Annotated in this window: 56 protein-coding genes, 1 tRNA gene and 1 pseudogene (1 of these 58 running past the window's edge); 37 read left to right on the top strand and 21 right to left on the bottom strand. The window is 68.6% G+C overall.

Annotation, left to right across the window (positions count from 1 at the left end):
* Together ACK4IU_RS02485 and ACK4IU_RS02480 are read left to right on the top strand one after the other, a co-directional pair.
* Positions 1 to 919: the 3' portion of an MFS transporter gene (locus ACK4IU_RS02485; protein ID WP_409731272.1), read on the top strand. 281 nt of this gene lie to the left of the window's left edge; 919 of the gene's 1,200 nt are visible here — the last part of the coding sequence; the start codon falls outside the window, past its left edge; its stop codon occupies positions 917 to 919.
* Positions 916 to 1,698, top strand: a complete 783-nt coding sequence (locus ACK4IU_RS02480; RefSeq protein WP_409731270.1) for an endo alpha-1,4 polygalactosaminidase — start codon at positions 916 to 918, stop codon at positions 1,696 to 1,698. The genes ACK4IU_RS02485 and ACK4IU_RS02480 overlap by 4 nt, the downstream gene beginning before the upstream one ends.
* A gap of 19 nt (positions 1,699 to 1,717) precedes the next feature.
* Here ACK4IU_RS02480 and ACK4IU_RS02475 read toward each other — a convergent pair whose 3' ends face one another.
* The 3 genes from ACK4IU_RS02475 to ACK4IU_RS02465 form a co-directional block, all read right to left on the bottom strand.
* A complete protein-coding gene (locus ACK4IU_RS02475) occupies positions 1,718 to 2,212 on the bottom strand; it encodes a DUF1993 family protein (protein ID WP_409731268.1) in 495 nt (164 codons plus the stop codon).
* A gap of 114 nt (positions 2,213 to 2,326) precedes the next feature.
* On the bottom strand, positions 2,327 to 3,253 hold the full coding sequence (gene argF / locus ACK4IU_RS02470; protein ID WP_149587774.1) for an ornithine carbamoyltransferase: 927 nt from the start codon (positions 3,251 to 3,253) through the stop codon (positions 2,327 to 2,329).
* 79 nt (positions 3,254 to 3,332) lie between these two features.
* Positions 3,333 to 4,523: an aspartate aminotransferase family protein gene (locus tag ACK4IU_RS02465; protein ID WP_409731266.1), complete on the bottom strand. Its 1,191-nt coding sequence runs from the start codon at positions 4,521 to 4,523 to the stop codon at positions 3,333 to 3,335.
* Between the two features lie 346 nt (positions 4,524 to 4,869).
* Between ACK4IU_RS02465 and ACK4IU_RS02460 the strand changes: the two genes are divergently transcribed.
* Positions 4,870 to 5,805: a Hint domain-containing protein gene (locus ACK4IU_RS02460; protein ID WP_409731264.1), complete on the top strand. Its 936-nt coding sequence runs from the start codon at positions 4,870 to 4,872 to the stop codon at positions 5,803 to 5,805.
* On the opposite strand, the gene ACK4IU_RS02455 is transcribed toward ACK4IU_RS02460, so the two are convergent.
* Positions 5,802 to 6,941, bottom strand: a complete 1,140-nt coding sequence (locus tag ACK4IU_RS02455; protein WP_409731263.1) for a serine hydrolase domain-containing protein — start codon at positions 6,939 to 6,941, stop codon at positions 5,802 to 5,804. The genes ACK4IU_RS02460 and ACK4IU_RS02455 overlap by 4 nt on opposite strands.
* A gap of 221 nt (positions 6,942 to 7,162) precedes the next feature.
* On the opposite strand from ACK4IU_RS02455, the gene ACK4IU_RS02450 reads away from it, so the two are divergent.
* The 4 genes from ACK4IU_RS02450 (at position 7,163) to ACK4IU_RS02435 (ending at position 9,476) form a co-directional block, all read left to right on the top strand.
* On the top strand, positions 7,163 to 7,774 hold the full coding sequence (locus tag ACK4IU_RS02450; protein ID WP_409731261.1) for a GcrA family cell cycle regulator: 612 nt from the start codon (positions 7,163 to 7,165) through the stop codon (positions 7,772 to 7,774).
* A 76-nt stretch (positions 7,775 to 7,850) separates the two neighbouring features.
* Positions 7,851 to 8,423 carry a DUF1285 domain-containing protein gene (locus ACK4IU_RS02445; protein WP_409731259.1) on the top strand — a complete coding sequence of 191 codons (573 nt, stop codon included), beginning with the start codon at positions 7,851 to 7,853 and terminating at the stop codon, positions 8,421 to 8,423.
* 6 nt (positions 8,424 to 8,429) lie between these two features.
* Entirely contained in the window at positions 8,430 to 9,209 is a 780-nt protein-coding gene (locus ACK4IU_RS02440; protein WP_409731257.1) for a hydroxypyruvate isomerase family protein, read from the top strand.
* A gap of 81 nt (positions 9,210 to 9,290) precedes the next feature.
* Positions 9,291 to 9,476, top strand: a complete 186-nt coding sequence (locus tag ACK4IU_RS02435) for a zinc-finger domain-containing protein (RefSeq protein WP_409731255.1) — start codon at positions 9,291 to 9,293, stop codon at positions 9,474 to 9,476.
* A 3-nt stretch (positions 9,477 to 9,479) separates the two neighbouring features.
* On the opposite strand, the gene ACK4IU_RS02430 is transcribed toward ACK4IU_RS02435, so the two are convergent.
* Positions 9,480 to 9,941 (bottom strand): N-acetyltransferase family protein, encoded by a 462-nt coding sequence (locus ACK4IU_RS02430; RefSeq protein ID WP_409731252.1) that lies wholly within the window; start codon positions 9,939 to 9,941, stop codon positions 9,480 to 9,482.
* 277 nt (positions 9,942 to 10,218) lie between these two features.
* On the opposite strand from ACK4IU_RS02430, the gene polA reads away from it, so the two are divergent.
* A complete protein-coding gene (gene polA / locus ACK4IU_RS02425) occupies positions 10,219 to 13,053 on the top strand; it encodes a DNA polymerase I (protein WP_409731250.1) in 2,835 nt (944 codons plus the stop codon).
* Positions 13,054 to 13,240: 187 nt separating this feature from the next.
* Here the strand turns inward: polA and ACK4IU_RS02420 are convergent, their stop codons facing one another.
* The 3 genes from ACK4IU_RS02420 to ACK4IU_RS02410 all read right to left on the bottom strand — a co-directional run bounded on the left by ACK4IU_RS02420 (position 13,241) and on the right by ACK4IU_RS02410 (position 15,721).
* A complete protein-coding gene (locus ACK4IU_RS02420; RefSeq protein WP_409731248.1) occupies positions 13,241 to 13,699 on the bottom strand; it encodes a DUF1203 domain-containing protein in 459 nt (152 codons plus the stop codon).
* A gap of 67 nt (positions 13,700 to 13,766) precedes the next feature.
* Positions 13,767 to 14,138, bottom strand: coding sequence for an HIT domain-containing protein (locus ACK4IU_RS02415; RefSeq protein WP_409731246.1), 372 nt, complete (start codon positions 14,136 to 14,138; stop codon positions 13,767 to 13,769).
* A 5-nt stretch (positions 14,139 to 14,143) separates the two neighbouring features.
* Positions 14,144 to 15,721, bottom strand: coding sequence for a DUF5928 domain-containing protein (locus tag ACK4IU_RS02410; RefSeq protein WP_409731245.1), 1,578 nt, complete (start codon positions 15,719 to 15,721; stop codon positions 14,144 to 14,146).
* A gap of 148 nt (positions 15,722 to 15,869) precedes the next feature.
* On the opposite strand from ACK4IU_RS02410, the gene ACK4IU_RS02405 reads away from it, so the two are divergent.
* Both ACK4IU_RS02405 and ACK4IU_RS02400 read left to right on the top strand, forming a co-directional pair.
* A complete protein-coding gene (locus tag ACK4IU_RS02405; protein WP_409731244.1) occupies positions 15,870 to 16,688 on the top strand; it encodes a sulfotransferase family protein in 819 nt (272 codons plus the stop codon).
* Between the two features lie 83 nt (positions 16,689 to 16,771).
* Positions 16,772 to 17,164 (top strand): GFA family protein, encoded by a 393-nt coding sequence (locus ACK4IU_RS02400; protein ID WP_409731442.1) that lies wholly within the window; start codon positions 16,772 to 16,774, stop codon positions 17,162 to 17,164.
* Between the two features lie 28 nt (positions 17,165 to 17,192).
* Here ACK4IU_RS02400 and ACK4IU_RS02395 read toward each other — a convergent pair whose 3' ends face one another.
* Entirely contained in the window at positions 17,193 to 18,425 is a 1,233-nt protein-coding gene (locus ACK4IU_RS02395) for a urate hydroxylase PuuD (protein ID WP_409731242.1), read from the bottom strand.
* A gap of 95 nt (positions 18,426 to 18,520) precedes the next feature.
* Here ACK4IU_RS02395 and ACK4IU_RS02390 point away from each other — a divergent pair, with 95 nt between their 5' ends.
* Positions 18,521 to 19,435: a LysR substrate-binding domain-containing protein gene (locus tag ACK4IU_RS02390; RefSeq protein WP_409731240.1), complete on the top strand. Its 915-nt coding sequence runs from the start codon at positions 18,521 to 18,523 to the stop codon at positions 19,433 to 19,435.
* Between the two features lie 72 nt (positions 19,436 to 19,507).
* On the opposite strand, the gene ACK4IU_RS02385 is transcribed toward ACK4IU_RS02390, so the two are convergent.
* Entirely contained in the window at positions 19,508 to 21,010 is a 1,503-nt protein-coding gene (locus ACK4IU_RS02385; protein WP_409731238.1) for a DUF2125 domain-containing protein, read from the bottom strand.
* A 103-nt stretch (positions 21,011 to 21,113) separates the two neighbouring features.
* Entirely contained in the window at positions 21,114 to 21,467 is a 354-nt protein-coding gene (gene uraH, locus ACK4IU_RS02380; RefSeq protein ID WP_409731236.1) for a hydroxyisourate hydrolase, read from the bottom strand.
* 143 nt (positions 21,468 to 21,610) lie between these two features.
* Between uraH and puuE the strand changes: the two genes are divergently transcribed.
* The 6 genes and pseudogenes from puuE to ACK4IU_RS02350 all read left to right on the top strand — a co-directional run bounded on the left by puuE (position 21,611) and on the right by ACK4IU_RS02350 (position 26,877).
* Entirely contained in the window at positions 21,611 to 23,026 is a 1,416-nt protein-coding gene (gene puuE, locus ACK4IU_RS02375) for an allantoinase PuuE (RefSeq protein WP_409731234.1), read from the top strand.
* Positions 23,023 to 23,868: a bifunctional allantoicase/(S)-ureidoglycine aminohydrolase gene (locus tag ACK4IU_RS02370; protein WP_409731232.1), complete on the top strand. Its 846-nt coding sequence runs from the start codon at positions 23,023 to 23,025 to the stop codon at positions 23,866 to 23,868. Before puuE ends, ACK4IU_RS02370 begins: the two co-directional genes overlap by 4 nt.
* 82 nt (positions 23,869 to 23,950) lie before the next feature.
* Positions 23,951 to 24,427 carry an ureidoglycolate lyase gene (locus ACK4IU_RS02365; protein WP_409731230.1) on the top strand — a complete coding sequence of 159 codons (477 nt, stop codon included), beginning with the start codon at positions 23,951 to 23,953 and terminating at the stop codon, positions 24,425 to 24,427.
* An 85-nt stretch (positions 24,428 to 24,512) separates the two neighbouring features.
* Positions 24,513 to 25,565 (top strand): annotated as a pseudogene (locus ACK4IU_RS02360) (solute carrier family 23 protein); the annotation flags it as partial.
* Positions 25,566 to 25,662: 97 nt separating this feature from the next.
* Positions 25,663 to 26,001, top strand: coding sequence for a solute carrier family 23 protein (locus ACK4IU_RS02355; RefSeq protein ID WP_409731439.1), 339 nt, complete (start codon positions 25,663 to 25,665; stop codon positions 25,999 to 26,001).
* 99 nt (positions 26,002 to 26,100) lie between these two features.
* Positions 26,101 to 26,877: a potassium channel family protein gene (locus ACK4IU_RS02350; RefSeq protein ID WP_409731229.1), complete on the top strand. Its 777-nt coding sequence runs from the start codon at positions 26,101 to 26,103 to the stop codon at positions 26,875 to 26,877.
* Between the two features lie 2 nt (positions 26,878 to 26,879).
* Here the strand turns inward: ACK4IU_RS02350 and ACK4IU_RS02345 are convergent, their stop codons facing one another.
* Positions 26,880 to 27,233: a cupin domain-containing protein gene (locus ACK4IU_RS02345; RefSeq protein WP_409731227.1), complete on the bottom strand. Its 354-nt coding sequence runs from the start codon at positions 27,231 to 27,233 to the stop codon at positions 26,880 to 26,882.
* 149 nt (positions 27,234 to 27,382) lie between these two features.
* Here ACK4IU_RS02345 and ACK4IU_RS02340 point away from each other — a divergent pair, with 149 nt between their 5' ends.
* On the top strand, positions 27,383 to 28,423 hold the full coding sequence (locus ACK4IU_RS02340) for an AbrB family transcriptional regulator (protein ID WP_409731225.1): 1,041 nt from the start codon (positions 27,383 to 27,385) through the stop codon (positions 28,421 to 28,423).
* 73 nt (positions 28,424 to 28,496) lie between these two features.
* Positions 28,497 to 29,069 carry an N-acetyltransferase family protein gene (locus tag ACK4IU_RS02335; protein ID WP_409731223.1) on the top strand — a complete coding sequence of 191 codons (573 nt, stop codon included), beginning with the start codon at positions 28,497 to 28,499 and terminating at the stop codon, positions 29,067 to 29,069.
* Positions 29,070 to 29,241: 172 nt separating this feature from the next.
* On the opposite strand, the gene ACK4IU_RS02330 is transcribed toward ACK4IU_RS02335, so the two are convergent.
* A complete protein-coding gene (locus ACK4IU_RS02330) occupies positions 29,242 to 30,216 on the bottom strand; it encodes a type I glyceraldehyde-3-phosphate dehydrogenase (RefSeq protein WP_409731221.1) in 975 nt (324 codons plus the stop codon).
* Positions 30,217 to 30,325: 109 nt separating this feature from the next.
* Entirely contained in the window at positions 30,326 to 32,338 is a 2,013-nt protein-coding gene (locus ACK4IU_RS02325) for an AsmA family protein (protein WP_409731219.1), read from the bottom strand.
* Positions 32,339 to 32,491: 153 nt separating this feature from the next.
* On the opposite strand from ACK4IU_RS02325, the gene rimO reads away from it, so the two are divergent.
* Together rimO and ACK4IU_RS02315 are read left to right on the top strand one after the other, a co-directional pair.
* Positions 32,492 to 33,880, top strand: coding sequence for a 30S ribosomal protein S12 methylthiotransferase RimO (gene rimO / locus ACK4IU_RS02320; protein ID WP_409731217.1), 1,389 nt, complete (start codon positions 32,492 to 32,494; stop codon positions 33,878 to 33,880).
* 55 nt (positions 33,881 to 33,935) lie between these two features.
* Complete coding sequence (locus ACK4IU_RS02315; RefSeq protein WP_149587746.1) at positions 33,936 to 34,178, top strand: CDGSH iron-sulfur domain-containing protein; 243 nt, start codon at positions 33,936 to 33,938, stop codon at positions 34,176 to 34,178.
* A gap of 289 nt (positions 34,179 to 34,467) precedes the next feature.
* On the opposite strand, the gene ACK4IU_RS02310 is transcribed toward ACK4IU_RS02315, so the two are convergent.
* The 4 genes from ACK4IU_RS02310 to ACK4IU_RS02295 form a co-directional block, all read right to left on the bottom strand.
* Entirely contained in the window at positions 34,468 to 34,830 is a 363-nt protein-coding gene (locus ACK4IU_RS02310) for a diacylglycerol kinase (protein ID WP_409731215.1), read from the bottom strand.
* Positions 34,831 to 34,859: 29 nt separating this feature from the next.
* Complete coding sequence (locus ACK4IU_RS02305; protein WP_409731213.1) at positions 34,860 to 35,243, bottom strand: YigZ family protein; 384 nt, start codon at positions 35,241 to 35,243, stop codon at positions 34,860 to 34,862.
* A 106-nt stretch (positions 35,244 to 35,349) separates the two neighbouring features.
* The gene (locus tag ACK4IU_RS02300; RefSeq protein WP_409731211.1) at positions 35,350 to 35,598 is read right to left on the bottom strand and encodes a DUF6455 family protein; all 249 of its coding nucleotides are present in this window, start codon (positions 35,596 to 35,598) and stop codon (positions 35,350 to 35,352) included.
* Between the two features lie 66 nt (positions 35,599 to 35,664).
* Complete coding sequence (locus ACK4IU_RS02295; RefSeq protein WP_409731209.1) at positions 35,665 to 36,393, bottom strand: M48 family metallopeptidase; 729 nt, start codon at positions 36,391 to 36,393, stop codon at positions 35,665 to 35,667.
* A gap of 129 nt (positions 36,394 to 36,522) precedes the next feature.
* Here ACK4IU_RS02295 and ACK4IU_RS02290 point away from each other — a divergent pair, with 129 nt between their 5' ends.
* The 4 genes from ACK4IU_RS02290 to yihA all read left to right on the top strand — a co-directional run bounded on the left by ACK4IU_RS02290 (position 36,523) and on the right by yihA (position 40,154).
* Positions 36,523 to 36,762 carry an aminopeptidase gene (locus ACK4IU_RS02290; protein WP_149587742.1) on the top strand — a complete coding sequence of 80 codons (240 nt, stop codon included), beginning with the start codon at positions 36,523 to 36,525 and terminating at the stop codon, positions 36,760 to 36,762.
* A 136-nt stretch (positions 36,763 to 36,898) separates the two neighbouring features.
* Positions 36,899 to 38,743: a membrane protein insertase YidC gene (yidC, locus tag ACK4IU_RS02285; RefSeq protein WP_409731207.1), complete on the top strand. Its 1,845-nt coding sequence runs from the start codon at positions 36,899 to 36,901 to the stop codon at positions 38,741 to 38,743.
* Positions 38,740 to 39,507 carry an MOSC domain-containing protein gene (locus tag ACK4IU_RS02280; RefSeq protein WP_409731205.1) on the top strand — a complete coding sequence of 256 codons (768 nt, stop codon included), beginning with the start codon at positions 38,740 to 38,742 and terminating at the stop codon, positions 39,505 to 39,507. The genes yidC and ACK4IU_RS02280 overlap by 4 nt, the downstream gene beginning before the upstream one ends.
* Positions 39,504 to 40,154 (top strand): ribosome biogenesis GTP-binding protein YihA/YsxC, encoded by a 651-nt coding sequence (gene yihA / locus ACK4IU_RS02275; RefSeq protein ID WP_409731203.1) that lies wholly within the window; start codon positions 39,504 to 39,506, stop codon positions 40,152 to 40,154. Before ACK4IU_RS02280 ends, yihA begins: the two co-directional genes overlap by 4 nt.
* 51 nt (positions 40,155 to 40,205) lie before the next feature.
* Here the strand turns inward: yihA and yidD are convergent, their stop codons facing one another.
* Genes yidD through rpmH form a run of 3 tightly spaced genes read right to left on the bottom strand, consistent with a single transcriptional unit; the run spans position 40,206 to position 41,025 of the window.
* On the bottom strand, positions 40,206 to 40,454 hold the full coding sequence (yidD, locus tag ACK4IU_RS02270; RefSeq protein WP_128513536.1) for a membrane protein insertion efficiency factor YidD: 249 nt from the start codon (positions 40,452 to 40,454) through the stop codon (positions 40,206 to 40,208).
* The gene (gene rnpA, locus ACK4IU_RS02265; RefSeq protein ID WP_409731201.1) at positions 40,451 to 40,858 is read right to left on the bottom strand and encodes a ribonuclease P protein component; all 408 of its coding nucleotides are present in this window, start codon (positions 40,856 to 40,858) and stop codon (positions 40,451 to 40,453) included. Before rnpA ends, yidD begins: the two co-directional genes overlap by 4 nt.
* Positions 40,859 to 40,890: 32 nt before the next feature.
* Positions 40,891 to 41,025: a 50S ribosomal protein L34 gene (gene rpmH, locus ACK4IU_RS02260; RefSeq protein WP_103259146.1), complete on the bottom strand. Its 135-nt coding sequence runs from the start codon at positions 41,023 to 41,025 to the stop codon at positions 40,891 to 40,893.
* 235 nt (positions 41,026 to 41,260) lie between these two features.
* Here rpmH and ACK4IU_RS02255 point away from each other — a divergent pair, with 235 nt between their 5' ends.
* From ACK4IU_RS02255 to ACK4IU_RS02200, 12 genes are all read left to right on the top strand, one after another.
* Positions 41,261 to 41,995, top strand: a complete 735-nt coding sequence (locus tag ACK4IU_RS02255; RefSeq protein ID WP_409731198.1) for a TVP38/TMEM64 family protein — start codon at positions 41,261 to 41,263, stop codon at positions 41,993 to 41,995.
* On the top strand, positions 41,996 to 43,411 hold the full coding sequence (locus tag ACK4IU_RS02250) for a dihydrolipoyl dehydrogenase family protein (RefSeq protein ID WP_409731196.1): 1,416 nt from the start codon (positions 41,996 to 41,998) through the stop codon (positions 43,409 to 43,411).
* Between the two features lie 106 nt (positions 43,412 to 43,517).
* Positions 43,518 to 44,858 (top strand): sensor histidine kinase, encoded by a 1,341-nt coding sequence (locus ACK4IU_RS02245; RefSeq protein ID WP_409731436.1) that lies wholly within the window; start codon positions 43,518 to 43,520, stop codon positions 44,856 to 44,858.
* A gap of 49 nt (positions 44,859 to 44,907) precedes the next feature.
* Positions 44,908 to 44,984 (top strand) — tRNA-Arg (locus ACK4IU_RS02240).
* Between the two features lie 192 nt (positions 44,985 to 45,176).
* On the top strand, positions 45,177 to 47,189 hold the full coding sequence (locus ACK4IU_RS02235) for a CocE/NonD family hydrolase (protein ID WP_409731195.1): 2,013 nt from the start codon (positions 45,177 to 45,179) through the stop codon (positions 47,187 to 47,189).
* A 79-nt stretch (positions 47,190 to 47,268) separates the two neighbouring features.
* Entirely contained in the window at positions 47,269 to 48,378 is a 1,110-nt protein-coding gene (locus ACK4IU_RS02230; RefSeq protein ID WP_409731193.1) for a succinylglutamate desuccinylase/aspartoacylase family protein, read from the top strand.
* Between the two features lie 30 nt (positions 48,379 to 48,408).
* Positions 48,409 to 50,010, top strand: a complete 1,602-nt coding sequence (locus tag ACK4IU_RS02225; RefSeq protein WP_409731191.1) for a peptide ABC transporter substrate-binding protein — start codon at positions 48,409 to 48,411, stop codon at positions 50,008 to 50,010.
* Positions 50,011 to 50,022: 12 nt separating this feature from the next.
* On the top strand, positions 50,023 to 50,946 hold the full coding sequence (locus tag ACK4IU_RS02220; RefSeq protein ID WP_409731189.1) for an ABC transporter permease: 924 nt from the start codon (positions 50,023 to 50,025) through the stop codon (positions 50,944 to 50,946).
* Positions 50,936 to 51,808, top strand: a complete 873-nt coding sequence (locus tag ACK4IU_RS02215) for an ABC transporter permease (protein ID WP_409731187.1) — start codon at positions 50,936 to 50,938, stop codon at positions 51,806 to 51,808. Before ACK4IU_RS02220 ends, ACK4IU_RS02215 begins: the two co-directional genes overlap by 11 nt.
* Positions 51,798 to 52,769, top strand: coding sequence for an ABC transporter ATP-binding protein (locus ACK4IU_RS02210; RefSeq protein ID WP_409731186.1), 972 nt, complete (start codon positions 51,798 to 51,800; stop codon positions 52,767 to 52,769). Before ACK4IU_RS02215 ends, ACK4IU_RS02210 begins: the two co-directional genes overlap by 11 nt.
* Positions 52,766 to 53,737 (top strand): ABC transporter ATP-binding protein, encoded by a 972-nt coding sequence (locus ACK4IU_RS02205; protein WP_409731184.1) that lies wholly within the window; start codon positions 52,766 to 52,768, stop codon positions 53,735 to 53,737. The genes ACK4IU_RS02210 and ACK4IU_RS02205 overlap by 4 nt, the downstream gene beginning before the upstream one ends.
* Positions 53,734 to 53,984 (top strand): hypothetical protein (locus ACK4IU_RS02200; RefSeq protein ID WP_409731182.1); only part of this gene is annotated, 251 nt, incomplete at its 3' end. The genes ACK4IU_RS02205 and ACK4IU_RS02200, both read left to right, overlap by 4 nt.

Raw genomic sequence — 53,984 nt, 5'->3', positions numbered from 1 at the left:
GAACCTCTGGCTTCTGGCGCTGTTCATGGCGCTGTTCGGCGCCATGGCGGGCTGCATGGACGTGGCGATGAACGCCCAGGCGGTCGAGATCGAGCGGCGGCTGAACAAGGCGATCATGTCCTCGTCCCACGGGTTCTGGAGCCTCGGCGGCTTTGTCGGCGGCTCGGCCGGGGCCTGGGTCATCGCGCATCGGGGCTCGGAGGCGCAGTCGCTTCTGACCGCCGCCATCGTCGCCGGGATCGTGCTGGCGGCGATGCCGTTCCTGCTGCCCTCTGCCCCGGCACCGGCCGGGGTCACGGCCGCAGCGCCGGCGGCGAAGACGCGGCTTTTCCCGAAGGACTTCCATGTCTGGCTGCTCGGGTTCCTCGCGCTGTTCGCCATGGTGCCCGAAGGCGCGGTGCTGGACTGGGCGGCGATCTACCTGCAGAAGGAACTGGGGGCGGGGGTCTTCGTCTCGGGCCTTGGCTTTGCCTTCTTCGCCGGGGCGATGGCGGTCATGCGCTTTCTGGGCGACACGGTGCGAAACCGGCTGGGTGCGGTCCGGACACTGCGGATCTCGGGCTTTCTGGGCGCGGCCGGGATGATGGGCGGGGCACTGGCCACGGCGGACTGGATGGTGATCGTCAGCTTCTTCTTCGCGGGCCTCGGGATCGCCAACATGGTGCCGATCCTGTTCTCGGCCGCGGGGAACCACCCGCGTCTGCCCTCGGCCAGCGCGATCTCGATCGTCACCATGGTCGGCTACTGCGGGATCCTGGTTGCGCCGTCCTCGATCGGCTTCCTGGCCGAGCACATGGGCTTCCGGCCGACCTATGCGGGGCTGTCGCTGCTTCTGGTCGTGGTGGGCCTTCTGGCCGCGCGGGCGGCGGATGCGGACGGAGCGCGGGCACTGTCCGCCACGCAGGCGCAACCGGCGTGAGACTGCGGGCGGCTCTTCTGGTCCTGCTTTTCGCCGCAGGGCCTCTGGCCGCCGAGGATGGGCCGCTGCCGGCGGGGGCGCTGGCGGATTACCAGCTGGGCGGGGCCTATCCGCCGCCCCGGGGCGTCACGGTCGTCGCGCGCGACGTGACCGACCGCCCGGCGCCGGGGCTATACAACATCTGCTATGTGAACGGCTTTCAGACCCAGCCCGGGGCAGACTGGCCCGAGGCGCTGCTGCTGAAGGACGGGGCTGGCGCGCCCCTGGCCGATCCGGCCTGGCCGGACGAGTTCCTGCTGGACATCGGCACGCCCGAGACGCGCAAGGCCAATCTTGCGCTGCTCGCCCCGGTGATCCGCACCTGCGCCGACAAGGGCTTTGACGCGGTGGAGTTCGACAATCTCGACAGCTACACCCGGTCGGGCGGCCGGCTGTCGCAACAGGACGCGCTGGCCTTCGCGCGCCTTCTGGTCGCCGAAGCCTCCCAGCACGGCCTGCCGGCCGGGCAGAAGAACGCACCCGAACTGGGCCGCCTGGGCCGCGACCGGGCCGGGTTCCGCTTTGCCGTGGCCGAGGGTTGCCACCGCTGGGACGAATGTGCGGCCTATACAGGGGTCTATGGCCGCGATCAGGTGCTGGGGATCGAATATGCCGACGACCTGCGCGGCAGTTTCGCCGAGGCCTGCGCCGACCCCGACCGGCCCGGCAGCCTGATCCTGCGCGACCGGATGCTGGCCCCGGCGGGGGCGCCGGGTCATGTCCTTGCCGTTTGCCCCTGAGTCGGGCGAAGGGCCGGATTCAGGGCGCCCCCATGTAGTCGCGCTTGCCGAGCTCGACCCCGTTGTGCCGCAGGATGTCGTAGGCGGTGGCGACGTGGAAGAAGAACTGCGGCAGGCAGTAGAAGGACAGGAACTCGTCGCCCTTCAGCATCATGTCGCGGCCCCCGGCCTTGAAATGGATCTCGCGCGTTTCGGCATGGGCGAAATCGGCGGGCTGGAAGCTGCCCATGTAGCCCCGCGCCGCCGCGATACGGTCGCGCAGCTCGGCAAAGCTGGTCTCGGTGTCGGGGAAGCTCTTCGGCTCCTGTCCCGCCAGCCGCGCCGTGCCGCGCGCGGCGAAGTCGCAGGCCAGCTGGACCTGGCGAGTAAAGGAGAACATGTCGGGGAAGAGCCGCGCGGCGAGGATGACCTCGGGTGCGATCCTGCGGGCTGTGCAATGCGCCTCGGCCTTGTCGAGGATTGCGGCAAGGGCGGAGAGAAAGCGGTCGAAGACGGCGACAGAGCGGCGGTGCATGGGGGGTCTCCTTTCGCGGCAAGCGTCGGGCGGCGACGGGCGACTGTCAAGCGCAACCGCCCGGCCGGGGCAGCGAAACCCTGCGCGGATCGCCGCGCACCGGCGCGCGCGGTCTCAGAGGCCGAGGCACCAGCGCATGATCGCCTTCTGGGCGTGCAGGCGGTTTTCGGCCTCGTCGAAGATGACCGAATGGGGGCCGTCCATCACGGCGCTCGTCGCCTCGTCGTTGCGGTGCGCGGGCAGGCAGTGCATGAACAGCGCGTCGGGCTTGGCGCGGGACATCAGCTGTTCGTTCACCTGGTAGGGGCGCAGCTGGTTGTGGCGGCGTTCCTTGGCGGATTCGGGGTCGTGCATCGAGACCCAGGTGTCGGTGACCACCAGATCGGCGCCCTCGACGGCGGTGAAGGGGTCGCGCTGGATGGTGACCTTCGAACCCTTCTCGCGGGCGAAGGCGACGAACTTGTCCTCGGGGTCGAGCGTTTCGGGGCCGGTGAAGGTGAAGTCGAAACCGAACTGGCCCGCGGCATGCAGGAAGCTCGCGCAGACGTTGTTGCCGTCGCCGCACCAGACGACCTTCTTGCCGGCGATGGGCCCGCGGTGTTCCTCGTAGGTCATCACGTCGGCCATGATCTGGCAGGGATGGGTGCGGTTCGTCAGGCCGTTGATGACCGGGACAGTGGCGTGTTCGGCCATCTCGAGGAGCGTCGCTTCCTCGAAGGTGCGGATCATGATGAGGTCCACATAGCGGCTGAGGACCCGCGCCGTGTCGGCGATGGTCTCGCCATGGCCGAGCTGCATTTCCTTGCCCGACAGCACCATGGTCTCGCCGCCCATCTGGCGCACGCCAACGTCGAAGGAAACGCGGGTGCGGGTCGAGGGTTTCTCGAAGATCAGCGCGACCATGCGGCCCTTCAGGGGCTGCGTGTCATCGGGGGCGCCCTTCGGGCGGCCGTTCCGCGCGGTCTTCATGGCCTGGGCGCTGTCGATCATGGCCCGCAGCTCGGCGGGATCGGTCTTGTGGATGTCGAGGAAGTGCTTCATTTCGTTTCGCTTCTTGAGCCCGGGTCGCCGGGGGTTTCACACCCCCGGACCCCCGTGGGATATTTGGGGACAGATGAAATCAGGCGGCCTTTTCCAGCGTCGTGGCAGCCTGGTCGAGGCGGGAGAGCGCCTCGGCAATGTCGGCGTCGGGGATGTTCAGCGCCGGCAGGAGGCGCAGCACGTTGTCGGCGGCGGCGACGGTCAGGACGCCGGCCTCGTAGCCGGCCTTCACCACATCGGCGGGCGCGCGCTTGCATTTCAGGCCGAGCATGAGGCCTTCGCCGCGCACGGCCTCGAACACCTTGGGGTGGCGGGCGACAAGGGATTCCAGGCCCTGACGCATCAGCGCGCCCTTGCGGGCAACCTCGGACAGGAAGGCGGGGTCGGAGACGATCTCGACCACCTTCGCCCCCACCGCGCAGCCCAATGGGTTGCCGCCGTAGGTGGACCCATGCGTGCCGGCCGTCATGCCGGAGGCTGCCCGTTCCGTGGCCAGCACCGCCCCCAGCGGAAAGCCGCCGCCGATCCCCTTGGCGACCATCATGATGTCGGGCGACACGCCCGCCCATTCGTGGGCGAAGAGCCGGCCGGTGCGGCCCATGCCGCATTGCACCTCGTCGAAGATGAGGAGCGTGCCGGTGGCATCGCAGAGGTCGCGCAGGCCCTTCAGGCATTGGTCGGGGACAACCCGGATGCCACCCTCGCCCTGGATCGGCTCGATCATGACGGCGCAGGTCTTTTCCGTGATCGCGGCGCGGATAGCGTCGTGGTCGGCGTCATTCGCGGGCCATTTCAGATGCACGAAACCCGGCATCAGCGGCCCGAAGCCCTTGACCATCTTCTCGGACCCCGCCGCGGCGATGGCGCCGGTGGAGCGGCCGTGGAAGGCGCCCTCGAAGGCCACGATCTCCACCCTTTCGGGGTGGCCTGCGTCGTGGTGATGCTTGCGCGCCATCTTGATTGCCAGTTCGGCGGTTTCGGTGCCCGAGTTGGTGAAGAACACCGTGTCGGCGAAGGTGCGTTCGGTGAGCAGCCGGGCCAGCCGCTCCTGTTCGGGGATCGTGTAGACGTTCGACACATGCCAGAGCCTGTGCGCCTGCCCGGTCAGCGTCTCGACCAGAGCGGGATGGGCGTGGCCGAGCGCGTTCACCGCGATGCCCGAGCCGAGGTCGAGGTATCGCCGCCCGTCCTCGGCGATCAGCCAGCTGCCCTCGCCCTTCACGAAGGCGAGCGGCGCGCGGTTGTAGGTCGGCAGGACGGCAGGGATCATGGGACGGTCCTCATCTGGAAGCCAATGGGTGCCCGAGGGCGAAGGCCGAGTCAACTTGGGGAAGGACAGGCGCGCGGGGGAGGGCGCGCCCCGGGGACGGCAGGACGGGCCTCAGACGCGGCGGCGTCGACGCGAGGCGGCGATATGGCGGGATCCTGCGGTCATGCCGGGGGCATAGCGGGAACAGGCGCGGGCGTAAAGCGGTTTTCTGCGCGCGGCCAACCGCCGGTTTCCTGCGACCGTTTTGCGCTGGAAATGACTTGTAAACGCTGGCAAGGCACAGTGCGGCAGAACCCGGGCCGCAGGCCCGGCAGAACAGGCAGAAGGCCAAGGGTCAGGGACAGGCATGAATGCGGCGCAGATCACTGTCGGCGTCTTTGCGCTGGACCGGATCCTGTTGCCGGGCGGCGGGCCGGCGAGGGGCTGGCCGCAGCGGCTGGCCGAGTGCGGCGCGGCTCTCGCGGAGGGGGCGGAGGCCATGGACCTGACGCTGGCGGAAGGACCCGAGGGTCCGGTCCTCGCGCGGCCGGCGCGTTTCGGCCGGACCGATTGGCCGGCGGGTGCACGGGTGCAGGTCGAACCCGTCGCCGGGCGGGCCGGGCTGTTCCTCGTGCGCTGCGGCGGCAAGCCGGTGGCCGTGGCATCGTCCTTTCCCCTGCTGCCCGGCGCAAGCCTGCCGGAGGGCGTGCCCGCGACCGTCCAGGCGCCGGCCGGGTTTGCCGCCGGGACGCTGATCGACACGCCGGACGGGCCGCGCGCGGCGGGTTCGCTGGTGGCGGGCGAGGTGGTGACGACGCTGTCCAACGGTTCTCGCCCCCTGCGCTGGATCGGGCGGCGGCGGGTCTCGGCGATCGAGATGCTGGCGCATCCGGGTCTGCGACCGGTCATGATCGCCCCCGGCGCGCTGGGCAATGCGCGCGATCTGGTCGTCGCGCCCGCGCAGCGGCTGCTGATCGACGACTGGCGGGCCGAGGTCTATTTCGGCGAGGATCGGGTGCTGGTCCCGGCCTGCGCCCTGGTCGATCCGCCCGTGGCGCGGTCCGGGCTGCCGGAAGACGGCGTGGATTATGTGATGCTGCTCTGCGACCGGCACGAGATCCTCCTCGCCGAAGGCGCGCTGAGCGAAAGCTTTCACCCCGGAGAGGAGGGGCTTGCGGCGCTGGAACCGGAGGCGCGGGCGGCGCTGGCGTATGCGGTGCCCGAGGCTGAGCTTCTGCGCCGCCGCGCGGCTTCTCCCATCCTGCGGGGGGCCGAGGCGCGGGCCCTGCGGTTGCAGGGCTAGGCGCCCGCGCAGATCGCGGACAGCATCGCGATGACCGGCGGATACCAGTCCGGGTCGTAGCCATGCGCGTCCTGCAGGACCGAAAGGTAGCAGGCCACCCTGCCGGTTGAGGGGTTGGCCACCAGATACTGTCCGCCATAGCCGCCATGGCCGATCCAGGTGCCGTCGGTGTTGGTATGGCTGGAATAGCGCAGATGGCCGCGCGGGGCGGGCATCGGCACGCCGCCCCGAAGCGTCCGGTCGAGGAAGGCGGCCGAGCCGAAGGCCGCACCGTCCACCCCCCTGCCCCGCCGCGCGAAGAGCGCGCCATAGCGGCATAGGTCGCGCGCCGTCAGGCAGATGCCGCCGGAAAAGATCGGCGTGCCCGCCCGGTCGGTGCCCATGTGCAGCACACCCTCTACCCCCGCCGCATCGGCCAGGTCGGCCAGCCAGGCCCGCAGCGGCCGGCCGCCCCGCACCTCGGCCGCCAGCATCAGCACATCGGTGTTGGCGCTCTTGTAAAGGCTCGTCCCGCTGCGGTTCACCGTATCCGGCGCGCCCGGTGCCAGGCCGATCCCGGCCAGGAGATCGGCCATCGCGGGCTCGGGCCCCTCGGGCAGGCGCATGCCCATGGCCACCTCGTGCTGGAACACGGTCGTGCGGGGATCGGTGTAATCCTCGCTGAAGGCGTTGTGGACGTTCATGTCCAGCGCCTGCTGCACGGTCGCGTCGCGGTAGCCGGGGCCAAGCCAGGGCAGGATCGCGCCCAGGGGTTCGTCGGGTGCGATCCGCCCCTCCTCCCACAGCCGCCCCAGGATCAGGTTCGCCGCCATCTTGGAAATCGACATGATCGCATGCGGCCGGTCGGGGCCGAAATCCGGGGCATAGGCCTCGTAGAGCAGCCGGTTGCCCTCGGTCACCGCCAGGGCCGAGAACCAGGGGCTCGAGGTCAGGCGCCGCACATCCTCGCGCGCGGGGATGGAAAGGTCGGCCGACAGGCGAAGGTCGAGGACCGAGGCGGCACGGAAGCCCAGCGTGTAGCGGGCGATCCGGTGCAGGCGGTGGAACCCCTGCCGCCGGTGCGGCGCGGTGTTCCAGCGCGGATGCGGGTCGGGGCCGACCGAAAGGTCGGGATTGGGACAGGTGCGCAGCTGCATGGGATATCTCCTGATTGGCTCAAGCCTAGGCCCTGCCCTGCCCCCGACAAGTCAGGAGGACCGGCATCGACGCAGCACGGGTCCTGCATTATGGTGGTGGGCCAAGGTCACGGCCGGATGACGCCTGCGGGGCCTGTCCGCGGGGTCCTTTCGCCCCGCCCTTGCGGCCCCTGCCCCAGGGCGGATAGAATGGGGCGGCAATCAGACAGGCGGAGAACAGGATGTCCTGGACGGACGAGCGGGTCGAGACGCTGAAGCGCATGTGGAACGAGGGCCAGTCGGCCAGCCAGATCGCCAAGGAACTGGGCGGTGTCACGCGCAACGCGGTGATCGGCAAGGTTCACCGGCTGGGCCTGTCGAACCGCGTGGGCGGCAAGGACGACGAAGAGGCCGCCGCCGCGCCGGCCCCGGCGGCTGCGCAGGCTGCGCGCCCCGATCCCGCGCCGCGCCCGGAACCGGCCCCGCGCCCAGCCGAGTCACCGCGACCGGCCACCACCACCACATCCGCCCCGGCGGCGGCTCCGGCGTCGAACGTGACACCGCTGCCGGTGCGCAAGGCCATCATCCCCGCCGGCCAGCCCCTGCCGCCGCAGCCCAGCCAGAACGAGATCAGCCCCGAGGCGCTGGCCTCGGTGCGCGAGGTGGAAAAGCGCGCGCGCAAGCTGACGCTGATGGAACTGACCGAGCGCACCTGCAAATGGCCGATCGGGGACCCGGCGACCGAGGATTTCTGGTTCTGCGGCCTGCCCTCGCTGCCCGGAAAGCCCTATTGCGAGGCGCATGTCGGGGTCGCCTTCCAGCCGATGAGCGCCCGGCGCGACCGCCGCCGCTGACCCCGTCGCCGGGCCGGGAACCCCGACCCGGCGCCGCAGGTTGCGCCCCTTGCCCCCGCCGCCCGAGTGCCCGCCGATGCCGACACCCAACGCCGACACCCTGGCCGCCGCCGCCAAGGCCGCCAACGCCAAGGGCCCGCCGCCGGTGCATCTGTGGAACCCGCCGTTCTGCGGCGACCTCGACATGCGCATCGCCCGCGACGGCACCTGGTTCTACCTCGGCACCCCCATCGGCCGGGCGCCCCTGGTCAAGCTCTTCTCCTCGATCCTGAAGCGCGAGGGCGACCGCTACTACCTCGTCACCCCGGTCGAGAAGGTCGGGATCACCGTCGATGACGCCCCCCTCCTGGCGCAGGATTTCGAGGTCACGGGGACGGGCCGCGACCAGGTGCTGACCTTCACCACGAAGACCGAGGATGTCGCGGTGCTGGGTCCCGACCATCCCCTGCGGGTGGAGCGCGACCCCGAAACGGGCGAGCCTTCGCCCTATATCCTCATCCGCAGCAACCTCTGGGCACTGATCGACCGGAAATCCTTCTACCGGCTGGTCGATCTGGGTTGCCATGAGACGCACGACGGGCATAAGTGGTTCGGAATCTGGTCCTCGGGGCAGTTCTTCCCGGTCATCCCTTCGTCGGAATTGCCCTGAACCGAAATGCCCCGTTTCGCCGCCAACCTGACCTATCTCTTCACCGAAGTCCCGATGCTCGACCGCCCCGACTGGGCTGCGCGCTGCGGCTTCGACGGGGTCGAGGTGCTGTTCCCCTACGACCAGCCGATGGCCGAATGGGAACGCGCGCTGGCGGGCATGCCGGTGGCGCTCATCAACACCCCGCCGGGAGACTGGGCCTCCGGCGACCGGGGCTTTGCCGCCGTGCCGGGGATGGAGCTGCGCTTCCGCGACAGCTTCCTGCGCGCGGCCGACTATGCCACCCGGCTGAAGGCGGCGCGGCTGCATGTGATGGCGGGTGTGGCCAAGGGGCCGCAGGCCGAGCAGACCTATGTCGAGAACCTGACCTGGGCGCTGGAGCAGGCGCCCGACCTGCACCTCACGCTGGAACCCCTGAACCCCGACGACATGCCGGGCTATTTCCTGAACGACTATGACGATGCCGCCCGCATCATCGACGACCTCGGCAACCCGCGGGTGGGCCTGCAGTTCGACATCTGGCACGCCGCGCGCCTGCATGGCGATGCCGGCCTCGTCTGGCAGGACCACCGCCACCGGATCAGCCATATCCAGATCGCTGGCTTCCCCGGCCGCAACGAACCGGGCGGCGGCGGCTTCTCGCTGCCCGACCTCTGCGATGCAGTGGACGCAGACGGCGGCACCCGCTGGATCTCGGCCGAATACCGCCCCGCGAAGGGCACCGCGCAGGGTCTGGGCTGGCTGACTGCGCTCAAATCGCGCGGCGCGCTTCTGATCGGGGGATAGGCGGCAAAGCCGCCCGCGCCCCCTTGTGCCGCCCGCCCCTCGACCGCTAAAAGGCCCCGAGCCAGCATGAGGATCCCGCCAATGCCGATCGAAGCGCCCGAGACCCAAGTTGTCACCACGTGGAAAGTGGCCTGCGACGGCGGCGAGGGCGCGCTGGGCCACCCCCGCGTCTGGCTGACGATCCCGCGCGATACCGGCTGGGTCGAATGCGGCTACTGCGACAAGCGGTATGTCATCGACCGCGACCACGCCCACGACGACCACTGACCGTCACGCGGCCGCAAAGCGCGGCTCGGGATCGTCCATCTCCAGCCCCAGCGCCCGCCAGGCCAGCGCCGAGCCGTCCGTCTCGGGCCGCGAACTGACCGTGACCCCGGCGCAGCCTGCCTCTGCCGCCAACTGTCGCGCCGCGGCCAGAAGCGCCCGACCGATGCCGTTCCCGCGATCCGGCGCCTGGACATACAGCTGCTCGACCACGCCCCAGTCGGCCCCGGCCACCATGTTGCGCCCGATCATCAGCAGCACATATCCCACCGGATGCCGCTGCGGGCTGTCGTCGCGCTGCGCGACCAGCAGGCGTGCGGCGCGGCCTTCCAGCGCGATCCGCGCCAGGACCGGAGGGGTGATCGCCGCGCGCTGGCCCGTCTGGGCGGCAAGCGCGATCAGCATGCGGTGGACCTCGGGCAGATCATCGGCCCGTGCGGGTCTGAGGGTCAGGGGAGGCGTGGTCATCTTCGGTTTCCTTCGCTGGGGGCCCGGCGAGGGGAACCTGTGCACCTGTCGGCCTGACCCTCGCGGGGCGGCTATCAGGGGGTTGCTTCGGTGGTGAAACGCTGCCCGGCCGCCTATGTGGCGTCGGTCCAATAAAACGACTGGTAGGGCGTGAAGGTCAGCATGCCGCGACGATGACCCGCCGCCCGCGCGCCGTCAAGCCCCTATCCGCCGCCAAAGCGGGTGGCCCTTCGCCCCGCCTTCTGCCAATAATCCCCCGACCACAGGGAGAGCCCGCATGCGTTTTGGCAAAGGCCACCACCTTCACCTCATCGACGGCTCGGCCTACATCTTCCGCGCCTATCACGCGCTGCCGCCGCTGACGCGCAAGTCCGACGGCCTGCCGGTCGGCGCGGTTGCGGGCTTCTGCAACATCCTGTGGAACGAGCTTTCCCGCGCCACCTCGAACGGCAAGGCGGCCACGCATCTGGCCGTGGTCTTCGACCATTCGGCTGAAACCTTCCGCAATACGATCTACCCGGACTACAAGGCCAACCGCCCCGAACTGCCCGAGGACCTGCGCCCCCAGTTCCCCCTGACCCGCGAGGCGACCCGCGCCTTCAACGTCGCCTGCCTCGAAACCGAAGGCTACGAGGCCGACGACATCATCGCCACGCTGGCGAAACGCGCGGTCGAGGCGGGCGGAAGCTGCACCATCATCTCCTCGGACAAGGACCTGATGCAGCTGATCCGCCCCGGCGTGGACATGTTCGACCCGATGAAGACCCGGGTCATCGGCCCCGACGAGGTCATGGAAAAGTTCGGCGTGCCCCCGGAAAGGGTGATCGACGTGCAGTCGCTGGCTGGCGACAGCGTGGACAACGTCCCCGGCGCCCCGGGCATCGGCCTCAAGACGGCCGCGCTCCTCATCAACGAATACGGCGACCTCGACACGCTGCTGGCCCGGGCGGGCGAGATCAAGCAGCCGAAACGCCGCGAGGCGCTTGTCGAGAATGCCGACAGGATCCGCATCTCCCGCGATCTGGTGACGCTGAAGGACGACACGCCGCTGGACGTATCGCTGGACGATCTGGAAATCCGCCTGCCCGAGCCGGACAAGGTCATGGAGTTCCTGACGAAGATGGAATTCCGCACCCTCACCAAGCGGGTGGCCGAGAAGCTGGGCATCGCGCCCCCCGCCCTGCCCGAGACCTCGCAGCTTCAGGTCGCCGCGCGCGAGGAGGCGCCGCAGGCGCACGAAGAGCAGCCCCCCTTCGACCTCTCGGCCTACGAATGTGTGCGCGACCGCGCCGCCCTGGACCGCTGGATCGCCCGGATCGCCGACATCGGCCATGTCGCCATCGACACCGAGACCACCAGCCTCGACGAGATGCAGGCCGACCTCGTCGGCATCTCGCTTTCGGTCGAGCCCGGGAAGGCGGCTTACATCCCGGTCGGCCACACCACCGGCGGCGGCGACCTGTTCGGGGCCTCGGCACTTGCCGAAGGCCAGCTTCCGCTGGCCGAGGTCCTGGCCGCCCTGAAACCGGTGCTGGAGGATCCCGCGATCCTCAAGATCGGCCAGAACATGAAATACGACTGGAAGATCTTCGCGCGCCACGGCATCCGCATCACCCCGTTCGACGACACGCTCCTGATGAGCTACGCGATGCATGCGGGCCTGCACAATCACGGCATGGACGAGCTTTCCGACCGCTACCTCGGCTACCAGCCCATCTCGATCAAGACGCTCCTTGGCTCGGGGAAAAGCCAGATCACCTTCGACCGCGTGGCCATCGAGGATGCTGTGAAATACGCGGCCGAAGACGCCGACGTGACTCTGCGCCTCTGGCAGACCTTCAAGCCGCGCCTGCATCGCGCGAAGGTGACCACCGTCTACGAGACGCTGGAACGCCCGCTCGTCCCCGTGCTGGCCGACATGGAAATGGCGGGCATCCAGGTGGACCGCGAGGTCCTGCGCGGCATGTCCAACGTCTTCGCGCAGAAACTCGTCCAGCTTGAAGAGGAAATCCAGGACATCGCGGGCGAGAAGTTCAACGTGGGCTCGCCGAAGCAGCTGGGCGAGATCCTCTTCGACCGCCTCGGCCTGCCCGGTGGCGAGAAGGGCAAGACCGGGGCCTACGGCACCGGTGCCGACATCCTGGAAGACATCACCACGCTGGAAGACAGCCACCCGCAGGGGGCAAGGCTGGCCGCCCGCATCCTCGACTGGCGCCAGATCGCCAAGCTGAAATCCACCTACACCGATGCGTTGCAGACGGCGATCAACCCCGATACGGGCCGCGTCCACACCTCCTATTCCATCGCCGGGGCGAACACCGGGCGGCTTGCCTCCACCGACCCCAACCTCCAGAACATCCCCGTCCGCACCGAGGAAGGCCGCCGCATCCGCGAGGCCTTCGTCGCCCCCGAAGGTCGGGTCCTGGTCAGCCTCGACTATTCCCAGATCGAGCTGCGCATCCTCGCCCATATCGCCGACATCCCGGAACTCCGCCGCGCCTTCGAGGAGGGCATCGACATCCACGCCCTGACGGCATCGGAGATGTTCAACGTCCCCCTCGACCAGATGACCCCCGACATCCGCCGCAAGGCCAAGGCGATCAACTTCGGGGTGATCTACGGCATCTCCGGCTTCGGCCTCGCCCGCAACCTCCGGATCCCGCGCGCCGAAGCGCAGGGCTTCATCGACCGCTATTTCGCGCGGTTCCCGGGGATCAAGGGCTACATGTCCGATACTGTAAAGTTCGCGCAGGAAAACGGCTTCGTGCAGACGCTTTTCGGTCGGAAAATTCATACTCCCGAAATCAACGCCAAGGGCCCCGGCGCCGGCTTCGCCAAGCGCGCCGCGATCAACGCGCCCATTCAGGGCACTGCCGCAGACGTGATCCGCCGCGCGATGATCCGCATGCCGTCCGCGATCCGGGACATCGACGCGAAGATGCTCCTCCAGGTCCACGACGAGCTTCTGTTCGAGGTCGCCGAGTCCGACGCCGACCGCCTCACCGCCGCCGCGAAAGCGGTGATGGAAGGCGCCGCCCACCCCGCCGTGAGCCTGAAGGTCCACCTCGCCGTCGAGGCCGGTCGCGGTCGCACCTGGGCCGAGGCGCATTGAACCACGCCCGGGCCGCACAGCACGCAGACGCAAGGCCGCCCCGCGTCACTTCCCCTGCTGCTTGCCCTTTGCCCAAATACTCCGGGGAGCTCGAGGGGCGGCGCCCCTCGTCAGCCTCGGTCGCGCGCCTTGCGCGCGGCCGAGAGCACAGGCTTGCGGCGCCAGCCGCTCCGCCCGGACCCCGAGGTCAGGCGCGCTCGATCCGGCACTGGTAGCAATTGTTCCGGGCCGACCGGACATGCAGATAGGCCACCCGCGCATCCGCCAGAAGCTCCGCCGCCCGCGCCGGTATCGCCGCGGTCGCAACCACGCCCCCGGTGCCATAGACGATCCGGTCGTCGTCCCCGTAGCCCCGCAGGATGTAGTCGGGCGCGGCCAGCATCTCCGGCAGCCCCGCCCCGCCCCCGGCCGCGCAGGGTTCGGCGCACAGGAAGATCGGCCCCACCTCGGCATAGGGCTGCGGCGCCGGGAAGGGCCGGTAGGCGAGGACCAGCATCCCGGCACCCTCCGGGATCATCCGCAGGCAATGCCGGCAGGGATTGCCGTCCCCCTCCGACCGTTTCCGTTCCGGCACCTGGCCATTGGCATCCGCACCGCCAGCCTGAAACTTCCGCACCTGGTCGGTCGGGATCGCAAGAAATCGCATCGCATCCTCCGTGTCTGGCCGGACGATGCCCCGCGACGCCCCGCCGGGCGACCCGGATCCTGCGCGATCAGACGCGCTCCAGCATCCGGCCCAGCGGCCGCCCGCCCAGGATATGCAGGTGGTAATGCGGCACCTCCTGGTGCCCGTTCGCCCCGGCATTGGCGATCGCACGGAACCCTTCCTCGCCCGAGAGCCCCAGGATCGCGCAGACCTTGGCCACCGTGCGGTGGAAATCGACGATCTCGGCCTCGGTCGCCTCGGCCGAGAAATGGTCGAGGCTGACATAGGCCCCCTTCGGGATCACCAGCACATGCACCGGCGCCTGGGGATGGATGTCGTGAAAGACCAGCGTGTGCGGCGTTTCCATCACCGTCTTGTTCGGGATCTCGCCGCGCAAGATGCGGGCGAAGATGTTGGTCGGGTCATAGGTCCAGCTCATGTCGGTCAATCCACGAATAGATAATCGGTCGCGGCTATCTCGCGCGCGGTCTCGGCCGGGATCTCGAGGAAGTCGGCCAGCACCGCGGCATTCTCGGCCACTCCGGCAGTCTGACGCAACCGGTTGTGACCCGCCAGATCCAGATCGCGCAGCCTTTCGCTTTCGAACTTCACGTCGAAGCGGATGGTCGGCAACAGCTGCTCCATCGCCGAAAGCGGTGTCTCGGGTCCGGCCAGCCCCACCCGCCGGGCATGGCCGACCAGGTAGTCGTCGCTGAACTGGCAGTCGATCTCCAGAAGCCGCATCTGCGCCCGGTCATGGGCGAAGTCCTGGATCAGATCGATGCTGCCCGGATCGACGCAGAGCAGCAGCCGGTCGGTCTGCCAGTGCTCGAACAGCATCCTGACCAGCGCCCGGCGATGGCGCATGCGCTTTTCCATCGTGGTCTCGATGCCGCCCAGGTCCGGCAGCGGCGTCGCCTGTTCGTTGAACAGGTAATGCACCGCCGGGATGCCCGTCAGGCCCTGCACCCGGTCGGCCAGCCGCTTGGCCACATGCCATTTCTTGCAGGCCACCACCATCAGGGTGCGGTTGCGGCCGATGCTCGCCTCCACCTCCCAGAACCGCCGGGCAAAGCGCCGCCCCTCCCTCCCGCGCGAGGTGAGATAGGCGAACTGCCGCCGCCCCTCGTCCGAGATCGCGAACTGCCGCCCGGTCTCGGAGTAGAGCGCCCCGAGCCTTTCCTTCAGCGCCTTCGCCTCGGGGCTGATCTTGCGGGCGAAGAGATAACCCTGCGCCAGCAGCAGGTCGTGATGGTCGTCGTAGAAGGTCACTGGCATGCCGTAGTCGGTGAACATCAGGAACGTGAGCGGGCGCGAACGGATCTCGCGGTCGGGCACCAGGTGGGCGACGAGGGTCTGGAAGAAGGTCTCGTCCGGGATCCAGGTGGTGGAGAAGAAGCGCGGGATGTCCGGGCGGCGCTTCAGGAAGTCCAGCACCGCCTCGACCGTGCGGCGACGCAGGCACCACCACTGGCTGCCGATGCGCATCTGCAGGTCCTCGGGGATCTTGCGCGACAGGCCGAATTTCTGCTGCAGCTCCAGCGACTTGTAGAACCACCACTTGCGCTGGCGTTCGTTGAACCAGTGGCGGTAGACCAGCCGCTCCTCCTTGAGCCCGGTCTTGATCCAGTCCGAGCCGAAGAAGTCGAAGCTTTCGATGTAATCGGCTTCCTCGCGTTCCAGGAAGGCCCGGACATATTCCGCCGTCTTGATCGGCATGCAGTCGCCCGACAGCATGTAAAGATGCGTGGCGCCGGGAAAATCCTGCAGCGCGGCCTCGACGGCCGACAGCGTGGCGGCGACCAGGCTCCATTCCCCCCAGCCGCAGCGGATGCGGCGGCAGGCAAAGGTCACGCGGGGGTTCCCGGCCAGGGCCGCGCGGATGCGGACATAGTCGTCCTGCGACGACCGCGCGTCGAAATGGATCGCCACGCAATCGCCGGCTGCCGTCAGACGCAGGGTCTGGGCGATGATCCCCTCGGGGTCCTTGTGGCTCAGCAGGATGAAGGCGATCTGGGTCATCGGTCCTGGGATTGTGCCCGGATAAGCGTGGTCCTGACTGGTTAGACCGCCCGGTGCTTCCTTGAAAAGCCCGAATATGTCTGCTTGACTGCCGTAATCGCGGTGCAGGCTTCGCTCCGCGACATTGGCGGAAGAAGGAAGATTGTTAATGGGTTTTCCCGGAACATGGATGACGGAAAGCGAAAGCGTCGTCTACCGGGTGGTGCCGAAATGCGCCTGCTCGACCATCGGGCAGATCATGTATTACTCGGACCATGGCCAGTTCTTCGACGGCGATATCCACGATGCGACCACCGGCCTGCACAAATGGGCGCAGGACCACAGCCAGCCCGCCATCGAACGCGCGGTGCGCGGGCGCCAGGTCTATGCCTTCACCTGCGTGCGCAATCCCTATACCCGCATCCTGTCCTCGTTCTTCGACAAGATCTGCGGCATCCAGCGCAATGGACGGCGCTACCGCGGCAATCTCGTGCCGCTTCTGATCCAGAAATACGGGATCGAGGTGGGCGGCGAGGACGGCAAGCAGGACTTCGACCAGATCGCCAGCTTCCGCCGGTTCCTTCTTTTCGCGCGCGACACGATCCGCTGGAAGAAGCCGATGGAGCCCGACATCCACTGGTCGGCCATGTCGGGGCACATCTCGACCTTCATCGTCAACGGCGGGCGCTACAACCACATCTTCTTCACCGAGGCGTTCAACGCCGGGATGCAGGTGGTGCTGGACAACATCGAGACGCGCCACCCCATCGACCTGGCCGCAATCCCCCGCTTCAACGAAAGCGAAGGCCACGGTCCGAAACGCGCCCATCCGGTCGAGGCCTATTTCGACGATCTCTCGATGCACCTGATGTGGGAGATCTACAAGCGCGACTTCCAGCTGTTCCGCTATGACTTCGAGAACCCGGCCAACAAGATGCCGAAGGGTCCGGTCGATCTGGACGAGGTGCACGCGAAACTGGGCGACTGAACCCTCCTCGTGCGCCTTCGGCTTCTCGTCGGCGGGGCACAGCGAGGAGCGACGAAGTCGAACGACGAGCGGGGAGAGGGAAGATAGACCAGGTCACCGGCGGCTGCCTCTGCGGGGGCTTGCGCTTCATGGCAAGGGGCCAGCCATGGCGCGTCGGCCTGTGCCATTGTCTGGCCTGCCGCAAGAGCCAAGGCGCCCTGTTCCACGCCTCCGCGATCTACCCCGAAACCGCCGTGACCATCACCGGCGAGGCCCGTCACTACCGCGACCGCAGCTTCTGCCCGACCTGCGGCTCGCAGGTCTATGCCCATATCGGTGACGAGATCGGCATCAACCTCGGCAGCCTGGACGAACCCTCGCGTTTCCGCCCGACCTATGAACTCTGGACCATCCGGCGCGAGGACTGGCTGCCCGGATTTCCGGGCCTGCGGCAGTATCCGAAGGACCGGGAAAGCCCGGACAGGACCGAGGGCTGACGCAAAGTCCTTCGAAGGAATTTGCCGCTCAGATCGGGTCCTGCGTCCCTGCCTTGCGGAACCACTCCACGATCGCCGCCCGTTCCTCGGGCTCCATGTAGCTCAGGTTGCCCGGCGGCATCGCGTGGGTGATGCCGGCCTGCAGGTAGATCCGCCGGGCCTCGTGCGCGATCTGGGCCTCGGTCTCCAGCACCACGCCCTTCGGCGGCCAGTGAAGCCCTTCCCAGCCCGGCTCGGCCGCGTGGCACATGCTGCAACGGCCCTGCACGATCCCCACCACCTCCTCGAAGCCGGGGCTTGAGGCATAGACCAGCGCCGCGCCCTCCAGCTTCGCCTCGCCCTCGGCCGTGCGCATCGGCGCGGTGGAGAGCCAGGCGATCACCAGGAACAGGACCGCCGTCACCCCCCAGGTCCAGTGCGGATTGCCCTTCCGCGCATGCCGGGTGTTGAACCAGTGCCGGATCGTCACGCCCATCAGGAAGACGAGACTCGCGATGATCCAGTTGTACTCGGTGGCAAAGACCAGCGGGTAGTGGTTCGACAGCATAAGGAAGATGACCGGCAGGGTCAGGTAGTTGTTGTGGGTGGACCGCTGCTTGGCGATCTTGCCGTATTTCGGGTCCGGCTTGCGGCCCGCCTTGAGGTCCGCCACCACCACGCGCTGATTGGGCATGATGATAAAGAAGACGTTCCCGGTCATGATGCTGGCGGTGAAGGCCCCCAGGTGCAGCATCGCCGCCCGGCCGCTGAAGACCTGGGTGTAGAACCAGCTCATCCCTACCAGCACCACGAACAGCGCCACCATCAGAAGGTTCTGGTCGGCGTTGACGAAGACCTTGCACAGCGTGTTGTAGACCACCCAGCCGAAGGCCAGCGAGGCGATGGAGATGGCGACGGCCTGCCAGACCGACAGCTCCATCACCGTGGGGTCGATCAGGAACAGCTCGGCGCCCAGGTAATAGACCAGCACCAGCATGGCGAAGCCAGACAGCCAGGTCGCATAGCTTTCCCATTTGAACCAGACGAGGTGATCGGGCATCGCCGCAGGCGCCACGAGGTATTTCTGGATGTGGTAGAACCCGCCCCCGTGGACCTGCCACTCCTCGCCATCCGCGCCGCTTGCCAGGTTGCGGTCCCGGTGCAGGCCAAGGTCCAGCGCGATGAAATAGAAACTCGACCCGATCCAGGCGATGGCCGTGATCACATGCAGCCAGCGGGCCGCGATCTCGACCCATTCCCACAGAACGACCCAGTCATACATCGCCCGTCCCTCCCGGTTTTGCGAAACGCTATACCTCGTGGCACCTTTCTGTTAATCCATCGAAAGCCCGGATCACTTTCAAGCGGGGACGAAGAATGTCCTACGTCAACAACATCCGCATGTTCGTCCGCGTCTATGAACTGGGCAGCATGTCGGCCGCTGCCCGCGATCAGCGCACCTCGCCCGCCGTCGCCTCGTCCCGGATCTCGGAACTGGAGAAGCACCTCGGCGTCCGGCTGTTCAGCCGCACCACGCGCAGCCTGCAACCGACCGAGAACGGCCGCATCTTCTATGACGGGGCGCGCCGCGTGCTCGAGGCCATCGACGACGCCGAATCCGCGGTGATGGATGTGACGCAGAACCCGCGAGGCACCATCTTCATCGCGGCGCCGCTGGGGATCGGCCGGCGGCTGATCGCGCCCAGGGTGCCGGTATTCAAGGACCTCTACCCCCAGATCGACGTGCGGCTGCGGCTGTCGGACAGGGGGGTGGACGTGGTGGCCGAGGGCATCGACGTGGCCTTTCACCTGGGGCTTCTGGAGGACTCCACGCTCAAGGTCCGCACCATCGCCGACTGCCCGCGCATCCTCTGCGCCTCGCCCGCCTATGTCGCCCGCCGAGGCCTGCCCGCCGATGGCGCGGCGCTGGTCGCCGACCGGCACGACTGCCTGAACCTTCGCTATCCCGGCGCCAAGGAATTCCAGTGGACCCTGCAAACCCCCGAGGGCCCCCGCCGGTTCGAGATCACCGGGCCATTCGAATCGGATGACGGCGACGTGCTGACCGGCTGGGCGCTGGACGGGCGCGGGATCGTGCTGAAACCCGTGTTCGAGGTGGCCGAGCACCTGCGCGAGGGGCGCCTCGTCCCCGTCGCGACCGAGACACCGCCGCTGCCGATCCAGCTGTCCGCGCTCAGCCAGCACCGAAGGCTCAAGGACCCCAAGGTGCAGCTATTCACCGACTTCATGGCCGGGCAGATCCGCGACGACCTGCGCCGCGCCACCGGGTAGGGTGCGCTGTGAGCCGCACCAAGACAAAAAGGCGGGACCGAAGCCCCGCCCCCTTGATCCGAAAGCCCCGCCTTACATCGGCAGCGGCTGGCCGTTCACCAGGATCTGCATCCCTTCCTTGGCCTCGATCTTCGAGGTCAACTCGTCCGGGTTGGCACCGGGGATCATGAACATCCCCATCATCATCCGCGCGCCCATCGCGTCCTGATCCGTGATCAGGCCCGTCGCGATCAGCCCGTCGATCAGCGCGTTCGCCCCGGTGACCGAGACATTCGCCTCGCCCAACGGCATCGGCATGCCCATCGAGTTGTCGAAGGTGAAGGCCCCGGTCGCCGCCAGCGCCGCGCCCGCCACCTTCAAGCCCAGTTCGGTGATGTTCAGGCTTTCCGGCTGCGGCACCACCGGAGGCCCACCGGCCTCGTCCGCGGCGATCATCGCCGGGACGTCCATCTTGGTCTTGCCCGAGATGTCGATGGCGATGTCCGCCGCATCCCGCTTCAGCGCGCCATTGGGGTCGAACAGCGCCCAGGCCTCCTCGTTCAAGCTGAACTGACTGAGCTTCAGCACCAGGCCATAGTCGCCCGCCGTCTCGTTCGCAATCACCGGCGAGGTCATCGCGAATTCCATCGGGCCCGAGACCACCTTGACCGGCACCGGCATCGCACCCGGAGCGGATTCGATGTCCAGCCCGCTGGCCGAGGACTTGACCGAGAAGGTGTCCTTGTTGAACAGCGCCGACCCCTCGCCGCCGCCGGCCTTCATCGTCAGGTCCATCGGCATGTAGGGGCTTTCCTGCTTCATCGTCCCCGCCGATTCACCTTGCGTCATGGCAAGGCTGACGCTCAACCCCTCGTTCAGCGCGGTGCCGAAATCGGCCGGCGACTGCATCGCGGCCAGCGCGATGGTCGTGGGCAGGGCAAAGCTCAGCGACAGGTCGATGTCCTGGGTGGTGCTGGTCGAGGTCTGCTTCAGTTCCAGCCCCGGATCGTCCGATTGGGTGGTGTAGGCCAGCTCGTCCGCCTTGATGGCCAATCCGAAGGTCCGGTTGGTGCCGGGGGTGTCGGAATAGGTGCCGGCCAGGTTGGTGAACCCGAAATCGCCCGAGGCAGTGACCTTCGGTGCCTCGCTGCCGTCGAAGGACATGCCCGGATAGGTGCTGTCGTAGGCCACGTCCAGCCTGGCAGCCGCATAGTCGTAGGCAAGCCCTCCGTCCGCCTCGCGCGCGGTCAGGGTCAACCCGTCGTGGGTCACCTTGACCGAACCCTCGGCGTCGCCGGTCATCGTGATGCCGATGTCGGCGCCGGGGGCGATGGTTACCGACCCGTCCGACTGTTCGGTGAGCACCATGTCCGAGATCGTCAGTCCGCTCATCCCCTCGGGCGCGATCGTCACGCCGTTCAGCGTCAGCACGCCGCCCGAGGTGTTCTCGGTCGCGGCGGAAACCGTCAGGCCGACCAGCGCACCGGCATCCTTCCAGGACTGCCAGACCTGGTCCGCGGTCAGCGCGGCATGGGCGGTGCCGCCAAGCAGGGTGGCAATGACAGGGGCTGCTGCAAAACTTCTCATCCGAAACATGCGGTTCTCCTCAAGCCGAAAAAATCTGTCGCCAGATAATGCGGGTCGGGCGCAAACCGCAAGTGACGCTTTCACGACCTTTTCGGGGCAAGAGGTCCGCCGCCTAGGACCCCCGGTAGGTCGAATAGCCAAAGGGAGAGATCAGGAGCGGCACATGGTAATGCTGCTCGGCGTCCGGCACGCCGAACCGGATCGGGATTTCGTCAAGGAAAAGAACGCCTTCGCCCGCCTGCCCGCTGGCCCGCAGATAGTCGCCGGCGCAGAAGACCAGCTCGTAGACCCCCGCCTCCAGCGCCGCGCCCTCCAGCATCGGCCCGTCGGTGCGCCCGTCGGCATTGGTCACGACCTCCTTCACCTTCCGGTGGCCCTGCCCGGAAATCCGGTACAGCATGATCCTGACCCCGGCCGCCGGCCTGCCCTTTGCCGTGTCCAGCACATGCGTCGAAAGTCGCCCCATGATCGTTCTCCCTCGGTCACCGCCGCATCAAAGCACGAAACCCGCCCCGCCGCGACCCGGCGGTCCCGGCATATGACCTTTCGTGAAATCCTGAAAATATCTTCCGCCAATCTCGCCTAGTCTCGCCGGAAAGGAGAGCATCCGTGAACCGCTACCCCCGAGATTTCCGTGGCCATGGTCCCAATCCCCCCGATGCCCGCTGGCCGGGCGGGGCGAAGATCGCCGTGTCCCTCGTGCTGAACTACGAAGAGGGCGGCGAGAACTGCCTGCTGCACGGCGACGCCCAGTCCGAGGCCTTCCTCTCCGACATCGCCGGCGCCCAGCCCTGGCCGGGGCAGCGGCACTGGAACATGGAATCGATCTACGACTACGGCGCCCGGGCCGGCTTCTGGCGGCTGCACCGCCTGTTCACCGGCATGGACATTCCCGTCACCGTCTATGGCGTGACCTCGGCGCTGGCGCGCAACCCCGAACAGGTCGCCGCGATGAAGGCCGCGGGGTGGGAGATCGCCTCCCACGGGTTGAAATGGGTCGATCACCGCGACATGACCGAGGCCGAGGAAGCCGCCCAGATCGCCGAAAGCTTCCGTCTGCACGAGGAAGTGGTGGGCGCCCCCCCGCAGGGCTGGTACACGGGGCGCTGCTCGATGAACACGGTGCGGCTGACCGCCGAAACCCGGCGGCTCGCCTGGATCTCCGACACCTACGACGACGACCTGCCCTATTGGCGCGAGTTCGGCGACCATGACCAGCTGGTGATCCCCTACACGCTGGAAGCCAACGACATGCGCTTCGCCACGGCGCCGGGCTACATCACGGGCGAACAGTTCTTCCTGTATCTGAAGGACAGCTTCGACACCCTCTATGCCGAGGGCGAGGCCGGTGCGGCCAAGATGTTCTCGATCGGCCTGCACTGCCGCCTGATCGGCCGCCCCGGCAAGATCGCCGGGCTGAAGAGGTTCCTCGACTATGCGAAATCCCACACGGGCGTCTGGTTCCCGCGCCGGATCGACATTGCCGAGCATTGGCGAAAGACCCATCCCCACAAGCGGTTCGAGCGTCCAAGCCAGATGACGCGCGAGCGGTTCGTGGAACGCTTCGGTTCCATTTTCGAACATTCCCCCTGGATCGCCGACCGCGCCTTCGACCTGGAACTCGGTCCCGCGCATGACAGCGCGGCGGGGTTGCACAACGCGCTGGCCCGCATCTTCCGCTCGGCCTCTGCCGAGGAACGCCTTGGCGTCCTGCGCGCGCATCCCGACCTCGCGGGCAAACTGGCCGCCGCGAAACGGCTCACGCCCGAAAGCACCGCCGAACAGGCCAGCGCCGCCCTCGACGCGCTCACCGACGATGAGCGAAGCCGCTTCCAGCGGCTGAACGAAGAGTATGTCGCAAAGCACGGCTTCCCCTTCATCATCGCCGTCCGCGACAACACCAAGGCCTCGATCCTCGCGGCCTTCGAAACCCGCATCCGGAACGACACGCCGACCGAATTCGCCACCGCCTGCGCCCAGGTGGAACGGATCGCAGAGCTTCGCCTGAAGGACCAGCTGCCATGACCGGCTCCTACTACGCCCCGCCCGGGGGCCTGCCCCCCCAGACAGCGCTGATGACCCAGCGGGCCGTCTTCACCGAGGCCTATGCCTTCATCCCCAGGGGCTGCTTCTCCGACATCGTCACCAGCTGCCTGCCCGGCTGGACGAAGTCCCGCCTCTGGCTCATCGCGCGCCCCATGTCGGGGTTTGCCGAGACCTTCAGCCAGTATGTGATGGAGGTGGCCCCCGGCGGCGGCTCCGACGCGCCGGATCTCGAGGCGGGCGCGCAACACTGGCTGTTCTTCACCGGCGGCCTGGCCACGCTCACCATCGGCGGCACCGGCTACGAGATGGAGCAAGGCTCCTACGCCTACATCCCGCCCGGCACCCCCTGGACGCTTCTCGCCGAGGGGACGCGGCCGGCGACCTTCCACTGGCTGCGCAAGCTTTACGAACCCGCCCCCGGCATCCCCCTGCCCGAGCCGATCGTCATCAACGAACGCGACGTGCCGATCCGCTGGATGCCCGACACGCAGGACCGCTGGGGCACCACCCGCTTCGTCGAACCCGACGACCTGCGCCACGACGCCCATGTCAACATCGTCACCTTCCAGCCCGGCGGGGTCATCCCCTTCGAGGAAACCCATGTCATGGAACACGGGCTCTATGTCCTCGAAGGCAAGGCGGTCTACAAGCTCAACCGCGACTGGGTCGAGGTCGAGGCCGGCGATTTCATGTGGCTACGCGCCTACTGCCCGCAGGCCTGCTACGCCGCCGGACCGGGGCGCTTCCGCTATCTCCTCTACAAGGACGTGAACCGCCACGCGAAACTGCGCGGCCCCGGCGCCTTCGGGCCCGCGCGATGACCGCGGCCCGCCTGCGCCTTCGGCACTCCTGGCAACGGCGCGCCCCCGCGACGAGAAGGCGAAGCCGCACGAGGAGGCGCGGATGAGACCCCTCACCGCCGCCCCGCTCACGGCCGAAGCCTTCGCCCCCTTCGGCGACCTGCTCGAGGCCACCGGCGACTTCCGCCTGATCAACGCCGGCCTGTGCCGCCGCCACCACGACCGCGCGCGCCTCGACTTCGGGCCCGAAGGTCGCGCCGGCATCTCGATCTTCCAGGCCGAGCCCCGCGCCCTGCCCTACCGCTTCGACCTGATCGAGCGCCACCCCGAGGGTTCGCAGGCCTTCATCCCGATGTCGGAACACCCTTTCCTCGTCATCGTCGCGCCCGATCCGCAGGCAGAACCGCGCGCCTTCCTCACGAATGGCGCGCAGGGCATCAACCTGCACCGGGGCACCTGGCACGGCGTGCTGACGCCCTTGTCCGGGCCCGGCATCTTTGCGGTGGTGGACCGGATCGGCCCGACGCCGAACCTCGAAGAATACCGTTACAGCCAACCCTGGACGGTCCTGGCCCCCTGAACGGGGCCGCCTAACCGGATCGCACCCGTGGGGCAGTGCGAAGACGGCGCGAAGATAAACGCCCCAAGGGAAAGGAACGAAGCAGATGACCCCACAGGTCCACCCAGTGGACGAGATGCTGCCGCCGCCGAAGCTCTTCACCCTCGGCCTCCAGCACGTCCTTGTCATGTATGCCGGCGCCGTCGCCGTGCCCCTCATCGTCGGCCGCGCGCTCAAGCTCGAACCCGCCGACGTGGCCTTCCTGATCTCGGCCGACCTCTTCGTCTGCGGCCTCGTCACCCTGATCCAGAGCCTTGGTGCCACCCAGTGGTTCGGGATCAAGCTGCCCGTCATGATGGGCGTGACCTTTGCCGCCGTGGGTCCGATGGTCGCCATGGCCAACGCAAACCCCGGGCCCGAAGGCGCCCGCGCGATCTTCGGCGCGATCATTGCCGCCGGCCTGATCTCGATCCTGATCGCCCCCCTTGTCTCCCGCATGCTCCGCTTCTTCCCGCCGGTGGTGACCGGCACGATCATCCTGGTGATCGGCGTGAGCCTCATGCGCATCGGGATCAACTGGATCTTCGGCAACCCGGTCGGACCGACCGCGCCGATGATCGTCGATCCCGCCCATGCCGACTGGCTGAAAGCCGTGACCGAAGGCGCCGCCGCCGGAACCGTGACCGGCATCGCGGACCTGCCCGCCAGGTTCGCCCCCGCGCCCACGATGATGAACCCGGCCTATGCGCCCTTGGGCAATGTCGCCGTCTCGGCCGTGGTGCTGATCTCGATCCTGCTGATCGCCCGCTTCGCCAAAGGGTTCCTCTGCAACATCTCGGTGCTGCTGGGCATCATCATCGGCGCCATCATCGCCGTGGCCCTGGGCAAGATGACCTTCGACAAGGTCGGCGACGCCGCCTGGTTCGGTCTGATCACGCCCTTCCACTTCGGGATGCCGACCTTCGAGCCAGTGATGATCGTCACCATGACCCTGGTCATGATCGTCGTCATGATCGAATCCACCGGCATGTTCCTCGCGCTGGGAGACATGACCGGCAAGCCCGTCACGCAGCCGATGCTCTCCTCGGGCCTGCGCACGGATGGTCTCGGCACGCTGATCGGAGGGATCTTCAACACCTTCCCCTACACCTCCTTCTCGCAGAACGTGGGCCTCGTCGGCGTGACCGGCGTGCGCTCGCGCTTCGTCTGCGTCGCGGGGGGGGATCATCCTGATCGTCCTCGGCCTCGTGCCGAAGATGGGCGCGCTGGTCGAATCCGTCCCGACCATCGTCCTCGGCGGAGCCGGCCTCGTCATGTTCGGCATGGTCGCCGCCACCGGCATCCGCATCCTGTCGGGGGTGAACTTCGCCACCAACCGCAACAACCTGTTCATCGTCGCGGTCTCGCTCGGCATGGGGATGATCCCGCTCGTGGCACCCAACTTCAAGCAGTGGATGCCGCACGACCTGCACCCGCTGATCGAAAGCGGCATCCTGCTCGCCTCGGTGACGGCGGTCATCCTGAACGCCTTCTTCAACGGCACGAAGGATGCCACCGACGAGATCAAGGCCGCCGCCGCGATGGCCGACCACTGACCGAACGGGCCGGGGCACGCACCCCGGCCCTTTCCCCCTGACAGGCCCCGCGCCTGCCGCTACTGTGGTCCGCAACACCGCCAAAGGACCGCCGGGAAGATGCCGACAAGGACGCTCAGGACCCGCCTTCGCGCGCTTTACGAAGGCAGCGGAGCCACCGCCGACCGCTTCCGCTATCTCCTCCTCGGCTTCGACCTCCTGACCGTGACCTGGCTCGTCGCCTCGTCCTTCTTCACCCGCAGTCCCTGGCATACCGGCATCGACATCGCCATCGGGCTGGTGTTCCTCGCCGACCTCCTCGCCCGGCTCTGGATCGCCAGCCGCCCCCGGCGCGAGATCCTCAGCCTCTGGGGTCTGGCAGACATCCTGGTGATCCTGTCGCTCCTGTTCCCGGTCTGGGGCGAGGGGCTGGCCTTCCTGCGCGTGCTGCGCCTGTATCGCGTGTTCCACTCGCCGCAGACGCTGGACCAGCTGCGCGACGACATCCCCGGCTTCCGGCGCGGCGAGACCACGATCCGCGCCGCGCTGAACCTGACCATCTTCCTGTTCGCGATGACCTCGCTGGTTTACCAGACCCAGCAGAGGATCAATCCCGACATCCGCAACTATGTCGATGCGCTCTACTTCACCGTGACCACGCTTTCGACCACCGGCTTCGGCGACATCACCCTGGTCGGAGCCTCGGGGCGCCTCCTGTCGGTCGTCATCATGATCGTCGGCATCAGCCTCTTCCTGCGCCTGGTGCAGGTGGTGCTGCGCCCGCCCAAGGCGCATTTCCCCTGCCCGGTCTGCGGCCTGCGCCGGCACGACCACGACGCCGTGCACTGCAAGGCCTGCGGCACGGTGCTGAACATCCCCGACGACGGTCTGGACTGAACCTATTTCAGCTTGATGCAGAAATGCTTCCGCACCGGGGCCTCGATCTTCCAGGTCCCCTTGAAGGTGGGCTCCACCACGAAGGCGTCGCCCGGCCGCAACGTCACGGGTGCGCCGCCGTCCGGGGTGATGGTGATCTGCCCCTCGATCAGGTGGACGAATTCGTAGAACTTGTAGGTCGCATGCCAGCTGCCCACCGTCGCCTCCCAGGTGCCGCTGATCACGCTGCCATCGGCCGAAGTGTGCTGGACCCAGGTCTTCATCGAAGGCGCGCCCTCGGTCTTCACCCAGCCTTCCAGGTCGGTGACCATCGGCTCGGGGCCGGGGGCGGGCAGGCGGAAAACGGTGTCGGTCATGGTCTTTCTCCCTGGCTTCGCCCCTTGGTAGGGCCCCACCCGCGCCCTGGCAAGTCCGCCCCGTCGCGGGCTGTGGACATTCCCGCCGCCTTCGCCAAGGATCGCCGCACCGGCGGCGCAGGTCCGCGACCTTCACGGACACCCCTTCGATGCCGCCCCTTGCCCGCCATTGCCTCGCCCTCGCCATCGGAGCGGCCGGCGGCGCGCTCTTCTACGCGCTGCACCTGCCGCTGCCATGGATGCTGGGGGCGCTTTTCGCCACGATGGCGGCGGCACTGGCAAGGGCGCCGATCCTCGGGCCGAACCGGCTGCGCCCCGCCGTGGTCGCGGTCATCGGCGTCCTGCTCGGGTCGCGCTTCACGCCCGAGATCCTCGACCAGGCCGGCGCCTGGGCGGGGACGCTGGCCATCCTCGGGATCTATGGCGCCATGGTCGCGGCGGTCGTGGTGCCCTTCTACCGCTTCGCCGGTCGCTTCGACTGGGTCACCGCCTATTTCGCCGGGATGCCCGGCGGCCTGACCGAAATGATCGAGCTGGGCGAGGCCAACGGCGCCCGGCCCGCGCCGATCATCCTCGCCCACAGCCTGCGGATCGTGCTGACCATCGCGCTGATCGCGTCCTGGTTCCGCCTCGTCCAGGGCCAGACGGTCGGGACAGGCATGACGGCCGGCGCAGGCGCCTTGACCTGGCTCGACGCGCTTCTCCTCCTCTGCTCGGCGGTGATCGGCAGCCTTCTGGGGCGCCGGCTGCGGATTCCCGCGCCGGATTTCCTCGGCCCGCTGGTGCTTTCGGCGGCCCTGCACCTGACCGGCCTCACCGAAAGCGCCCCGCCGGGCCTTCTCGTCACCGTGGCGCAGGTGCTCCTGGGCACCGTCCTCGGCTGCCGCTTCCTCGGGATCAGCTCCGGCACCGTCGCCCCCGCCGCGGCGCTGGCATTGGGGGCGACGCTCCTGACCCTGGGGCTGGCGCTGCTGGCCGGGCTCGCCATGGGGCGGGTGGCGGGGATCGCGCCCGACCAGGCGCTTCTGGCGCTCGCGCCGGGCGGGCTGACCGAAATGGGGCTGATCGCGCTGGCCATCCACGCCGACGTGGCCTTCGTGGCGCTGCACCATGTGGCGCGGATCCTGCTGGTGATCGTGCTGGCCCCCCTGGCCTTTCGGCTGCTTCGAGCGCGCCGGCGCGCACCCTGACGCCGCTTTTCCGCCTTGCAGGCCGGGCTGCGGTCTGCTTCACCCGGACCGACACCACCAGGGAGAGCCTTCCATGCTGATCCGTGACGCGCGCGCTTCGGACGCCGACCATCTGGTCCGCTTCATCAACATGGCCGCCGACGACCTGCCGCTGCATTTCTGGAAGAAATCCGTCGGCCCCGACGGCGACCCGCTGGCCCTGGGCCGGGAACGCGCCGCGCGCGAGACGGGGAATTTCTCCTACCGCAACGCCTGGCTGGCCGAGGTGGAGGGCGAGGTCGCGGCCTGTCTCCTCGGCTATCCCGCCGCGCTGGAACCCGAGCCCATCGCTCCCGACACCCAGCCGCTCTTCGTCCCGCTGATCGAGCTCGAGAACATGGCCCCCGGCTCCTGGTATCTGAACGTGCTGGCAACCTACCCCGAACATCGCGGCAAGGGACTGGGGTCCGCCCTGCTCGCCAAGGCCGAGGCGGTGACGCGGGCGGCGGGCCGGACGACGATCAGCCTGATCGCCGAGGACACTCACCTTGACGCGCTGCGCCTATACCGCGCCAGGGGCTTTGCCGAGGTGGCCCGTCGCCCTGTCGTCAAGGAAGACTGGGCGGTCGATGCGCGCGAGTGGATCCTGTTCACGAAATCCCTCTGACCCGCCTCCTCGCTCGACTGCGTCTCCTCGTCGGCCCCGTCCCGCGCGAGGAGAAGCCGAAGGCGCACGACGAGCCGCCGCAGAGGGCGCGGAACATCCTTTCCAGATCCCTAACGCCCACGGCCAAGTGTCCGGGATCACGTCAGAATCCGGAAATGTCCACCGTGGACAGTCAGCCCATCTTCAGGGCCATGTCCAGCATCCGGTTGGAAAAGCCCCATTCGTTGTCATACCAGCCGAATACCCGCAGCATGCCCCCCGGCGTCACCTTCGTCTCCGGGCAGGCCATGACCACCGACTCCGGCCGCGCCCGCAGGTCGGTGGACACCAGCGGCCGGTCGGTTGACCCGATCACCCCGCCAGCCGCGCGGAAGGCCGCGTTCACCTCTTCGACCGAGGGGCGGGCCTCCGTCACCAGGTGGAAGTCCACGCAGGAGACCGAGGCTACCGGCACCCGCACCGCCTGCGCGACGATCCGGCCGGCGAGGTCGGGCAGCACCCGGTCCAGAAGCCGTGCGGCCGAGGTCGTCGTCGGCACCATCGACAGGGCCGCCGCCCGGCTGCGCGCATAATCGGCCGCCGGGGCATCCACGGTTGGCTGGCTGCCGGTGTAGCAGTGGACGGTGGTCATCGACCCCGTCACGATCCCCCAGCGTTCATGGATCAGCCGCGCCAGAGGCGCCAAGGCATTCGTGGTGCACGAGGCGTTCGAGACGATCCGCTGCCCCGCCAGCACCCCCTCGTTCGCCCCCAGCACCACCGTCACATCCGCCGCCGCCGAGGGCCCCGAGATCAGCACCCGCCCCGCCCCCGCCCGCAGCCCCCGCTCGGCCACCTCGCGCGCCTCGGCCCGGCCGGTGCATTCCATCACCAGGTCCACCCCCGACAGGTCCAGGCTGGACAGGTCCGCCGTCCGGCCGAGAGGGATCGCCCGCCCGTCCACCACCAGCGCGCCGCCCTCCAGCGCGACCGAGCCGCGCCAGGGGCCGAAGACCGAGTCGTACTCGAACAGCCAGGCGCACATCTCGGGCGCGGCGATGTCGTTGATCCCGACGATCTCCAGCCCCGGCCAGCGGTCCGGGGTCTGCAGAAAGGCCCGCAGCACCGACCGCCCGATCCGCCCGAACCCGTTGATGAAGACCCGCATCCGCACCCCTCCGCCCGCGCATCCCATGCAGTCTCAGCACGGGTCGGGCGCGGCTTCAACAGGGTTTTGATCAAAACTTGTGCCCGGCACAATCCGCGCCGGGCGGGCTTCAGTTGCCGCCGAGGATCTCTTCCAGTGCCCGGCGCGCCTGGTCCTCCAGCGCCTTGGTCGCCCCCCGCTTCGCCGCGTCCTCGAGCGATTCATCCGGGGCGACCTCGACGCCGAGTTCCTCTCGCAGCCGCCGCTCCAGTTCCGCCTTTGCGGCGGCTTCGGCGGCCTTGGCCTCGGCCGCCAGCCGCTCGGCCGCAGCCTTGGCTTCGGCCTCCATCTTCTCGCGCGCGATCGACTCCAGATCCAGCCGGAAGCGCGGCTGGGCCCAGGGGCCGGTGACGAGCAGGGGCACCATGACCCCGCCCGTCCCGTCCTCGGCCGCCAGCGCCGTCGGCCGCAGCCGGTAGTCGAGTGTCCGCTCGCCCAGACCAATGCGGCCGGAGCCGGAGGCGGTCAGATAGGGCGCGACCAGCTTCAGGTCGCTGTTCGACAGCACCCCGCCCTCCATGGCGAAGGTGCCTGCAAGTCCGTCGAAGATCGTCTTCTGCCCCTCGCCGACATAGCCTGCATCCAGCGTCCGCAGCATGCCCGCGATGTCAAGCCCGCGCAGCTCGCCACGGCCCAGCTCGACCGCTCCCTTGCCTTTCAGGCTCTTCATGATCGCGTCGATCGAATTGCCGACGCCGAGGAACTCCAGCTCCAGATCGCCGGTCGAGATCAGCCGGTCCCAGCCGGCAAGGTCGGTGAACAGGGGCTGGGTCTGCATCCCCGCCAGTTTCAGCCGTCCGCCGACCGACAGGCCGCCGCGGCCGTTCACGACGAAATCGCCCGAGACCTGCCCGCCATAGGCCTGCATCTCGCGGATGTCGAACACGGCGCGGGCACGGTCCACGGTGATCATCAGCCGGGTCGGACCCGCCTTCAGCACGCCCAGATCGACCGAAGGCGCGGCCAGCGCCACCTCGGCATCCATCGCGCCCAGCGCGCTCACGTCGATGGGGCTGTCCGGCCAGCCCTCGGCCTGCATGCCCCCTGCGCTGCCGCCGCCAGTATCGTCGCCGGATCCGGTGCCGATCGCGATGGGCCCGGCGGTCAGCTGCGCCTTCAGCTTCGGCCGCGCCTCGCCGGGCAGAAGGTCGAGATCGCCCTTCAGCTCGTTCCCGTCCGCCACCAGCGTCGCCCCGCGCAGGAAGGCCGCGCCGCTGCCGTCCAGCGTCAGCTGCCCACTGGCCTGAAGCCGGTCCTGTCCCAGCCCGGGGCCGGGGCGCGAGAGCTCCGATCCGAACAGCCTGCCCAGCGCGGGCAGATCCGCGAGATCCGCCGTCAGCGCGCCTTCCGCGGCTGGCGGGGCATAGCCGCCGCGCCCCTCGAAGCCCAGCTTGCTGCCCCCGGCAAAGAGATTTGCCCTGAGCGGGACCACCCGCCCCATGGCAAAGGCCGAAAACGCCTCGCCCGTCAGGTCCAGCGCCACCTGCTGCCCCCCCGACAGCGCCGTCGCGGTCAGGGTGAACGGACCGGAGAAATCGGGGATCCTGAGCCGCGCATCCACCTCGTCCAGCGCGATGGAGCGGCCGGACTGCCGGTCGTCAAGGCGGATAGTGCCGCCGCTGATCGCGCCGTCGTCAAGGGTGAAGCCGGTCGCTGCGGGCGGCACGGCGCCGACGCCGCCGCCCTCCGCCACCGCGGCGGCGAAGGTCCAGTTAGCCCTTCCGTCCTTGGCGCGTTCCAGGTTGATCTCGGGGCGTTCGGCCTTGAGGCCGAGGATCTTCACCTCGCCCCCCATCAGCGCGCCGAGGTTCACGTCGATCGACAGGCTTTCGGCCCGGAACAGGGGCTGGTCGCCTTCGGCCCAGTCGGCGTTGGCGACGCTCACCGCCCCGGCCGTGACCCCGAGAGTCGGCCAGAGCCGGGGGCTGATCTCGCCCGCGATCTGCAACTTGCGGCCAGTCATCGCCTCGAACTGGGACGACACCGCCTGCGCGATCCGCTCCGAGGGGACCATGGCCAGAAGGCCGAGCGCCAGCAGCACCAGGACGGCGAGACTGACCCCGACACGGATGACCCAGCGCATGCCCAGCTCCTCGGATTTTCTTGTTTTGTCGAAGTTTAGGGCCCTGCGCGCGGTCTTGCCAAGCGTGGGGGCACGGACTGGCATCAAATGGCCGAGAGGTGACGGAAGAGCTTGGGCTTTTCCGGCGCTCCCTGGCACGCTATAGGCGGGAGGATGTCGCAGAACCCGCCCATCCTTCGCCCCGATCTTGCCCGCGCGCTTGTCCCGGACACCCGCCGAGAGGGCCAGCCGACCATCGGCATGGTCAGCCTCGGTTGTCCCAAGGCGTTGGTGGACAGCGAACGGATCCTGACGCGCCTCAGGGCCGAGGGCTATGCGATCAGCCCCGACTACAAGGGCGCCGACGCGGTAATCGTGAACACCTGCGGCTTCCTCGACAGCGCCAAGGCGGAAAGCCTGGAAGCGATCGGCGAGGCCCTGCAGGAAAACGGCCGGGTGATCGTGACCGGCTGTCTGGGGGCGGAGCCCGAATACATCACCGGGGCACATCCGAAGGTTCTCGCCGTGACCGGCCCGCACCAGTACGAGGCGGTGCTGGATGCCGTCCATGGCGCGGTGCCGCCGGCGCCGGACCCGTTCATCGACCTCCTGCCGGCCTCGGGCGTGAAGCTCACGCCGCGGCATTACAGCTATCTGAAGATTTCGGAAGGCTGCAATCACAAGTGCCGCTTCTGCATCATCCCCGACATGCGCGGGCGCCTGGTCAGCCGCCCGGCCCATGCCGTGCTGCGCGAGGCGGAAAAGCTGGTCGAGGCGGGGGTGAAGGAGCTTCTGGTCATCAGCCAGGACACTTCGGCCTACGGAGTGGACCGCAAGCACGACCTTTCGCCGTGGAAGGGCGGCGAGGTGCGCGCGCACATCACTGACCTCGCGCGCGCGATGGGCAAGCTCGGCGCCTGGGTGCGGCTTCACTACGTCTATCCCTACCCCCATGTGCGCGAGCTGATCCCGCTGATGGCCGAGGGCCTGGTGCTGCCCTACCTCGACATCCCCTTCCAGCACGCTCATCCCGAGACGCTGAAACGCATGGCCCGCCCGGCGGCGGCGGCGCGGACGCTGGACGAGATCGCCGCCTGGCGCGCCATCTGCCCCGACCTGACGCTGCGGTCCACCTTCATCGTGGGCTATCCGGGCGAGACCGAGGAAGAGTTTCAGACGCTGCTGGACTGGCTGGACGAGGCGCAGCTCGACCGGGTTGGCTGCTTTCAGTACGAGAACGTCAAGGGGGCGCGGTCGAACGACTTGCCCGACCATGTGCCCCCCGAGGTCAAGCAGGACCGCTTTGATCGCTTCATGGAAAAGGCCCAGGGCATTTCGGCGGCGAAACTGGCCGCGAAGGTTGGAAAAGTGCTATCCGTGATCGTGGACGAGGTGGACGACGAGGGCGCCACCTGCCGCACCATGGCCGACGCGCCCGAGATCGACGGGAACCTGTTCATCGACGAGGGCTTCGAGGGTCTGGCTCCGGGCGACATCGTCGAGGTCGAGGTGGACGAGGCCGGCGACTACGACCTGTGGGGCCGTCGGCTCCAGCCCCGTTGACAGGCCGGAAGCCCGGCCCATCTTGCAGGGCAGGAAGATGTTGCAGGAGCGCCGGATGTCCAACAGCCCGATTGTCGCCGCCACGACCCCCTTCAAGGTCGAGGTCGAGGAAGGCAAGTCCTATTTCTGGTGTGCCTGCGGCAGATCGGCAAAGCAGCCGTTCTGCGACGGCAGCCACAAGGATACCGGCCTGTCGCCGGTGAAATGGACGGCCGATACCTCGCGCACGGTGTTCTTCTGCGGCTGCAAGCAGACGGCCAGGGCCCCGATGTGCGACGGATCGCACAAGTCCCTCTGACCTCCGGCCGGTCGCCCGACCCTGATGCGTGACCGGCCGTCGCAACCTCTGGAGATGCGTCCCGCAGGGCCAAGTCCCGGCCCGAAACCGGGGAAACCCGTATCCTCTACAATCAGGACTGCCCCGTCTGCCGGTTCGGGATCGAGGCGTGTCGCCGCCGCGCCGGGTCTCTGGGATTGCCGATCCGGTTCGAGGGTCTCGGCCAGGCCGAGGAGTGGGACCTGCTCCATGCGCGGATCCTCGCTCCGGCCCCTTACCGCGCGCATCTGCGCCGGCAGCGACGGCGCCGCTACCCCACCAGCACCACGACCCAGGCCACCCCCGCCGCGATGGCCGCCAGCGCCACGCAGGCCGAGCCGCAGTCCTTGGCCTTCTTCGCCCTCGGGTCCGGCCCGGGCGCGATCATATCCACCACTTCCTCGATCGCGGTGTTGATCAGTTCCGCCGCCAGGATCAGCAGCCCCAGCGCCAGGATCAGGCCGCGCTCGCCCGGGCTCAGGTCCACCGCAAAGGCCAGAGCGGCGGACAGCACGTTCGCAAGCGTCCATTGCCGCAGGGTCTTTTCCGTGGCCCAGGCGGCGCGGAAGCCGTCCCAGGACCAGATCACCGTGTTTGCAAGCCGCCTGGCCTCAGCCTGTAGCATCTCGCGCATCCCGTCCTCCCCCTGCCCCAAGGGAAAACCTAACCGCGGGGCCGGGGTGCGTCGAGGCCCGAGCGCAGCGCCGCCAGCGCCGCGCGGGTACAAGTGACGATATGGGCAAAGCGGTCGCCGCCGAGGTTCACGCCGCCATACCAGCGCGTCACCACCACGATGCGATCCGGCACGCCCTCGCGTTCCGGCATCTTCAGGATCACCGCCCCGGCCCCGGCCTCGCCGTCGTCGTTCTTCAGCGGGCCGCCGTCGGACAGGATCGCGGCCCAGCTGTGATGGGTGGCCTTGTCGAACTTGCGGCGGAGGCGGAGCGTGGCGAGAAAGGCTTCGATCTCGGCCCGGCTGCGCACCGCGCCGGCCGAGGCGGCGTAGCGCGAGCCGCGGTCGCGGATCAGGTCATCCAGCACGATCATTCCGGCGTCATACGGAAAGAAGGGGCGGCGGGCCAGAGGGGATGGCCGCCGCCCCCCTGCCGCATCCGCACCAGGCGCAGAGCGGCCAGTTTCACACAGCTGGCGCCTAGCCCAGCGCCTCGATCCCGGCCTTGTTCGGACAGAAGTCCGGCATCCTGCGTGCCGCGCCCGAGACGCTGAGCCAGCTTTCGCATTCCGCCGCCCTGTCGCAGGCAGCGCAGCGGGCGATGAAGTCCTCCAGTTCCGAGCGTTGCAGCCAGCCCTCCACCACCGCGCGCGGCAGGTTGACGCCCGAAATCCTTGCCATCCCGCGGGTAAGCCACCAAGCCCTCGGGGCCTCGGGATAACCGATCATCGTCCGACCCTCCTAAAGCAACATAGCCATGCTGCCGGGACGGCGGGCTGGTCGCCTTGACGCAGATCAATAGCCCCGGAGGCGCCGGACGGTCGCGGCCACCTCGGCCTTGCGCTGCGCATTCGGCGGGTGGCTGCCGAGGAACTTGTCTCCGGGATCGGGCAGGCGGTCGAAGAAACCCGAGCCGCGCACCGGGTCATAGCCGGCAACCAGGGCGATCTCTGCGCCCAGCGCATCGGCTTCCAGCTCGAACTCGCGGCTGTAGCTGCGGGCGGCCACCTCGGCCCCGATGTTCTGCGCGGCGCGGATCTCGTCGGGCGACAGGCCGCTGGCCTGGGCCAGGACCCCGGCGAGGATCGCACCGGACATGGCCTGGTCCTGGCGCTTGGGGATGTGCCCGGCGATGTGGTGCGCGGCCTCGTGCCCCAGGACGAAGGCCAGTTCGTCGGCGTTGCGGGCATCGGCGATCAGCGCGAGCGTGAAGCCGATCACCGGGCGGCCGGTGCGGTCGAGCGTCTGGAAGGCATTCGGCGGCTGTCCTGGCCGGTCATCGACTACGATGCGGAAATCGCAGTTCCGCGCGACCCTACGGCTGCTGCAGTAGCTTTCGGCCACCGGCTCGACCCGGGCCACGACCGACAGGAAGGTTTCGGCCGCGGCGCGGGGCGGCTGGGTCGGGACGATCGTCACGGGAGCCACGACCGGAGACGGCACGGGTCCCGGTGCGGGCATGACGCATCCGCCCAGCGCCAGGGCAAGGGCAAGCGGCAGCGCGCAGATCTTCAGGAGACGCATCGGGAACCTCGGCGAAGTCCACGCAGAGTAGGCAAATCGCCGGGAAAGGGAAAGGCCGCCTCACAGAGGTGTCATGACGCCATTGCCTTTGCCGTTGCCGAAGCGACGCGCCGCGGATAGCCTTGGCCCATGTTCACCATCGAGCACGAATTCGACGCCACCGTGATCACCCTGGTTGACGAGGGCGGCGATCTGCCCCTGATGGAGGATGTGGTCATCAATGCCTTCGAGGATTGCGTCACGGTCGAACAGGCCGATCCGCAGACCGACGAAGTGCTGCGCATCACCCTGTCGATGACGCAGCTGCGCGATCTGGCCGCGGCGCTGAACCTGCCCGAGGGCAGCTACCGGCTGGAGCGCAAGGGCTGAGGCGCCCGGCCCTGCCAGCCTGCAAACGCCCAGAAGTGATCGCCCTGGCTCGCCCTGCGGGGCGAAACTGCTTGACCTTTGCCCGGGCCTGTCGTTGAAGCACCGCTGATCCGAAGATCGGCATGGTGGCGGGCAGATGGAAGAGCAGAACAACAAGAACCTGATCCTGGCGATGGTTCTGAGCGCGGCGGTCATGATCGTCTGGTTCGTCCTGTTCCCCCCGCCCGAGCCGCCGGTGACCGCCCCGACCGAAACCGCTACCGGCGTGACGGGCGATGTCGCGGCCCCGACGACGCCCGCTCCGGACGCCACCGTGCAGACCGAGACGACCCCCGCACCCGAAGCGCCGCGCGTCGCCATCGACTCGGCCAAGCTGTCGGGCTCGCTGTCGCTGCGCGGCGGCCGGATCGACGACCTGTCGCTCAAGACCTACCGCGAGGACCTGTCCCCGACCTCGCCGACGGTGCGGCTTCTGGCCCCTGTGGGCGAGGACCTAGCCTATTATTCGGTCTTCGGCTGGCTGCCGGGAACCGGGCTTCAGGCCGGCGAGGTGCCGGACGCCACCACGATCTGGACGGTCGAGGGCAACGCCTCGCTGACCTCTTCAGCGCCGGTCGTGCTGCGCTGGGACAACGGCAAGGGCCTGACCTTCCGCCGCGAGATCGCGGTGGACGACGATTTCATGTTCACCGTGACGGACACGGTCGAGAACGGCTCGGGTGCCGCCGTTGCGTTGCAGCCCTACGGCATCATCGCCCGGCACGGGCTGCCCAGGTTGCAGAACATCTTCGTGGTGCACGAGGGCGCGATCCAGCGCGAGGACGGGATCCGCACCGAGACCGACTATGCCGACATAACCGAACTGGACCCGGACCCGCGCGAGGGCGGCCTGCCGGCCATGGTGACCGAGGCGACTACCGACGGCTGGATCGGCTTTACCGACCATTACTGGATGACGACGCTGATCCCCGAACAGGGCAAGCCGTTCAAGTCGGTGCTGAAATATGTCCCGAATGCCGGAATCTACCAGGCCGAAGTCCGCGAACCTGTCGTGTCGCTGGCCCCCGGGGCGACGGCGACCACGTCGATGCGCCTTTTCGCCGGGGCGAAGGAATGGGCCACGATCCGGGCCTACGAACGTGAAGGCGGCATCCCGGGCTTCCTCGATTCGATCGACTGGGGCTGGTTCTATTTCCTGACGAAGCCGATCTTCGCCGTCCTGCACTGGCTGAACGCGCAGATCGGCAACATGGGCTGGGCGATCATCGCGCTGACCTTCTTCCTTAAGTTCCTGGTGCTGCCCCTGGCCTACAAGTCCTATGTCTCGATGGCGCGGATGAAGGAACTTCAGCCCGAGATGGAGGCGCTGAAGGAACGCGCGGGCGAGGACAAGCAGAAGCTGCAACGCGAGATGATGCAGCTTTACAAGGACAAGAAGGTGAACCCGGCGGCGGGCTGTCTGCCGATCCTGATCCAGATCCCGATCTTCTTCGCGCTCTACAAGGTGATCTTCGTCACCATCGAGCTGCGCCACGCACCCTTCTTCGGCTGGCTCAAGGACCTGTCGGCGCCCGATCCGTCCTCGCTGTTCAACCTCTTCGGCCTGCTGCCCTGGGATGCGCCGCCGACCGGGTCGCTGTTGCACCTGATCTTCATCGGCGTTCTGCCGCTCATTCTCGGCATCACCATGTGGCTGCAACAGAAGCTGAACCCGGCACCGACCGATCCGGTGCAGGCCTCGATCTTCGCCTGGATGCCCTGGGTGTTCATGTTCATGCTGGGCGGATTTGCCAGCGGACTGGTGGTTTACTGGATCACCAACAACACGATCACCTTCGTGCAGCAATACCTGATCATGTGGAGCCACGGGAAACGGCCGGACATCTTCGGCAACATCCGGTCCGCCAAGGCGGCGCGCGTCGAGGCGAAGGCCAAGGCTGCGACCCCGCCGGCGCCGCAGCCGAAGAAGGGCAAGAAGTGACCGGGACGACGGCGGGCGGGCGCGTCGCCCTTCTGGTGCGCCACCCGATCAAGTCCGCGGGCTACGAGCCGGTCGGCGAGGCCGTGCTGGCGCCCGGCGCGGCATTTCCCTTCGACCGCGTCTGGGCCGTGGCCCATGCCGCTGCCCGGCTGACCGAGCCGCCGACCTGGGCGCCGAAGCTCCAGTTCCTGCGCGGATGGGGGTCGGCCGAGCTGATGGCGGTCGCCTGCACCTCGGACTTCGACCGGGGCGAGGTGACCCTCAGCCACCCCCGCCGCCCGACCGAAAGCTTCCGACCCGACGACCCCGCCGATGCCGCGCGGCTGATCGACTGGCTCCGCCCGCTCTGGCCCGGGACACGCCCCGAACCCGCCCGGGTGATCCGCGTGCCGGGCCAGGCCCTGACCGACCAGAACCAGCCGCTGGTCTCGATCAATTCCACCGCCTCGCTGGCCGACCTGTCCGCCCGGATGGGCGTTCCGCTCTCGCCCCACCGCTTCCGCGGCAACATCTGGGTCGAGGGCTGGGCGCCCTGGGCCGAGCTTGACCTCGTCGGGCAGGAAATCGCGATCGGCGCGGCGCGCCTGCGTATCGAGGAACCAATCGGCCGCTGCCGGGCGACCGGCGCGAACCCCGAGACGGGCGCGCAGGACGCCGACACGATGGGCGCACTGGAAGCGGGCTACGGCCATACCGATTTCGGGGTCTTCGCGCGGGTGATCGCAGGCGGCCGGCTAACGGTTGGCGACGAGGTGCGCGCATGACGATGACCTTCACCCTCGCCCCCGAACCCGAGGAGCTCGCGCGCGAGGCTGGTCGGCTCTTGTTCGCCGGGCCCGTCACCTTCGTCAAGGGCGTGGTCGCCATGTCCGGCCTGCCCCCGGCCGACCGTCTGGAGGTCTGCTTCGCCGGGCGCTCGAACGTCGGGAAATCCAGCCTGATCAACGCCCTGACCGGCCGCAAGACGCTGGCGCGGGCCTCGAACACGCCGGGGCGGACGCAGGAGATCAACTATTTCGCCCTGGGCGAGTCGCGCTATCTGGTGGACCTGCCCGGCTATGGCTTCGCCGAGGCGCCCGTTGCCATCGTCGCCAAGTGGCAGGCGCTTCTGAAGCAGTATCTGTCGGGCCGGGCCACGCTGCGCCGGGCCTTCGTGCTGATCGACGCGCGGCACGGGGTCAAGGCGGTGGACGAAGAGATCCTGACGCTTCTGGACCGCAGCGCGGTGACCTTCCAGGCGGTGCTGACCAAGGTGGACAAGATCAACCGCAGCGAACGCGCGGCGGTGATCGAGCAGGTGAAGGGCGCGCTGGGCAAGCACCCGGCGGCCTACCCCGAGATCGTAGTGACGAGTTCCGAGAAGGGCGAAGGGATCGAGACGCTGCGCGCCCTGATCGCGACGATGGAATAGGGCGCCGATTTCTTTCCAGAAATCGGCCCGGAATCTTGGAAAAATTCCGGCCTACCGTCCCGCGTCGTGTTCGGGGTCCGCCCCCGGCACCGGGTCGTAGCCATGCCCGCCCCAGGGGTGACAGCGGCAAATCCGGTGGGCCGCAAGGTAGCTGCCTTTGACCGCCCCGTGCCGTTCCAGCGCCTCCAGCGCATAGGCCGAACAGGTCGGCTGGAACCGGCAGCCATGGCCGACCCAGGGCGACAGGACCAGCCGGTAGGCCCGGACCGGCAGCGCGACAAGGTGGGCAAGCGGAGTCATGCCCGCCCCCGGTGGACCGTGGCAAGCGCCTGCCGAAGGTCGGCACAAAGGTCGGCGTAGCTGCGCGTCACCGTGGCTTCGGGCCGGGCGACCAGGACATAGTCCCAGCCCGGACGGGCCTCGGGCGCCAGCACCTCGCGCGCCAGCGCCCGCAGCCGCCGCTTGGCCCGGTTGCGCAGCACCGCATTGCCGATCTTCTTCGAGGCGGTGAACCCCACCCGCACCGCCGGGTCGCCATCCGCCCGGTCGCGCGCCTGGAGAAGGAACCCGCCGGTCCCCTGCCGCCGCGCCGCAGCCGCCTTCAGATAGTCGGCGCGCTTGGCCATCACGCAAAGCGAAACCGCCGGAGACCTTGCGGGCGCTGCGGCGGCGATGCCTTGGCCCTGGGTCTCCGGCGGTGTCATGAGCAAACCCTGACGCCCTTGCGGGCGGTCGATCAGGCGGTCAGCTTGTGACGGCCCTTGGCGCGGCGGGCGGCCAGGACCAGACGGCCGTTCTTGGTGGCCATGCGCGCCCGGAAGCCGTGGCGGCGCTTGCGAACCAGGTTCGACGGTTGAAAGGTGCGCTTCATCGCGGCTCTCCATCAGACGTGACCCGAAAACCATTAGGATTCGAGGCCGGTAACTTGAAGCCCGTGATTTACGGGCGGTCGCGGCCCAAGTCAACGTGGCCCGGGCGGATTTCCTGCAACATTTCCACGACCGGCCGCAAGAAATGTTGCAGCCCTGCCGGGTTTGAGCCGACCGGGATCAAGGCCGCGTGAACCCCCTGTCGCGCCGCGCCAAGCTGGGCCATGGTCAGGCCCCATGCAAGGAGCCCCCGTGACACCCGCCCCTTCGTCCTCGACCTGGCTGCGCCGCCTGCCGATCCTGGTGATCCTGGGTGCGGCGCTGGTTGGGGCCGTAGTCCTGCGCGACGATCTGAGTTTCGAGGCGCTTGCGCGTCACCGCGATGAGCTGCTGGCCTATCGGGATGCGCATTACCTGTGGTCGGTGCTGGTCTTCCTTGCGGCCTACGTCGCCATAGTCGGCCTCAGCCTGCCGGGCGGAACCATCGCCACGCTGACCGGCGGTTTCCTGTTCGGTCTGTTCCCCGGCGTGCTCTACAACGTCCTGGGCGCCGGGACCGGGGCGGTCCTAATCTTCCTGGCGGCGCGCTCCGGTTTCGGCGAGGCCCTGTCGCGCAAGCTTGAAGGGGCTGGCGGCAGGGCGGCGCGGTTGCAGTCCAGCCTGCGCGAGAACGAATGGTCGGTCCTGTTCCTGATGCGCCTCGTGCCGCTGGTGCCCTTCTTCATCGCGAACCTGATCCCGGCGCTGGTCGGCACCAGTCTCTGGCGTTTTGCCGTCTCGACCTTCCTCGGGATCATCCCGGGGGCGCTGGTCTTCACCTCGGTCGGCGCTGGCCTGGGCGAGGTTTTTGCCCGGGACGAGGCGCCGGACCTTGGCGTCCTCTTCACCCCGCCCGTTCTGCTGCCGCTTCTGGGGCTTGCCGCCCTCGCCGCGCTGCCGATGCTGTTGCGCGCCGTCCGGAGGATGCGCTGAATGGGACGGATCGAGACCGACATCTGCGTGATCGGCGCCGGATCGGGTGGGTTGTCGGTCGCAGCGGGCGCGGTGCAGATGGGCGCGCGTGTCGTGCTGATCGAGGCGGGCGAGATGGGCGGCGACTGCCTGAACGCGGGCTGCGTGCCATCGAAGGCGCTGATCGCCGCGGCCAAGGCGGCCGAGGCACAGCGCCGGGGCTTCCGCGGCATCGCCGGGGTCGAACCCGCGGTGGACTTCGGCGCGGTCAAGGACCATGTCCGCGCGGTGATCGCGGCGATCGCCCCGGTGGACAGCCAGGAGCGTTTCGAGGGCCTCGGCTGCACCGTCATTCGCGCTTTCGCCCGTTTCACCGGCCCGCGCGAGGTGCAGGCCGGGGATGCGACGATTCGCGCCCGGCGCTTCGTCATCGCCACCGGCTCGCGCCCCTTCGTGCCGCAGGTGCAGGGGATCGACACGGTGCCCTACCTGACAAACGAGACGATCTTCGACCTGCGCGAGAGGCCCCGCCACCTGATCGTCATCGGTGGCGGACCGATCGGGGTCGAGATGGCGCAGGCGCACCGGCGGCTGGGCTGCGAGGTGACGGTGATCGAGGCCGCGCATGTGCTGGGCCGCGAGGATCCCGAACTGGCCGCCGTGGTCGTTCAGGCCCTGCGGCACGAGGGGATCGCGCTGGTCGAGGGTCAGCCGGTGGTGCGGTTGGCCGGCGAGGAGGGCGCCGTCGAGGTGACGCTGGGCGACGGGCAACAGCTGCGGGGGACGCATCTTCTCATGGCGGTCGGGCGCCGGGTGGCGCTGGACGGCATGAACCTCGAGGCGGCGGGCATCGCCTACACGCCCAGGGGCGTGACGGTGGATGCGCGGCTGCGCTCGACCAACCGGCGGGTCTATGCCGTGGGCGATGCGGCGGGGGGGCCGCAGTTCACCCATGTCGCAGGCTGGCATGCCGGAATCGTGATCCGGCAGGCGGTTCTGGGTCTGCCGGCCAGGGCCGATCCCCGGGCGATCCCGCGCGCGACCTACACCGACCCGGAACTGGCGCAGGTCGGCCTGACCGAGGCCGAGGCCCGCGCCACGCATGGCGATGCGCTGACCGTCCTGCGCGCAAGCTTCGCCCACAACGACCGCGCCCAGTCCGAGGGCAGGACCACGGGCCTGCTCAAGGTCATGGTGGTCAAGGGCCGCCCGGTCGGCGCGGGCATCGTCGGTCCGCAGGCGGGCGAGCTGATCGGGCTCTGGGCGCTGGCGATCTCGGCCCGGCTGAAAATGTCCGCCATTGCCGGCATGATCGCGCCCTATCCGACGCTGGGAGAGGTTTCCAAACGCGCGGCGGGCGCCTATTTTAGCCCGAAGTTGTTCGAGAACCTGGGGTTGAAGCGCGTGGTGGGCTTCATCCAGCGATGGGTTCCGTGAAGCCGGACCAGGCAGGTTCGGGTGGAAGGTTCGGGTGGCCGAAAGACGCAAGAGCTTTCTCAACACGCTGTCCGGGCGCTTCCTGATCCTGACCGTCATCTTCGTGATGCTGGCCGAGGTGATGATCTTCGTGCCCTCGATCGCACGCTATCGGGCGGATTTCCTTCTGACCCGGCTGAAACAGGCGCAGATCGCTGCCCTGACCCAGCTTGCCGCCGACGCTCCGGTCTCGCCGGACCTCGAGGCCGAGCTTCTGAAGAACGCCGAGGTCTACAACGTCGTCCTGCGCCGGGACGAGGTTCGGCAGCTGGTCCTGTCCTCGCCGGTGCCGGACGAGATCCATGCCTCGTATGACCTGCGCATGGCGGGACCCTGGGAGCTGATCCGCGATGCCTTCGCCACGCTGCTCGACCCGGAAAACCGCATCGTCCGGGTAATCGGCTACCCGGTGCAGGAGGCCGGCACGCTGATCGAGGTGACGATGGAGACGCGCCCCCTGCGGGTCGCCATGATCGACTACGGGCTGCGGATCCTGATCCTGTCGGCCCTCATCTCGGTCGTCACCGCGTTCCTCCTGTTCCTTGCCGTGCGCCGCCTGCTGGTGCTGCCGATCCGCCGGGTGGTGCGGCACATGCGCGATTATGCCGAGGCACCCGAGGATGCGCGGCGCGTGATCACCCCCAATGCGGATGTCGAGGAGCTGCGCATGGCCGAGGAGGCTTTGCAGTCGATGCAGACCCAGCTGACCGGCGCCCTGCGGCAAAAGGAGAGGCTGGCGCAGCTGGGCGGTGCCGTGGCCAAGATCAGCCACGACCTGCGCAATGTGCTGACCACGGCGCAGCTGTTCGCAGACCGGATCGAGGGCAGCGCCGACCCGGTCGTGGCGCGGTCGGCGCCAAAGCTGATCGGCTCGATCAGCCGCGCGGTCTCGCTTTGCGAGGCGACGCTGGCCTTCGGCAAGGCCGAGGAACCGCCGCCGCAACTGCGGCGCCTGAACCTCGCGCAACTCGCCGCCGAGGTCGTCGAGGGCGAGGGCCTCGGCCCCGACTCTTCCATCACCTGCCTGATCGACATCCCGCCCGGAATGATGATCCGCGCGGATGGCGAACAGCTCTATCGCGTCCTGTCCAACCTGATCCGCAACGCCCGGCAGGCGATTGAGGCGACGGGCCAGCCCGGAACGATCGAGGTCTCGGCGGGCGAGGACGAATCGGAATGGTGGATCCGGGTCGGCGATACCGGGCCTGGCCTGCCGGCCAAGGCACGCGAGCATCTGTTCTCGGCCTTCCAGGGCGGCGCTCGGAAGGGCGGCACGGGCCTCGGCCTTGCGATCGCCGCCGAGCTGGTGCGCGGTCACGGCGGCCGGCTGGAACTGGTTCGCTCTGACGCGGAAGGCACCGAGTTCGCGATCCACCTGCCGAAAGGGACCAGTGAGATTTCCGCGTGATTTGGCCCTTGCATTGCCCGCCCGAGGGGGCTACATCGCCCTGCATCGCGGACCCGTAGCTCAGCTGGATAGAGCATCAGACTACGAATCTGAGGGTCGGGCGTTCGAATCGCTCCGGGTCCGCCACTCGCTTCGATGGCTCAGGCTGAAAGGCCCGGGCCATTTTCTTTTTCCCGGGCCGCACCGCGTCGCCGCCGGGACAGATCAGACCCTTATGTTGCCCCGACATATGGCTGCCTGCTACGCATGGCTCAGGCGCAACGCCCCGGACCCGGACCGTCCGGCGGCCGCGGTTCCGCTTCGGGGAAAGGATTGCACTTGGCACGGATCCGCAGCGACTTTCCGCATCCGGTCGAGGTGGTGGAAAACCTGTGGATCCCGCTGCCAGACGGCACTCGGCTTGCTGCCAAGCTCTGGCGTCCGGCGACGGGGCGGCATCCGGCGATCCTGGAATACCTGCCCTATCGCAAGCACGACGGCACCAGGGGGCGCGACCAGGGCCTGCACATGTATCTGGCGGGGCATGGCTATGCCTGCCTCAGGGTCGATATCCGCGGCTGCGGCGAAAGCGAGGGGCTTCTCGACGACGAATATTCCGAAGTCGAGCTGCGCGACGGTTGCGACGTTGTCGCCTGGATCGCGGCGCAGGACTGGTGCGACGGGCAGGTCGCGATGATCGGGATCAGCTGGGGCGGCTTCAACGGCTTGCAGATCGCGGCGCGGCAGCCCCCGGCCCTGAAGACCGTGATCGCCGTCGGCTTTACCGACGACCGCTATGCGACCGATGTCCACTACATCGGCGGCTGCCTGTCGAAGGACAACATGGACTGGTCGGGGACAATGGTCGCGGGCATGGACCTGCCGCCGGACCCCGCCCTGCACGGCCCCGCATGGCGCGACCTCTGGCGGCAGCGGATCGCGGCGAACCGCCCCTGGGGCCTGACCTGGATGCGCCACCAGCGCCGCGACGCCTATTGGCGGCACGGCTCGGTCTGCGAGGACTTCGCCGCGATCCGGGTGCCGGTCTATGCGGTCTCGGGTTGGGCCGACAACTACTCCGAGGCGGTGCCAAGGCTGCTCGCCGGGCTCGGCCCGGACCGCTGCCGCGGGCTGATCGGACCCTGGGCCCATTCCTTCCCGATGGACGTGACGGTCGGCCCGGCGATCGGCTGGCTGCAAGAGGTGCTGCGCTGGTGCGACCACTGGATGAAGGGCCTGCCCACCGGGATCATGGACGAACCCGCGCTGCGGGTCTGGATGCAGGACTCGGTGCCGCCGCGCACCTGCTACACCCACCGCCCCGGCCGCTGGGTGGGCGAGGATCACTGGCCCAGTCCTCGCATATGGGACTGGGCGCTGTATCCTGCGGAAGGGCGGTTGCAGGACCGACCGGGCGCAGGCGCGGCCCGCATCCGTTCCCCCCTCTGGGTCGGCGCGGCGGCGGGCGAAATCGGCCGCTACGGCGACGAGGCCGACTGGCCCACCGACCAGCGCGAGGATGACGGCGGGTCGCTGGTCTGGCGGACCGCCCCCCTGGCGGAAGCGGTCGAGATCCTCGGCGCGGCCCGCCTCGTGCTGCGCGTTGCCTCGGACCGGCCGCTGGCGCTGGTCGCGGTCAGGCTCTGCGACATCGCGCCGGACGGGGCCTCGACGCGGGTCACGCTGGGCCTTTTGAACCTCGCGCATCACCGGGGCCACGACCGGCCTCGGGCGCTGGTCCCCGGCCAGCCGGTCGATGTGATGGTGGAACTTGACGACATCGCCCATGCCTTCCCGGCCGGCCACCGCATCGGGCTGTCGCTCTCCTCGGTCTACTGGCCCATCGCCTGGCCCTCGCCGCAGCTGGCGACGCTGACGGTGGACCTTGCCGCGACGCGGCTGATCCTGCCCGTCCGACCGCCCCGGCCAGAGGACGCCGCCCTCCGCCCCTTCGACCCGCCCGAGATGGCGCCGCAAAGCCCGGTCATCCACCACCCCGTCACCCCCGCCCATCCCCGCCGGGTGACGCGCGACCTCCTGTCGGGGCGGATCGCGGTGGACTTTCCCCGCTGGTGCTATGACCACGAGTTTCCCGACATCGGCATACGGCAGGCCAGCGAGGGCCATGCCCGCTATCTCATCACCGAGGGCGACCCGCTCAGCGCCGCGATGGAAACCGCCTACCGCGTGGTGCAGACCCGCGCGGATGGCACCTTCACCCACGAAAGCCGCAGCCGTATTACCTGCGATGAAACCCATTTTCATATCCGGGCGGAAACCGTGATCCTGGAGAATGGAACCGAGATCGCGCGCCGGGACTGGACCGAATCGATCCCGCGCGACCACATCTGACCACCCGGGAAAGCGTTGACATGACCGGGTCGGCCAGCGCAAGCTTTGATCAAATACTCCCGCCCCACCAGAGGTGTGCATGAGAACCGAGACCGTGCCCCTCTCCGGGCCAAGTCCAGGCACCACGCGGGTCCTGACCCGCCATCACTGGGGGCAGGAGGGCAGCCGGCCCAAGGTCTATCTGCAAGGCGGCCTGCACGCCGACGAGATGCCGGGTCCGCTGGCGCTCTACCACCTGATGCCGATGCTGGACGCGGCCGAGGCCGAGGGCCGCCTCAAGGGCCATGTCGTGGTCGTCCCGCTCGCCAATCCCATTGGCCTGTCGGAGTGGCTCTTGCACAAGCCGGTCGGCCGGCGCGACCTCGAGGGCGCGCACAACTTCAACCGCGGCTATCCCGATCTGGCGGCACTCGCCGGCGACGCGCTGGAGGGGCGGCTTGGCGAGGACCCACAGGCCAATGTCGCGACGATCCGCGCCGCCTTCGCCACCGCCCTGGCCGGGGCGAAGATCGAAACCGAGGTGGACGAGCTGCGCATCCGCCTCATGCAGGCATCGCATGACGCCGACATCGTGCTCGACCTGCATTGCGACCACCACGCGGTGATGCATTTCTACGCCTCGACCGCCCGGCCCGAGATCGCGGACCTTCTGGGCCGCTGCACGGGGTCGGTGCTGGCGCTGATCGAGGATGTCTCGGGCGGCAACGCCTTCGACGAGGCGCATACCGCCCCCTGGCGGGCCCTGCGCGACAGGTTCGGCGACCGGGTGCCGCAGCCCTGCTTCTCGACCACGCTGGAATACCGCGGCCAGGGCGACGTGTCGGACGAACTCGCCCTCCGCGACACCAAGGGGCTCATGGCCTTCCTCGCCGGCGCGGGCGTCCTGACCGGCGGCCCCGCCCCCGCGCATGGCCCGGCCGAGGAACTGCCGCTCGCCGGCGCGGTGGAGTTCATGGCGCCGATCGGCGGCATCGTCAGCTGGATCACCCGCCCCGGCGACCGGGTGACCGAGGGCCAGGTGCTGGGCCATGTCACCAACGCCGCCGCCCGCCGCCGCGAGGAAATCCGCGCGCCCACGACCGGCATCCTCTTCCGGCAGGAGCTTTGGACCAGCTGCCTCAAGGGCCAGGGCCTCTGCCATGTCGCGGGCCGCGAGATCCGGCGGCAGGGCGATCTTCTGTCCGACTGAACGAACACAGACATCAGGGAGGTGCGGCAGATGACGGGACTTCGCAAGGGACTGGGCGCCTGGCTTGCCGGCGCGGCCATGGCGCTGGCGCTGGCGGCGGGGCCGGCGCTGGCCGACGACACGCTGGACCGGGGCATCGGGTCGGAATGGTCCTCGCTCGACCCGCAGGTCAATTTCGACGCGGCCGCCGGCTGGATTCTCGCCGACGCCTACGAGGGCCTCGTCACCTTCGACCCCGACGGCGCGATCATCCCCGGCGCCGCCGAGCGCTGGGAGGCGAGCGCGGACGGCAAGACCTATACCTTCCACCTGCGCGAGGGGCTGAAATGGTCGAACGGCGACCCGCTCGTGGCGCAGGACTTCGTCAACGGCGTGTTGCGGACGCTGGACCCCGCCACGGTGTCGGAGAAGGGCTATTACTTCTACTCGACGATCAAGGTGAAGGGCGCCGCCGCACTGGCGAATGGCGAGACGACCGACCCGTCCGTCCTCGGCGTCACCGCCCCTGACGACCGCACCCTGGTCATCGAGATGGAGACCCCCGCGCCGCATATCCTGGACCTCGTCGGCGCCTTCCAGTTCGCACCGCTGCATTCCCCGAGCTTTCAGGCGGGCGGCGCGGGCGTGTTCATCGACCCGGCCAAGGTCGTCTCGAACGGCGCTTATGTGATCCGCGAGGTCGTGCCGCAAAGCCATGTCCTGCTGGAGAAGAACCCGAACTACTGGGACGCGGCCAATGTGAAGATCCCCTTCGTCAAGTATCATGTGACCGAGGACGTGGGCACCGAGCTGAAACGCTATCAGGCGGGCGAGATCGACATCACCTACGACATCCCCCTGGCCGATCTGGAGCGGCTCAAGGCCGAGACGCCGGACGAGGTGCGGATCTTCCCCTCGACCTATCTGATCTACTACAGCTTCAACCTGTCGAACCCCGACCTCGCAAACATCGACCTGCGCCGGGCGCTGTCGCTCGCGCTTGACCGCGACACGCTGGAAAACCGCATCGTCAAGGGCGGGGCGACGCCGACCTTCAGCTATGCCGGCGGCTTCGATCCCGACTACGCCGGCCCCGCCATCGCCGAGGCCGGGATGAGCCAGGCCGACCGGGAGGCGCTGGCGAAAGAGCTTTACGCCAAGGCCGGTTACGGCCCGGACAACCCGCTGAAACTGTCCATCGCCACCACCGTGGCCGAGGCGAACATCCGCCGCGCGCAAGGGGCGGCGCTGATGTGGAAGAAGGTTCTGGGCGCCGATGTCTCGGTGAACTCGATGGAGCGGAAGGCCTGGCTCGACCTCTTCTACACCGACGACTGGACCATCTTCGCCGACAACCTGGTAGGCGATTTCGCGGGACCCGAGACCTTCCTGTCCTACATGCGCCCCTCGTCGGAACCCGGCTATGACTGGGTGAAACCCGAATTCGATGCGGCGATGGACCTGGCGGCCGAACAGCCGGACAAGGCGACGCGCTACCCGGAACTGGCCAGGGCCGAGAAGCTCCTGCTTGACGACTACATCTTCGCGCCGATGGCCATCGAGCCCAACCGCCACCTCGTCAAGCGCAACGTCAAGGGCTTCGGCGCCTCGGCGGCGGGCTATCACAACAGCCAGTGGATGGTGCTGGAGTAGTCCGGGCCGGCGATGCTGCGCTTCATCGGGAAACGGCTGTGGCACGGGGGGCTGACGCTGGCGGCGCTGGTGACGCTGACCTTCTTCGTCATGCGCCTCGCCCCCGGCGGGCCGTTTTCCCGCAACCGCAAGATCAGCCCCGAGGTGCAGGCCAACATCGAGGCGGCCTTCCATCTGGACGAACCGCTCTGGATGCAGTTCGGCCGTTTCGTCTGGGGGGTGCTGCGGCTCGACCTCGGCCCCTCGACCCGGCACCGCGACTATTCGGTCAACGACCTCATCGCCTCGGGCCTGCCCTATTCGCTGACCATCGGCTTCTGGGCGGTGGTCATCGCCACCCTCGTGGGCGTGGCCCTGGGGCTGGCCGGGGCGCTCAGGCGGAACTCGGCCACTGACTACCTGGCCGGGCTGGTGGGCGTCGTGGGCATCGCCATCCCGATCTTCGTCATCGGCCCGGTCCTGCAGGCGACCTTCGCCCTGCGGCTCGACTGGCTGCCGGTGGGCGGGATCGGCGAGGGCTGGCGGTCGCTGATCCTGCCGGTGATCGTGCTGGCCCTGCCGAACATCGCCTATATCAGCCGCCTGACCCGGACCTCGATGATCGAGACCCTGCGCGAGAACCATGTCCGCACCGCGCGCGCCAAGGGCATCGGCTGGCGGCGCGTGCTGTGGCGCCACACGCTGACCGGCACGCTCTTGCCCGTCATCGCCTATCTCGGCCCGGCGACGGCGGCGATCATCACCGGCTCGATCCTGATCGAAACGATCTTCGCCGTCCCCGGCATCGGGCGGCATTTCGTCGATGCCGCGCTGAACCGCGACTATCCGCTAGTGATGGGGATCACGCTGCTTTACGGCGCGATCCTGATCCTGTTCAACATCGCGACGGACGTGATCCGCGCGCTGCTCGACCCGAGGATCCGCAATGAACGTTGAGGCCGCCCTCGCGCCCGGCGTCTCGACGCTGCGGCTTCAGGCGAGGCGCTTCCGCCAGAACCGCCTGGCGATGGCCTCGGCCGTCGTGCTGGCGCTGATCGTGGCGCTGTGCTTCCTCGGCCCCTTCGCCTTCCCCTTCACCGGCGAGGACGCAGACTTCGACAACATCTCGGCCCCGGCAAGATTCACCTGGCCGCACCTGTTCGGCACCGACGACTTCGGCCGCGACCTTCTGGTGCGCGTGCTGGAGGGGGGGCAGGTCTCGCTGACGATCGGCTTCTTCGGCGCGCTGGTAGCCGGCGTGATCGGTGTGCTTTACGGCGCGGTGGCGGGCTATGCCGGAGGGCGCACCGACGGGGTGATGATGCGGCTGGTCGAGGTGCTATACGGCTTTCCCTATGTGATCCTGGTGATCCTGCTCAGCCTCCTTTTCGGCGGCGGCAACATCGCCCTCTTCGCCGCCATCGTCTTCACCCTCTGGCTGACCCCGGCGGTGATCGTGCGGGCTCAGGCGCAATCCTTGGCGCAGAGGGAATTCGTCCAGGCTGCCCGAGCCGGAGGCATGACCGGCCCGGCCATCGTGGTGCAGCACATCGTGCCGAACTGCGTCTCGACCGTGATCGTCTATGGCTCGCTTCTGGTGCCCGAGGTGATCCTGTCGGAAAGCTTCCTCTCCTTTCTCGGCATCGGCATCAAGGAGCCACAGGCGAGCTGGGGCAACCTGATTCAGGCCGGCACGGCGGCAATGGGCAGCGACCTGCGGCTTCTCCTCTTGCCCGGAGGCCTTCTTGCCCTCGTCCTCCTCTGCCTCAACTTCATCGCCGATGGCTTGCGCGATGCCTTCGATCCCAATGACAGGTAGCCTTCTGTCCATAAGGGACCTCGGCGTCCGCTTCCGCCTGCCCCATGGCGAGGCCGTGGCCGTGGACGGCGTCTCGCTGGAGCTTGCGGCGGGAGAGGTGCTGGGCATCGTCGGCGAAAGCGGATCGGGGAAAAGCCAGATCCTTTACGCGATGATGGGGCTTCTGGCCGCGAACGGCCGGGCTACGGGCCAGGTCCTGTTCCAGGGCCAGGACCTTCTGGCCCTGCCGCCCGACCGGCTCGACCGGGTGCGGGGCGACCGGCTCTCGATGATCTTCCAGGACCCGATGACCAGCCTGAACCCCTACATGCGCGTGGGCGACCAGCTGGCCGAGGGGCTGATCGTCCACAAGGGGATGGGCAAGGCCGAGGCCCGGGCCGAGGCGGTGCGGATGCTCGACCGCGTCCGCATCCCCGACGCCGAAGCCCGTGCCCGCCGCTATCCGCACGAGTTTTCCGGCGGCATGCGGCAGCGGGTGATGATCGCCATGGCCCTGCTGGCCCGGCCGAAGCTCCTCCTCGCCGACGAACCCACCACGGCGCTTGACGTCACCATCCAGGCGCAGGTGCTGGACCTGATGGCCGAACTCGGGCGCGAGACGGGGACGGCGATCATCCTCGTGACCCACGACCTTGGCGTCGTCGCCCGGCTGTGCGACCGGGTGGCGGTGCTTTACGGCGGGCGGGTGATGGAGGAGGCGCCGGCGGAAACCCTGTTCGACTCGCCGGCGCATCCCTACACGCGCGGGCTTCTGGCGGCGATGCCCCGGCTGGAAACCGCGCTGACCCCGCGGCTCGGCACGATCCCCGGCACCCCCCGATCGGGCGGGTCCGTCACCGGCTGCCCCTTCGTGGACCGCTGCGAGGCCCGCCTGTCCGTCTGCGCGACCGACCGCCCGCCGCTGCGCGACCTGACGCCAGGCCACCGCGCCGCCTGCCACCTGACGTGGGCCGCGCCATGACGCTGTTGCAGGCCCGGAACCTCGGCGTGGGCTACCGGATCCCCGGGCCGGGCCTGTTCTCCGCCCCGCGCCTCCTGCCCATCGTCCACGATGTCTCCTTCACGCTCGCGGCGGGGCGGACCCTCGGCGTCGTCGGCGAGTCCGGCTGCGGCAAGTCCACGCTTGGCCGCGCGCTCCTGCGCCTGATCGAACCCAGCGCGGGCCAGGTCCTCTGGCAGGGGCAGGACATGGGCCTGATCCCCGAACTCCGCCGCCGGCGGTCCGAGATGCAGATCATCTTCCAGGACCCGATCGCCTCGCTCGACCCCCGGATGACGCTGGCCCGCATCGTCAGCCGCCCACTGGCGACCTTCGAGCCTCAGCTTTCCCGCCGCGAGGCCCGCGCCCGCGCCATCGAGGCGCTGGGACAGGTCGGCCTCTCGCCCGATTTCGCCGACCACTATCCGCACGAACTGTCCGGCGGCCAGGCCCAGCGCGTCGGCATCGCCCGGGCGCTGGTCGGGCGGCCGAAACTGATCGTCTGCGACGAACCCGTCTCGGCGCTGGATGTCTCGATCCAGGCCCAGGTCATCAACCTGTTGATGGACCTCCAGGAACGGATGGGCCTTGCGCTGGTCTTCATCTCGCACAACCTCGCCGTGGTGCGCCACATCAGCCACGAGGTGATGGTGATGTGCCTCGGCCGCGTCGTGGAACATGCCCCGCGCGACGCCTTCTATGCCCGGCCCCTGCACCCCTATTCCCGGGCGCTGATGCAGGCCGTCCCCGAACCCGACCCGAGGCGCGAGAAGGGCCGGATCGGCACCGCGCTCCCCGGCGAGCTGCCCTCGGTCCTCTCGCCCCCGCCCGGCTGCGTCTTCGCCAGCCGCTGCCCCCGCGCCGCCGACCTCTGCCGCACCACCCGCCCAGACCTGCGCGAGGTCGCCCCCGGCCGCCTGGCCGCCTGCCACTTCATCGAGGATCCATGACCGATCTTGCCGCCCTCTGGGCCTCTGTCCCGCAACTGTCCAACATCCACGCCAGCGAGGACGGCGCCTGGGCCTTCTGGTGCATGGCCGGCCCGACCGAGACCGAGAATGTCTGGTGCGCGCCCATCGACGGCTCCGCCCCGCCGCGCATGCTGACCGACGGGCAGGACCACTACCTCATCCGCGACGTGGCCCCGGATGGCAGCCGCCTGGTCCTGGCCCAGTCGCTGAACGCGAACGAACACGA

The organism is Tabrizicola flagellatus (genome assembly GCF_046295235.1).
In the GTDB taxonomy this organism is placed as follows: domain Bacteria; phylum Pseudomonadota; class Alphaproteobacteria; order Rhodobacterales; family Rhodobacteraceae; genus Tabrizicola; species Tabrizicola flagellata_A.
The sequence above is the reverse complement of the archived record's forward strand: the minus strand, read 5'-3'. Positions and strand labels throughout refer to the sequence as shown.

What these genes read in the sequence shown, in the direction of transcription:
- yihA (WP_409731203.1), top strand. Translation starts at nt 39,504, where the DNA reads ATGACGATGACCTTCACCCTCGCCCCCGAACCCGAGGAGCTCGCGCGC.
- ACK4IU_RS02355 (WP_409731439.1), top strand. Translation starts at nt 25,663, where the DNA reads ATGGGCGCGCTGGTCGAATCCGTCCCGACCATCGTCCTCGGCGGAGCC.
- ACK4IU_RS02460 (WP_409731264.1), top strand. Translation starts at nt 4,870, where the DNA reads ATGAATGCGGCGCAGATCACTGTCGGCGTCTTTGCGCTGGACCGGATC.
- ACK4IU_RS02410 (WP_409731245.1), bottom strand. Translation starts at nt 15,721, where the DNA reads ATGACCCAGATCGCCTTCATCCTGCTGAGCCACAAGGACCCCGAGGGG.
- ACK4IU_RS02335 (WP_409731223.1), top strand. Translation starts at nt 28,497, where the DNA reads ATGCTGATCCGTGACGCGCGCGCTTCGGACGCCGACCATCTGGTCCGC.
- ACK4IU_RS02295 (WP_409731209.1), bottom strand. Translation starts at nt 36,393, where the DNA reads ATGCGTCTCCTGAAGATCTGCGCGCTGCCGCTTGCCCTTGCCCTGGCG.
- rimO (WP_409731217.1), top strand. Translation starts at nt 32,492, where the DNA reads ATGTCGCAGAACCCGCCCATCCTTCGCCCCGATCTTGCCCGCGCGCTT.
- ACK4IU_RS02305 (WP_409731213.1), bottom strand. Translation starts at nt 35,243, where the DNA reads ATGATCGTGCTGGATGACCTGATCCGCGACCGCGGCTCGCGCTACGCC.
- ACK4IU_RS02385 (WP_409731238.1), bottom strand. Translation starts at nt 21,010, where the DNA reads ATGTTTCGGATGAGAAGTTTTGCAGCAGCCCCTGTCATTGCCACCCTG.
- ACK4IU_RS02370 (WP_409731232.1), top strand. Translation starts at nt 23,023, where the DNA reads ATGACCGGCTCCTACTACGCCCCGCCCGGGGGCCTGCCCCCCCAGACA.
- ACK4IU_RS02420 (WP_409731248.1), bottom strand. Translation starts at nt 13,699, where the DNA reads ATGCGATTTCTTGCGATCCCGACCGACCAGGTGCGGAAGTTTCAGGCT.
- uraH (WP_409731236.1), bottom strand. Translation starts at nt 21,467, where the DNA reads ATGGGGCGACTTTCGACGCATGTGCTGGACACGGCAAAGGGCAGGCCG.
- ACK4IU_RS02390 (WP_409731240.1), top strand. Translation starts at nt 18,521, where the DNA reads ATGTCCTACGTCAACAACATCCGCATGTTCGTCCGCGTCTATGAACTG.
- ACK4IU_RS02325 (WP_409731219.1), bottom strand. Translation starts at nt 32,338, where the DNA reads ATGCGCTGGGTCATCCGTGTCGGGGTCAGTCTCGCCGTCCTGGTGCTG.
- ACK4IU_RS02395 (WP_409731242.1), bottom strand. Translation starts at nt 18,425, where the DNA reads ATGTATGACTGGGTCGTTCTGTGGGAATGGGTCGAGATCGCGGCCCGC.
- ACK4IU_RS02250 (WP_409731196.1), top strand. Translation starts at nt 41,996, where the DNA reads ATGGGACGGATCGAGACCGACATCTGCGTGATCGGCGCCGGATCGGGT.
- ACK4IU_RS02405 (WP_409731244.1), top strand. Translation starts at nt 15,870, where the DNA reads ATGGGTTTTCCCGGAACATGGATGACGGAAAGCGAAAGCGTCGTCTAC.
- ACK4IU_RS02215 (WP_409731187.1), top strand. Translation starts at nt 50,936, where the DNA reads ATGAACGTTGAGGCCGCCCTCGCGCCCGGCGTCTCGACGCTGCGGCTT.
- rpmH (WP_103259146.1), bottom strand. Translation starts at nt 41,025, where the DNA reads ATGAAGCGCACCTTTCAACCGTCGAACCTGGTTCGCAAGCGCCGCCAC.
- ACK4IU_RS02255 (WP_409731198.1), top strand. Translation starts at nt 41,261, where the DNA reads ATGCAAGGAGCCCCCGTGACACCCGCCCCTTCGTCCTCGACCTGGCTG.
- ACK4IU_RS02205 (WP_409731184.1), top strand. Translation starts at nt 52,766, where the DNA reads ATGACGCTGTTGCAGGCCCGGAACCTCGGCGTGGGCTACCGGATCCCC.
- argF (WP_149587774.1), bottom strand. Translation starts at nt 3,253, where the DNA reads ATGAAGCACTTCCTCGACATCCACAAGACCGATCCCGCCGAGCTGCGG.
- ACK4IU_RS02210 (WP_409731186.1), top strand. Translation starts at nt 51,798, where the DNA reads ATGACAGGTAGCCTTCTGTCCATAAGGGACCTCGGCGTCCGCTTCCGC.
- ACK4IU_RS02345 (WP_409731227.1), bottom strand. Translation starts at nt 27,233, where the DNA reads ATGACCGACACCGTTTTCCGCCTGCCCGCCCCCGGCCCCGAGCCGATG.
- rnpA (WP_409731201.1), bottom strand. Translation starts at nt 40,858, where the DNA reads ATGACACCGCCGGAGACCCAGGGCCAAGGCATCGCCGCCGCAGCGCCC.
- polA (WP_409731250.1), top strand. Translation starts at nt 10,219, where the DNA reads ATGCGTTTTGGCAAAGGCCACCACCTTCACCTCATCGACGGCTCGGCC.
- ACK4IU_RS02340 (WP_409731225.1), top strand. Translation starts at nt 27,383, where the DNA reads ATGCCGCCCCTTGCCCGCCATTGCCTCGCCCTCGCCATCGGAGCGGCC.
- ACK4IU_RS02455 (WP_409731263.1), bottom strand. Translation starts at nt 6,941, where the DNA reads ATGCAGCTGCGCACCTGTCCCAATCCCGACCTTTCGGTCGGCCCCGAC.
- ACK4IU_RS02475 (WP_409731268.1), bottom strand. Translation starts at nt 2,212, where the DNA reads ATGCACCGCCGCTCTGTCGCCGTCTTCGACCGCTTTCTCTCCGCCCTT.
- ACK4IU_RS02310 (WP_409731215.1), bottom strand. Translation starts at nt 34,830, where the DNA reads ATGCGCGAGATGCTACAGGCTGAGGCCAGGCGGCTTGCAAACACGGTG.
- ACK4IU_RS02435 (WP_409731255.1), top strand. Translation starts at nt 9,291, where the DNA reads ATGCCGATCGAAGCGCCCGAGACCCAAGTTGTCACCACGTGGAAAGTG.
- ACK4IU_RS02445 (WP_409731259.1), top strand. Translation starts at nt 7,851, where the DNA reads ATGCCGACACCCAACGCCGACACCCTGGCCGCCGCCGCCAAGGCCGCC.
- ACK4IU_RS02330 (WP_409731221.1), bottom strand. Translation starts at nt 30,216, where the DNA reads ATGCGGGTCTTCATCAACGGGTTCGGGCGGATCGGGCGGTCGGTGCTG.
- ACK4IU_RS02430 (WP_409731252.1), bottom strand. Translation starts at nt 9,941, where the DNA reads ATGACCACGCCTCCCCTGACCCTCAGACCCGCACGGGCCGATGATCTG.
- ACK4IU_RS02300 (WP_409731211.1), bottom strand. Translation starts at nt 35,598, where the DNA reads ATGATCGGTTATCCCGAGGCCCCGAGGGCTTGGTGGCTTACCCGCGGG.
- ACK4IU_RS02225 (WP_409731191.1), top strand. Translation starts at nt 48,409, where the DNA reads ATGACGGGACTTCGCAAGGGACTGGGCGCCTGGCTTGCCGGCGCGGCC.
- ACK4IU_RS02290 (WP_149587742.1), top strand. Translation starts at nt 36,523, where the DNA reads ATGTTCACCATCGAGCACGAATTCGACGCCACCGTGATCACCCTGGTT.
- ACK4IU_RS02365 (WP_409731230.1), top strand. Translation starts at nt 23,951, where the DNA reads ATGAGACCCCTCACCGCCGCCCCGCTCACGGCCGAAGCCTTCGCCCCC.
- ACK4IU_RS02230 (WP_409731193.1), top strand. Translation starts at nt 47,269, where the DNA reads ATGAGAACCGAGACCGTGCCCCTCTCCGGGCCAAGTCCAGGCACCACG.
- yidD (WP_128513536.1), bottom strand. Translation starts at nt 40,454, where the DNA reads ATGACTCCGCTTGCCCACCTTGTCGCGCTGCCGGTCCGGGCCTACCGG.
- ACK4IU_RS02415 (WP_409731246.1), bottom strand. Translation starts at nt 14,138, where the DNA reads ATGAGCTGGACCTATGACCCGACCAACATCTTCGCCCGCATCTTGCGC.
- ACK4IU_RS02315 (WP_149587746.1), top strand. Translation starts at nt 33,936, where the DNA reads ATGTCCAACAGCCCGATTGTCGCCGCCACGACCCCCTTCAAGGTCGAG.
- ACK4IU_RS02450 (WP_409731261.1), top strand. Translation starts at nt 7,163, where the DNA reads ATGTCCTGGACGGACGAGCGGGTCGAGACGCTGAAGCGCATGTGGAAC.
- ACK4IU_RS02465 (WP_409731266.1), bottom strand. Translation starts at nt 4,523, where the DNA reads ATGATCCCTGCCGTCCTGCCGACCTACAACCGCGCGCCGCTCGCCTTC.
- yidC (WP_409731207.1), top strand. Translation starts at nt 36,899, where the DNA reads ATGGAAGAGCAGAACAACAAGAACCTGATCCTGGCGATGGTTCTGAGC.
- ACK4IU_RS02245 (WP_409731436.1), top strand. Translation starts at nt 43,518, where the DNA reads ATGCTGGCCGAGGTGATGATCTTCGTGCCCTCGATCGCACGCTATCGG.
- ACK4IU_RS02350 (WP_409731229.1), top strand. Translation starts at nt 26,101, where the DNA reads ATGCCGACAAGGACGCTCAGGACCCGCCTTCGCGCGCTTTACGAAGGC.
- ACK4IU_RS02220 (WP_409731189.1), top strand. Translation starts at nt 50,023, where the DNA reads ATGCTGCGCTTCATCGGGAAACGGCTGTGGCACGGGGGGCTGACGCTG.
- ACK4IU_RS02440 (WP_409731257.1), top strand. Translation starts at nt 8,430, where the DNA reads ATGCCCCGTTTCGCCGCCAACCTGACCTATCTCTTCACCGAAGTCCCG.